This is a genomic window from Devosia submarina (assembly GCF_003056345.1).
Lineage (GTDB): Bacteria > Pseudomonadota > Alphaproteobacteria > Rhizobiales > Devosiaceae > Devosia > Devosia submarina.
In genome coordinates this window covers 1-57,671 of sequence record NZ_PYWB01000015.1, presented here as the reverse complement: position 1 = coordinate 57,671, position 57,671 = coordinate 1, and the positions used below count along the sequence as shown (strand labels likewise).

The 57,671-nt window shown below is 59.1% G+C and carries 49 protein-coding genes (1 of these 49 running past the window's edge); 26 read left to right on the top strand and 23 right to left on the bottom strand.

What is annotated here, in order from left to right; translation table 11 throughout:
* Positions 1–539: the 3' portion of a hypothetical protein gene (locus DDE77_RS18220; RefSeq protein WP_157959944.1), read on the top strand. 127 nt of this gene lie to the left of the window's left edge; the window shows 539 of its 666 coding nt (coding positions 128–666); its start codon lies off the left edge, out of view; it ends in the stop codon at positions 537–539.
* Between the two features lie 287 nt (positions 540–826).
* Here the strand turns inward: DDE77_RS18220 and DDE77_RS18215 are convergent, their stop codons facing one another.
* A complete protein-coding gene (locus DDE77_RS18215) occupies positions 827–2,026 on the bottom strand; it encodes a helix-turn-helix transcriptional regulator (protein WP_157959943.1) in 1,200 nt (399 codons plus the stop codon).
* 695 nt (positions 2,027–2,721) lie between these two features.
* On the opposite strand from DDE77_RS18215, the gene DDE77_RS18210 reads away from it, so the two are divergent.
* From DDE77_RS18210 to DDE77_RS20300, 6 genes are all read left to right on the top strand, one after another.
* Positions 2,722–4,071, top strand: coding sequence for an MFS transporter (locus DDE77_RS18210; protein ID WP_108398908.1), 1,350 nt, complete (start codon positions 2,722–2,724; stop codon positions 4,069–4,071).
* Positions 4,072–4,468: 397 nt separating this feature from the next.
* Positions 4,469–5,671, top strand: a complete 1,203-nt coding sequence (locus tag DDE77_RS18205; RefSeq protein ID WP_108398907.1) for a tyrosine-type recombinase/integrase — start codon at positions 4,469–4,471, stop codon at positions 5,669–5,671.
* Positions 5,655–6,359, top strand: a complete 705-nt coding sequence (locus tag DDE77_RS18200; protein WP_108398906.1) for a hypothetical protein — start codon at positions 5,655–5,657, stop codon at positions 6,357–6,359. The genes DDE77_RS18205 and DDE77_RS18200 overlap by 17 nt, the downstream gene beginning before the upstream one ends.
* Before the next feature lie 434 nt (positions 6,360–6,793).
* Positions 6,794–7,018 (top strand): hypothetical protein, encoded by a 225-nt coding sequence (locus DDE77_RS18195; RefSeq protein WP_108398905.1) that lies wholly within the window; start codon positions 6,794–6,796, stop codon positions 7,016–7,018.
* Positions 7,018–9,894 (top strand): virulence-associated E family protein, encoded by a 2,877-nt coding sequence (locus DDE77_RS18190; RefSeq protein WP_108398904.1) that lies wholly within the window; start codon positions 7,018–7,020, stop codon positions 9,892–9,894. The genes DDE77_RS18195 and DDE77_RS18190 overlap by 1 nt, the downstream gene beginning before the upstream one ends.
* Positions 9,895–10,883: 989 nt before the next feature.
* Positions 10,884–11,195 (top strand): ScoMcrA-related endonuclease, encoded by a 312-nt coding sequence (locus DDE77_RS20300; RefSeq protein ID WP_483863850.1) that lies wholly within the window; start codon positions 10,884–10,886, stop codon positions 11,193–11,195.
* On the opposite strand, the gene DDE77_RS18185 is transcribed toward DDE77_RS20300, so the two are convergent.
* Complete coding sequence (locus DDE77_RS18185; RefSeq protein ID WP_210204433.1) at positions 11,146–12,582, bottom strand: SNIPE associated domain-containing protein; 1,437 nt, start codon at positions 12,580–12,582, stop codon at positions 11,146–11,148. The genes DDE77_RS20300 and DDE77_RS18185 overlap by 50 nt on opposite strands.
* Positions 12,583–12,770: 188 nt before the next feature.
* Here DDE77_RS18185 and DDE77_RS18180 point away from each other — a divergent pair, with 188 nt between their 5' ends.
* On the top strand, positions 12,771–13,490 hold the full coding sequence (locus tag DDE77_RS18180) for a hypothetical protein (protein WP_157959942.1): 720 nt from the start codon (positions 12,771–12,773) through the stop codon (positions 13,488–13,490).
* A gap of 169 nt (positions 13,491–13,659) precedes the next feature.
* Here the strand turns inward: DDE77_RS18180 and DDE77_RS18175 are convergent, their stop codons facing one another.
* Positions 13,660–14,157, bottom strand: coding sequence for a thermonuclease family protein (locus tag DDE77_RS18175; RefSeq protein WP_157959941.1), 498 nt, complete (start codon positions 14,155–14,157; stop codon positions 13,660–13,662).
* A 602-nt stretch (positions 14,158–14,759) separates the two neighbouring features.
* Here DDE77_RS18175 and DDE77_RS18170 point away from each other — a divergent pair.
* Positions 14,760–15,650, top strand: a complete 891-nt coding sequence (locus DDE77_RS18170) for a DUF4236 domain-containing protein (protein ID WP_108398901.1) — start codon at positions 14,760–14,762, stop codon at positions 15,648–15,650.
* Positions 15,651–16,134: 484 nt separating this feature from the next.
* Here DDE77_RS18170 and DDE77_RS18165 read toward each other — a convergent pair whose 3' ends face one another.
* The 9 genes from DDE77_RS18165 to DDE77_RS18125 form a co-directional block, all read right to left on the bottom strand.
* On the bottom strand, positions 16,135–17,124 hold the full coding sequence (locus tag DDE77_RS18165) for an ABC transporter permease (RefSeq protein ID WP_108398900.1): 990 nt from the start codon (positions 17,122–17,124) through the stop codon (positions 16,135–16,137).
* Complete coding sequence (locus tag DDE77_RS18160; RefSeq protein ID WP_108398899.1) at positions 17,121–18,620, bottom strand: sugar ABC transporter ATP-binding protein; 1,500 nt, start codon at positions 18,618–18,620, stop codon at positions 17,121–17,123. The genes DDE77_RS18165 and DDE77_RS18160 overlap by 4 nt, the downstream gene beginning before the upstream one ends.
* Positions 18,617–19,741 carry an ABC transporter permease gene (locus DDE77_RS18155; RefSeq protein ID WP_108398898.1) on the bottom strand — a complete coding sequence of 375 codons (1,125 nt, stop codon included), beginning with the start codon at positions 19,739–19,741 and terminating at the stop codon, positions 18,617–18,619. Before DDE77_RS18155 ends, DDE77_RS18160 begins: the two co-directional genes overlap by 4 nt.
* A 60-nt stretch (positions 19,742–19,801) precedes the next feature.
* Positions 19,802–20,800: a sugar ABC transporter substrate-binding protein gene (locus DDE77_RS18150; protein ID WP_210204432.1), complete on the bottom strand. Its 999-nt coding sequence runs from the start codon at positions 20,798–20,800 to the stop codon at positions 19,802–19,804.
* A 71-nt stretch (positions 20,801–20,871) separates the two neighbouring features.
* Positions 20,872–21,897, bottom strand: a complete 1,026-nt coding sequence (locus DDE77_RS18145) for a Gfo/Idh/MocA family protein (protein ID WP_108398897.1) — start codon at positions 21,895–21,897, stop codon at positions 20,872–20,874.
* The gene (locus tag DDE77_RS18140; protein WP_108398896.1) at positions 21,894–23,519 is read right to left on the bottom strand and encodes a D-apionate lactonase family protein; all 1,626 of its coding nucleotides are present in this window, start codon (positions 23,517–23,519) and stop codon (positions 21,894–21,896) included. Before DDE77_RS18140 ends, DDE77_RS18145 begins: the two co-directional genes overlap by 4 nt.
* A 25-nt stretch (positions 23,520–23,544) precedes the next feature.
* The gene (locus DDE77_RS18135) at positions 23,545–24,387 is read right to left on the bottom strand and encodes a phosphogluconate dehydrogenase C-terminal domain-containing protein (protein WP_108398895.1); all 843 of its coding nucleotides are present in this window, start codon (positions 24,385–24,387) and stop codon (positions 23,545–23,547) included.
* 186 nt (positions 24,388–24,573) lie between these two features.
* Complete coding sequence (locus DDE77_RS18130; RefSeq protein WP_108398894.1) at positions 24,574–25,944, bottom strand: four-carbon acid sugar kinase family protein; 1,371 nt, start codon at positions 25,942–25,944, stop codon at positions 24,574–24,576.
* Positions 25,941–27,194 carry a ribulose-bisphosphate carboxylase large subunit family protein gene (locus tag DDE77_RS18125; RefSeq protein ID WP_108398893.1) on the bottom strand — a complete coding sequence of 418 codons (1,254 nt, stop codon included), beginning with the start codon at positions 27,192–27,194 and terminating at the stop codon, positions 25,941–25,943. Before DDE77_RS18125 ends, DDE77_RS18130 begins: the two co-directional genes overlap by 4 nt.
* A gap of 122 nt (positions 27,195–27,316) precedes the next feature.
* Between DDE77_RS18125 and nanR the strand changes: the two genes are divergently transcribed.
* Together nanR and DDE77_RS18115 are read left to right on the top strand one after the other, a co-directional pair.
* Entirely contained in the window at positions 27,317–28,033 is a 717-nt protein-coding gene (gene nanR, locus DDE77_RS18120; RefSeq protein ID WP_108398892.1) for a transcriptional regulator NanR, read from the top strand.
* Between the two features lie 48 nt (positions 28,034–28,081).
* Positions 28,082–28,933 (top strand): sugar phosphate isomerase/epimerase family protein, encoded by an 852-nt coding sequence (locus DDE77_RS18115; protein WP_108398891.1) that lies wholly within the window; start codon positions 28,082–28,084, stop codon positions 28,931–28,933.
* Between the two features lie 937 nt (positions 28,934–29,870).
* Here the strand turns inward: DDE77_RS18115 and DDE77_RS18110 are convergent.
* The 4 genes from DDE77_RS18110 to DDE77_RS18095 form a co-directional block, all read right to left on the bottom strand.
* The gene (locus DDE77_RS18110) at positions 29,871–30,779 is read right to left on the bottom strand and encodes an ABC transporter permease (RefSeq protein WP_108398890.1); all 909 of its coding nucleotides are present in this window, start codon (positions 30,777–30,779) and stop codon (positions 29,871–29,873) included.
* An 8-nt stretch (positions 30,780–30,787) separates the two neighbouring features.
* Complete coding sequence (locus tag DDE77_RS18105) at positions 30,788–31,885, bottom strand: ABC transporter permease (protein WP_108398889.1); 1,098 nt, start codon at positions 31,883–31,885, stop codon at positions 30,788–30,790.
* Positions 31,882–33,432 (bottom strand): ABC transporter ATP-binding protein, encoded by a 1,551-nt coding sequence (locus DDE77_RS18100; protein ID WP_210204431.1) that lies wholly within the window; start codon positions 33,430–33,432, stop codon positions 31,882–31,884. Before DDE77_RS18100 ends, DDE77_RS18105 begins: the two co-directional genes overlap by 4 nt.
* A gap of 61 nt (positions 33,433–33,493) precedes the next feature.
* Positions 33,494–34,627, bottom strand: coding sequence for a BMP family ABC transporter substrate-binding protein (locus tag DDE77_RS18095; RefSeq protein ID WP_108398888.1), 1,134 nt, complete (start codon positions 34,625–34,627; stop codon positions 33,494–33,496).
* Positions 34,628–34,829: 202 nt separating this feature from the next.
* Here DDE77_RS18095 and DDE77_RS18090 point away from each other — a divergent pair, with 202 nt between their 5' ends.
* Positions 34,830–35,759: an IclR family transcriptional regulator gene (locus DDE77_RS18090; RefSeq protein WP_108398887.1), complete on the top strand. Its 930-nt coding sequence runs from the start codon at positions 34,830–34,832 to the stop codon at positions 35,757–35,759.
* Positions 35,760–35,763: 4 nt separating this feature from the next.
* Here the strand turns inward: DDE77_RS18090 and hydA are convergent, their stop codons facing one another.
* Positions 35,764–37,149, bottom strand: a complete 1,386-nt coding sequence (gene hydA / locus DDE77_RS18085; protein WP_245895381.1) for a dihydropyrimidinase — start codon at positions 37,147–37,149, stop codon at positions 35,764–35,766.
* 126 nt (positions 37,150–37,275) lie between these two features.
* Here hydA and DDE77_RS18080 point away from each other — a divergent pair, with 126 nt between their 5' ends.
* The 3 genes from DDE77_RS18080 to DDE77_RS18070 are packed head-to-tail and all read left to right on the top strand — an operon-like array spanning position 37,276 to position 39,537.
* Complete coding sequence (locus DDE77_RS18080) at positions 37,276–37,920, top strand: isochorismatase family protein (protein WP_108398886.1); 645 nt, start codon at positions 37,276–37,278, stop codon at positions 37,918–37,920.
* Positions 37,917–38,273 (top strand): RidA family protein, encoded by a 357-nt coding sequence (locus DDE77_RS18075; protein ID WP_108398885.1) that lies wholly within the window; start codon positions 37,917–37,919, stop codon positions 38,271–38,273. Before DDE77_RS18080 ends, DDE77_RS18075 begins: the two co-directional genes overlap by 4 nt.
* A gap of 34 nt (positions 38,274–38,307) precedes the next feature.
* Complete coding sequence (locus DDE77_RS18070) at positions 38,308–39,537, top strand: Zn-dependent hydrolase (RefSeq protein WP_108398884.1); 1,230 nt, start codon at positions 38,308–38,310, stop codon at positions 39,535–39,537.
* A 417-nt stretch (positions 39,538–39,954) separates the two neighbouring features.
* On the opposite strand, the gene DDE77_RS18065 is transcribed toward DDE77_RS18070, so the two are convergent.
* Positions 39,955–41,004 (bottom strand): LacI family DNA-binding transcriptional regulator, encoded by a 1,050-nt coding sequence (locus tag DDE77_RS18065; RefSeq protein ID WP_108398883.1) that lies wholly within the window; start codon positions 41,002–41,004, stop codon positions 39,955–39,957.
* A 198-nt stretch (positions 41,005–41,202) separates the two neighbouring features.
* On the opposite strand from DDE77_RS18065, the gene DDE77_RS18060 reads away from it, so the two are divergent.
* The 10 genes from DDE77_RS18060 to DDE77_RS18015 all read left to right on the top strand — a co-directional run bounded on the left by DDE77_RS18060 (position 41,203) and on the right by DDE77_RS18015 (position 50,975).
* Positions 41,203–42,240 (top strand): Gfo/Idh/MocA family protein, encoded by a 1,038-nt coding sequence (locus DDE77_RS18060; RefSeq protein WP_157959939.1) that lies wholly within the window; start codon positions 41,203–41,205, stop codon positions 42,238–42,240.
* Complete coding sequence (locus DDE77_RS18055) at positions 42,237–42,566, top strand: L-rhamnose mutarotase (RefSeq protein WP_108398881.1); 330 nt, start codon at positions 42,237–42,239, stop codon at positions 42,564–42,566. Before DDE77_RS18060 ends, DDE77_RS18055 begins: the two co-directional genes overlap by 4 nt.
* Positions 42,567–42,634: 68 nt before the next feature.
* Complete coding sequence (locus tag DDE77_RS18050) at positions 42,635–44,416, top strand: ABC transporter substrate-binding protein (RefSeq protein ID WP_108398880.1); 1,782 nt, start codon at positions 42,635–42,637, stop codon at positions 44,414–44,416.
* 69 nt (positions 44,417–44,485) lie between these two features.
* Positions 44,486–45,676, top strand: coding sequence for an enolase C-terminal domain-like protein (locus DDE77_RS18045; RefSeq protein ID WP_108398879.1), 1,191 nt, complete (start codon positions 44,486–44,488; stop codon positions 45,674–45,676).
* 9 nt (positions 45,677–45,685) lie between these two features.
* On the top strand, positions 45,686–46,696 hold the full coding sequence (locus DDE77_RS18040) for an ABC transporter permease (protein ID WP_108398878.1): 1,011 nt from the start codon (positions 45,686–45,688) through the stop codon (positions 46,694–46,696).
* A 2-nt stretch (positions 46,697–46,698) separates the two neighbouring features.
* Positions 46,699–47,550: an ABC transporter permease gene (locus DDE77_RS18035; protein ID WP_157959938.1), complete on the top strand. Its 852-nt coding sequence runs from the start codon at positions 46,699–46,701 to the stop codon at positions 47,548–47,550.
* On the top strand, positions 47,550–48,401 hold the full coding sequence (locus DDE77_RS18030) for an ABC transporter ATP-binding protein (RefSeq protein WP_108398876.1): 852 nt from the start codon (positions 47,550–47,552) through the stop codon (positions 48,399–48,401). Before DDE77_RS18035 ends, DDE77_RS18030 begins: the two co-directional genes overlap by 1 nt.
* 2 nt (positions 48,402–48,403) lie before the next feature.
* On the top strand, positions 48,404–49,357 hold the full coding sequence (locus DDE77_RS18025) for an ABC transporter ATP-binding protein (protein WP_108398875.1): 954 nt from the start codon (positions 48,404–48,406) through the stop codon (positions 49,355–49,357).
* Positions 49,354–50,229: an amidohydrolase family protein gene (locus DDE77_RS18020; RefSeq protein ID WP_108398874.1), complete on the top strand. Its 876-nt coding sequence runs from the start codon at positions 49,354–49,356 to the stop codon at positions 50,227–50,229. The genes DDE77_RS18025 and DDE77_RS18020 overlap by 4 nt, the downstream gene beginning before the upstream one ends.
* Positions 50,229–50,975: an SDR family NAD(P)-dependent oxidoreductase gene (locus tag DDE77_RS18015; protein ID WP_108398873.1), complete on the top strand. Its 747-nt coding sequence runs from the start codon at positions 50,229–50,231 to the stop codon at positions 50,973–50,975. The genes DDE77_RS18020 and DDE77_RS18015 overlap by 1 nt, the downstream gene beginning before the upstream one ends.
* Positions 50,976–51,200: 225 nt before the next feature.
* On the opposite strand, the gene DDE77_RS18010 is transcribed toward DDE77_RS18015, so the two are convergent.
* The 5 genes from DDE77_RS18010 to DDE77_RS17990 are packed head-to-tail and all read right to left on the bottom strand — an operon-like array spanning position 51,201 to position 56,538.
* Positions 51,201–52,274 (bottom strand): ABC transporter ATP-binding protein, encoded by a 1,074-nt coding sequence (locus tag DDE77_RS18010; RefSeq protein WP_108398872.1) that lies wholly within the window; start codon positions 52,272–52,274, stop codon positions 51,201–51,203.
* 11 nt (positions 52,275–52,285) lie between these two features.
* On the bottom strand, positions 52,286–53,335 hold the full coding sequence (locus DDE77_RS18005) for a mannonate dehydratase (RefSeq protein ID WP_108398871.1): 1,050 nt from the start codon (positions 53,333–53,335) through the stop codon (positions 52,286–52,288).
* A gap of 27 nt (positions 53,336–53,362) precedes the next feature.
* Positions 53,363–54,250, bottom strand: coding sequence for a carbohydrate ABC transporter permease (locus DDE77_RS18000; protein WP_108398870.1), 888 nt, complete (start codon positions 54,248–54,250; stop codon positions 53,363–53,365).
* Positions 54,247–55,161, bottom strand: coding sequence for a carbohydrate ABC transporter permease (locus tag DDE77_RS17995; RefSeq protein WP_108398869.1), 915 nt, complete (start codon positions 55,159–55,161; stop codon positions 54,247–54,249). Before DDE77_RS17995 ends, DDE77_RS18000 begins: the two co-directional genes overlap by 4 nt.
* Positions 55,162–55,215: 54 nt before the next feature.
* Entirely contained in the window at positions 55,216–56,538 is a 1,323-nt protein-coding gene (locus DDE77_RS17990; RefSeq protein ID WP_108398868.1) for an ABC transporter substrate-binding protein, read from the bottom strand.
* A gap of 185 nt (positions 56,539–56,723) precedes the next feature.
* Here DDE77_RS17990 and DDE77_RS17985 point away from each other — a divergent pair, with 185 nt between their 5' ends.
* Positions 56,724–57,374 (top strand): GntR family transcriptional regulator, encoded by a 651-nt coding sequence (locus DDE77_RS17985; RefSeq protein WP_108398867.1) that lies wholly within the window; start codon positions 56,724–56,726, stop codon positions 57,372–57,374.
* Positions 57,375–57,671 lie beyond the last annotated feature (297 nt).

Here is a 57,671-nt window from a genome sequence, read left to right as displayed (position 1 = left end):
CCGGAGATAGGGAGGCTGGACCGTGGGAACGTTGTATCGAGTTCATGATAGGCAGCCCAGCAGCTTTTGCCGTTACCCTTGCAACATTGGTTTTCTTTTGGAGTGGACTTGTCTACTCCAAAGCGTGGACGAATGGTGCCCCACCGGACCCTTCGCTTAACATGCAGGGCGATTTGCTTTCTGGCATTGGAGCCATATGCCTTGCTGTTGGCCTCTTTATGGTAGGCGAGCCTTTCCTTGCCGCAACAGCAGGCTGCCTTCACGCACTGGGTAAGCTTGGAAGTGCCATTGGCAGCAGCGGATTGTTAGCTCGGCCAGGTCATGGATCCGACTTCTATGTCATCTCCAAAGATATTGTACTGGCAAGCCGAATTCCTGCTCTTTTGTCGTCCGTCATCGGCTTCAAAGGCGACATTCTCTCCGTCAGCTTTGTGGTGTGTACACTGATCTGGGCTGGAGCGGACTGGAAATTGCTGACTCCGACGAGTTTCTGGAAGAAGCTTTGGCATCCGGCACGCCACTCAAAATGGCCTCTCTAAGGTCCACTTTCCGTCCGGAGTTCATGTCGATGTCCTTCCAAGCCTCCACAATGCAGAGGTCGAGATTGTCGGGGGAGAACTATAAAGTGCACCCTTGTGACAAGGCTTGTTGGCCTTGGTACCACATCGGGAATTGGCTTTCACAAGCTTTCCCTGCTCGCTCGTCATACCGAGAGCACAGTTCTTATCCGATCCAAGAACCTGCTAGGCACGATGAGTTTGGTAGGACAGCAAAAGCTATCACGAGCCTCAATCAAGTAGGAACCAAAGAAACGGCCAAATGCAATTCAGTTGAGCGCTGCAGGCGGAGACTCTTGTGCGCTTAGGAGTGCAGGGGCCAAATCTTTCGCGCAAAGTAGCAGATCGGCCTGTCGGTTGGTCCCCGTCTTCGCCAACAGACTTCGAATGTGGGTGCGCACGGTGACAACGCTGATGCCATGGAGGGAGGCTACATCTTGCGCTGTTTGCCCTCTCAGCAATCCGGTTAGAACACGAAGCTCACCTGCTGTGATGCCGTATAAATCGACGAACGCCTTTCCGGGTACAACGAGCTGTGCTCCCGGCCTTTGAATAAAGAGAATGAAAGCAGGGTCAGACTCGTCGTTGAGAGCAGCCATACGTGTGGAAGTGTCCACGGGTAATAGATGACCAATCAAACCGTTGGCGCCATCATAGCGACGAAGGGCTATCGATGAACCGCTGAGGGCCGCCCCTCCTTCAGACAACTGTGTCAACATCCGGTTGAGAAGGGTTTCTGTTGATGGATGCGCCGCCGAAAGCTTGCCTGTCCTGCTCCGGCGGATGACTGAGCCATCGTCAACCAGCCGATCTGCCGCCGGATTTGATCTTAGTATCTGTCCATTGGTGTCGAGGAACAACACGCCGGTCGATAGCGCGTTGATTGTTGTCTCAAGTGCAGAGGCCTCTGAACGCACGCCAGACAGCAGGCGACCGATTGTGACCGAGCGAGCAACGTGGGGAAGAAGGAGAGCATGCATCCGCTTTGCATCATCATCAACAACCCTGGGGAAGGAGAGCGAGAATCCACCGTAGCTACTCGCTGATTTCATGATGATCCCAGCGAGGAAATCTTCCACCAGTTGAGGGCGGCACCACTCTCGATAAAAACGGCTCGACTGAAATTCCGCTCGATCGATCATCTCAGACACGCTGATGATACCGCCGACCTCTACGAAGTAAGGTGTAAGCAGAAACGGGCAGATGGACACGAATTTTTCAGCGTAAAGTCGAGCGAACTCCGGTGTAACACCCCATTCAACGGCAAAATCCGCCTGCATTTTAACGGGATCCTGCACCCCGATCTGACCACAATTGGCCCCCGTGGCTGCGACGATGAAGCCCAAAGTTTCAGGCCACCTCGAAGCGTCAAGCGAGCAGTCGTAGATGCGACCGATGATGTCTGCTAAATCCTCGTAAGATGTGATGCGCATGAGAACCTCGTTAGACGAGAGCCAGTCCTGCGGCATAATCATATTCCTGAACTTATCGATTTCTCCTCCACAATTTAGAGGAGGCTTTCCAAAAAAAGCCGAGCAACCCAGCTCTCACGCCTGGGTCATATTCATTCTCTCCGACAAGCCCGCGCAAAGCTTCTTCTTGCGCTTCCCGATCTATATCCAGCGTGCTTTGGGCAGCTTGTATCGGCGGCGCGGATATCAGCGTGATTTCAATCAGTGTTGGGGAGGCCGTCACCTCACAGGAACGGCAAGCGCTGGTCTAGGTGGATCCGCGCTCGCCTAGACGGCCGCCAGCTCTTGGGAGCTACCAATATTTAGCGGAAGGACAGGAATAGGGGCGCGTTCCAGTCTGGTGCTGACGAAGATCTCCGCAGGCACTCAGCCCTATTAGTCTGGTCCCAACACCTGAAATGCCATGCGCCAGATGCATTTTTAGAGAGAGGCGACGGGTTACTGCAGATTGAAAGCCGCTACCGCAGGACTAAGTAACAAATTGAACATTGACACTGCCGCATCCAGGTGGGCAGAGGCGCTCTCTAGGGCATCTGTGAACAAGGTGCTCATTCTAAAAAGTTGCCGAAAGTTACGTCTGCTGTTCGTCGTACCGTATCGGATGCTGACGCAACTCGTCAGTTGGCCGGAGCAATAGTACAATGCACATGGGCCCGCCGGCTTAAGCGCGGCCGCAGAAACGAGGCCAACCGATGAAGCCGTTTCACCACATTCTGGCCAACAACCTTGTGGCCAATGTCACCAATTTCACAGTTTGGTTCGCCATAACGTTCTGGACCTTTATTGAAACTCAGTCGGTGTTCGCGACCGGCATGATCGCGGGCATCTACCTGGTGTTCACAGCGGCCTTTGGCTTCTGGTTTGGGTCGATCGTCGACCACAACGCTAAGAAAACCGCGATGATGGGCTCAAGCGCTGTTTCGGCGCTTTTCTACCTGGCGAGCCTGGTGATCCTTCTGCTGGAGCCGGAGGGCGCCTTTACCGACCCCTATGGTCCCTATCTCTGGAGCTTCGTGCTGCTGGTGATGCTGGGCGTGATTGCTGGCAACATCCGCTCCATCGCTCTGACCACATTGGTGACGATCCTGATTGCAGAAAGCGAACGCGACAAGGCTAACGGCCTGGTCGGTATGGTCTCGGGCATCGGTTTTCTGACGACCTCGGTGATTTCCGGATTTCTCGTGGCCTATGCCGGCATGCTGGGTGTGATCAGCCTGGCCCTTGTCACCACAATGCTGGCGCTGCTTCATCTTGGCTTCGTGCGCATCGAGGAGGGACGCATAGAGCCAAACAGCGAAGGTCACGTCGAACCCAAGCGGGTGGACATCTCGGGCACCATCCGGGTGATTGCTGCCGTACCAGGACTTTTTGCTCTGATCTTTTTTGCCTGCTTCAACAATTTCCTTGGCGGTGTCTTCATGGCCCTGCTTGATGCCTATGGACTGTCGCTGGTGAGCGTCGAGGTTTGGGGGCTCCTATTCGGCGCGCTGTCCACCGCCTTCATCCTGAGCGGTATCATTATTTCTCGCACCGGGCTGGGTCGAAATCCGCTGCGCACGCTGCTGCTGGTGAATCTTATCACCTGGTCAGCATGCTGCCTCTTTACGCTCCAGTCTTCAATTTGGCTTCTGGCAGCAGGCTGTTTCGTTTGGATGCTGCTGGGGCCCTATGCCGAGGCAGCCGAACACACCACGCTGCAAAAGGTGGTACCGCTGGAACGACAGGGGCGTGTGTTCGGCTTCGCTCAGTCGGTGGAGCAATCGGCCTCACCCTTGACCGCCTTCCTGATCGGCCCGCTCACCCAGTTCATCGTGATCCCGTTTATGACGGACGGGGCAGGTGCCCAGTCCATAGGTCGCTGGTTTGGTACCGGTCCTGACAGGGGCATAGCGCTGGTGTTTACCATTGCCGGTATGGTTGGTGTGCTGGTGACGGTGATCGCCTTCAACTCACGCCCGTATCGCGACCTGTCGCGGGCCTATAGCGCGAGCAATATCGACGACGATTCGGATAGTAGCGCGGCAATCACTAGCCCAGCGTGAACGGGTGGAAAGTCACTGCACTGAGGGGCGGCTTTGGGTATTTTTGCCACGGCGAGCTAACAGCTGAAACGGGGCGCAAACCTACCAACAGCGACATAGCTGATCCTGTAAGAAATGAGGTTTGACCCCTGGCGAGGCACCGCATCGCGCAAGTGCACACTCTAATGCACACTGTTGTCAGTGCGTGGCCCCTTTCGCAGCGCGTTCAGGGGTTTAGCAAAAAGAAATGGCGGAGAGAGAGTCCGCAGCACCATTGTACAGCAGCGTCCGGTGGCGTCTAAAAAGTCCATGTTTTGCTGCCATTTGCGTTAACTACCCCTATGGCTTTGTCTATCAACGTCCATCTGTGACCACTAACATCGCTGCTTGCTGATAGGGCAGATGATAGGGCACAAAATTGGCACGTCAGTTGAACAAGCTTAGCGCAGTCGGCGTAGCTGCCCTCACCAAACCAGGACGTCATTCTGACGGTGGAGGCTTGTATCTCTCTATATCTGCCAATGGGGGGAAGCGCTGGGTGTTCTTGTTTCGGTGGAACGGGAAGCCGACAGAAATGGGACTGGGATCAGCACAGATAGTGCCCCTCAAACAAGCTCGAGAGTTTGCTCAATCTGCTCGCACGTTACTCGCCGCAGGACAGAATCCGCTTGAAGCTAAGAAGGCTGCTGCACCCAAGCTGCAAACGTTTGGCGAATGCGCGAAGGACTACGTAGATCTGAACAAGTCACAGTGGCGCAATGCGAAACACATCGCCCAATGGACTTCAACGCTTGAGACTTACTGCTCCAAGATCTGGAACACGCCAGTTGCAGACGTGAGCACCGAGCATGTACTCGCCGTCCTGAGGCCAATCTGGACGACCAAGCCAGAGACAGCCTCGCGGCTAAGGGGCCGTATCGAGCGAGTGCTATCATCCGCAAAGGTGCGCGGTCTTCGATCTGGTGAAAACCCCGCTCTGTGGCGCGGTCACCTCTCTGATGTGCTCCCGGCGCGAAAGAAGCTCAGCCGAGGGCACCACAAAGCGCTGCCCTATGCCGAGCTCCCAACCTTTATGGTTCAGTTGCGCGAGCGGCCTGCTGTTGCTGCGCGCGCATTAGAGTTCGCCATTCTTACCGCTGCACGGTCCGGTGAGGTGCTCAATGCCGAGTGGAAAGAAATGGATCTAAAGACAGCCGTATGGACCATACCACCTCAGCGGATGAAGGCGGGCAAGCAACACCGTGTACCGCTGTCCCCTAGAGCTGTGGATCTCCTCGAGACAATGAAGGACGAAGAGCCCGGGACTTACGTGTTTCCAGGCCAGAAAGAAGGTAAACCGCTATCTGCAATGTCACTTGCTATGATGCTACGGCGCATGGAAGTCGATGTAACAGTGCATGGCTTTCGCAGCTCGTTTCGTGACTGGGCAGCTGAGCAGACGTCGTACCCCAATGAGGTGGCGGAAATGGCATTGGCTCACACTATCAAGAATGCGGCCGAAGCGGCATACCGTCGGGGAGACCTTCTGGAGAAGCGACGCGAGTTGATGAACGACTGGGCGAGGTTTTGTGAACTGCCCGGGTCTGAAACGTTTGGAGCGAAATATGCCGAAGCAACATGAGCAAGGCGAGACCGCGCCTATCAACCGCAATTCCAAAGAGGACTACGAACTTGGCATTCTGTTGAGCTTGCTGGAAGAGCCATTCTGGTCAGCACGCAGAGCTTCGCTGGTGATGGCAGGCCTTGATCCCGAGCGCTTCGACATGGCTCAAGGTCACCAACGTTTTAGAAGTTTGCTCCCAGGCTCACTAGCAAAGTTTACTGATCAGTATCCCGTCGATTGGGATTTGGTTCGTCTTCAATTGACCGCTGATTTAGAGATAGCGGCGGAACTTTTCACAGGAACGGCTCGGCCACCTCTCAAGTGGGCGGAGGTCGCCCATAGTTTCGCATACAAGCCAGCTTGGCTGCCCTTTGTTGATAGTTCCGCGTTTAGGCAACTAGTTGCAACACTTGAAGAAGGCGGCGAGGCGTCCATCCAAAGTAAGGGCGGCATCTCTACCCGTAACTCTACACCCCAATACAAAGCCAAGCAAAAGATCGTTGCTGCCTGGGATGCCAATCCGCCGGCAGACCAGCGTCAACTGAAGGCGTTTCGCATCGACATGCTTGATCAATTCGGCAACAGCGATGGTGCGCAGGATTCATCCATCAGAGCATGGGTTCGGGCACTTTGGAAGCACCGGGACACACCGAGCTTGTTGAAATGGGCTGAGGACATCCGTTGCACAAACGACGCCATAACTTAGCTGTTTTGCGAGACAACACGCAGGTTCAAGAGCTCCGCACGAAATTGAACGCGCAGAATGCGGGCGCTTTCATTCCAGCAATGCGAGTCCGCTAGCAGGCTTCTAGCGCAAGTTGGGACAGCAAATTCCGCATTGGGCAAAGTTGGTCCGAATTCGTCCGGAGCGCCTTATGTCTCAATCAACCAAGAATAACCAAGCTGCCCCAATTGCTAGCAACGCGCCCTGGTGCAGTGTTGTCCCCCGAGGCCCCATGCTACGCCCAGCGCAGGCTGCAAATTATTATGGCGTCTCTCTGAGTACCTATTACGAGCTCATCAAAGATGGCGTGGTTCCTCCCTTTTTGAAGCTGTCCAATCGCGCTCGTGCCAGCGGGGTACCTCAAGGTTGGCTAGACGCCGCAATCGCTGCTCGCCAGTCACAAGGCGGACCATCTGATGACCTTTCCTGACCGCACGGACCCGTGCTGGCAAGACCAGCAGTGGCGCACCGAAACCCTCATCAAGCTCATGTCCGACTACAGGTTGCGTGCAGCAGACGTTGCTCTCATCACGGACACTAGCCCGGCTACGGTCGCCTGCTGGCGCAAGTCCGTAGACCGCCCGATCACTGTCGCTCAGTTGAAGGCTTTCATCTTCGAGCTTGAGCGGAGCCCTGTCTGATGGGGAAGAACGACAACCGAATCGTCCTCTTCGCCCAAGGTGATGGCCGAAACCTCGCCAAGGCGGTCAATAAAACCGCGTCATGGGCTGAGCTTTGCAAGCTGTTGTCCACACCCACGGTCACCGCTGAAAAGCACAAAGCCTATATGGCTATGAACCGTGACCAGCAGCTCCATCGCAAGTCGGTCAATGGCTGGATTTCCGGGGCTCAGTGCGAGGGCGGCTACCGCAATCTGCGCAATGTCAAGTCGCGCAATCTGATCACCCTCGACTGCGACTACCCGTGGGACACCTTCTGGCCGGATATCGAGAGCGGAATCCACTGGCTCTGCACCTACGAGTTCATGGCGATCTCGACCCGATCCTCAACCCCGGCAGCCCCGCGCTACCGCGTCGTCCTACCTACAACTCGGTCGGTCACACCGGACGAATACGGCCCCTTGGTCCGCATCATCTCCCTGCGAATCGACTATGAAAACGAGCCGATGGAACAGGTGGACGTGGTATCGTCGCGCAAGGCGCAGATGATGTTCCTGCCCACCGTGTCCAAGGATCAGGAGTTCCAGTGCCACCGCAATGAGGGCAAGCTGATCGACCCTGACGAGCAGTTCGCTTGGTTCGAAGAGCACCACGGCGACTACCACAACCTCGATATGCTGCCGCTCTATAAGGGCGAAGAAAAGCTCCGGGCCAAGGCCGACAAAGCTGAAGACCCGACCATGAAGCTGGGTATGATCGGCGACTGGTGCCGAGCCTGGCCGATTGAAGACCTGATCGCCGAGTTCCTGTCCGATATCTACGTAGACCCGACTGAGAACAGCGGGAAGACCCGTTACACCTACACAGGCGGTACAGCGTCCAACGGCGCGGTGATCGAGGATGACGGTCGCTTCCTCTACTCGTGGCACGGGTCCGACCCGGTTGGCGAGCAACTGGTCAACGCTTGGGACCTACTGCGAATCCACAAGTTCGGCCATCTGGACGACAAGGCCAAGGAAGACACGTCCGTCATGGACCTGCCCTCTTCCAAGGCCATGGGCGAGTTCGTCAGGACCGACAAGCGGTATCAGGCCGAGCGGACCAAGAGCCGCTACGACCTCGGCGCGATGTTCGATGACAGCGAGGTTGGCGACGAAGAGTTCGAGGGCGACGAAGCCAAGGAAGACCTTCACACGGATAGCCCCGAGTACACGGAAGAAGACGCCCCCGAACCTGACCCCACCGTAGACGGTGAGTGGGGCTTCAGCGATGCCGATTTGAGGCCGGGAGACGACACTCCCGAGGAGCCCATCGAGCCGAAGAAGGCCAAGGCTGGGAAAGTCAAAAACCCCAACGCCGAGACATGGTTTGCCGAGGAGCTTCAGGTCAACAAGAATGGCGACATCGAAAGCAATGTCCACAACGTCGCGGCCATCCTCTACAATGACCCCCGCTTCTACGGAAAGATCCGCTGGGATGAGTTTACCCGTTGCGTTCGTTTCTTCGATGACATCAAGACGCGCACCGACATCGTGCCGCCCCTCTATTGCCGGGATAAGACCTACGGAGACCGCTGGGAGCAGACAGGTCACATGATCGTCCGTGCCATTCTCGCCACGCCCAACGGCCCTGGCAAGGTCGGCTACGGGCTTGGCAAGGTGACGCAGCAGGACGTGGCCGATGGCGTAGCGATGACCGCCCTGCGCAACAGCTATCACCCCTTGAAGGACTTCCTTGAGGCCGTCGAGTGGGATGGCGTCCAGCGTGCCGAACGCCTCTTCATCGACTACCTCGGTCTGGACGACACCCCCTATGCCCGCGAGACGGCCAAGCTGGTCTTGGTGGCCTCAGTGGCCCGCGTCTACGAGCCCGGCATGAAGTTCGACTACGCCCCGGTCCTGCAAGGCGAGCAAGGCATCCGCAAGTCCACCTTCATCCGCACCCTCTACACCAGCCGGTGGTTCGGCGAGGTCACGTCCAATCTGGGTGACGCCAAGGCCGTAGCCGAGATCATCGCGGGCAAGTGGGGCAACGAGCTGCCGGAAATGGCTTCGCAAGGCAAGACGGCTGTCGCGGAGACCAAGGCGTTCCTTTCGCGCGTCGAGGATACCGTCCGCTTCTCCTACGATCGTGTGGTCACCGTGATCCGCCGTCAGGCCATCTTCTGGGGAACGACCAATGAGGACGTGTACCTCAAGGATCGCACTGGCAACCGTCGTTTCTGGGTTCTCAACGTGGCCGTCCGCTCCATCGACACCACGGCCCTTCAGGACGCCTTGCCGCAGCTCTGGGCCGAGGCTCTGGCGCTCTACAACGCAATGCGGGCCATGTACCCCCGCGACCAGCACGAAGACCTGCCCTTGATGCTCACAACAACGGCCGAGATCGAGGCCAAGCGCCTTCAGGAAGGGGCACGCGAGCAGCAGGCCGACGAAGAGTGGACCCGCTATCTGGCCGATGCCTTCGATCACCCGATCACGCTTACTGAGTTCGCCTATGGCTACGGCAAGGAAGCCTCCAGCTTCGTGGAAAAAGGCGAAAAGATCGACGGCCAGTATGTCCAGCGCACCGTCTTCTGCGCCGCTGACGCCGCTGCGGCCCTCGGCGTTGATTGGCCCCCTACTTCCAACCCCGGAATCATGAAAGTGCTCGACAAGGCGATCAAGGCCATGCCCGGCTGGGTGCCGGACGTGCGCGGCAAGGACAACCGCTACAAGCGTTGGGGCGGAGTCAACACAGGTTGGTACGCCCGCGAGAACGCCAGCCGTGAAGACGTTCAACGGGGCTTCGCGTTCACGGAAGCTCCAGAACATACCGAGGCCGAGTTCGCCAACGACTACGGATTTACGGACGAAGACCTCGGCCCGAGTGACGACGACATCGACAACCTAGTGTAACGAACTAAACATGCCTACTTTCATGATTGCCCGCGATGGCCAAAACTTAGAGGACACCGCCATCTGGATCAACGTCGATTATGTGGTGGAAGTCACCCACGCAATGATATGAGGCCGTTTTGACCGATGGTTCCCGCTATCTGGTGTCCGACGCCGAACTGGAAACGTCGGGGCCACACCGATGCTCTACCCGGATGGGCTAGACAGCGACTAAGCGGTTTTCATACCGTGGCGATAACCTAGACCCTCGGATAATCTGCGGCGGTTTATTCTTGCATAAGGGTCCACCGCTCCCCCTTTTGCTGTTCCCCTCTGTAGACGCTTGGATTGTCTGGGTTTTCTGCCCCTTTTCGTACCGAACGGAGCAGGAGGAGCGCTAGGAAACTTATGGAGGCTGCGCGTTACGTGTTTAAACCCTCTCGCCTACGCATAACGTTTTAGGGCGAATTATAGATTTAGATACTCTCAAGTAGATGTTTACTGCTCCCTATGCTCCTTTAGGCGGGAAAGTTTACATTTTAGAGGGGTTTGAGGAAGGGAGCACCAAAAGGGAGCACCAGTTTTCCAGTGCTCCATGTGCTTCTTTCACCATTCACCCTCATGTCCCAAAATCCCGCGAAAATTGGAGGCCGATATCCCTTCTGTTGGGGACGATTGCGTGCCCCACTCGAATGGTAAACAGCCCCCCTAAGATACCTTTATCGCCTATGTGACCCCCTCAGTGACCCCCACGCTGGATGCAATTTTACCAGAAAGGTCAACGACCCTGACCCAAATTTCGTCTGGTCGCGGGGCTCCGCGCACCCCCCGGAAAGCACTACCCCGGGGAAGGACCCTGAGCGACATCTATGCGCCTGTATAACTCTCTGGCACATCTATCCCCTGCTCCAACAGAATTGCCTGACCACACGCAGTAAAGCACGTAACCGACCTGCCGGTTGACAAGCTCCATACTTGCCGTAACTGTCACGGTATTCGGGCCCTTATCTATGTCGCTTGGTCTACTGACCAGCCGTGATGCCGTTCAAGCCGCATTGGAGGAATTCGACCAAGTGGGTCGAGATCGGTTCCTGCAGAGATATTGGTTCAGTGCGAGCTCCACCCTGCTACGAGCGCCTAGGACCATCAGAGCCTTGGCAGCTACGCCAGGTGCTAAAGCTGCAGTAAACAGAGCCCCGGCTGGGCAATACGCCGGGCCTCGCGTCAAGAACTGGATGTGCAACTGGACAGCCCTCGACCTAGAAAAGAGGGCTAGAGCGCCGAGGGAAAATGAGCTTCCACTTGCTGAGTCTGCGCGGTGAGCTGAGCATTCCTTAGTGCCAGCGTTTCGCGATATTCCTGAGCCTCGATATCGCTAAAGAAGGTAGCAGCAGGCGCAAGCCGGCGCACCGCTGCTTCTACTTGGTCGATCGAAACGCGGAAGAACTCTTTGCGGAAGTTGGTGGCGTTTACCCGCTCATTCGCAAACTCCTGATGCAGTGCTCTTTCGAGTGCAGGAGCGTCGTCGCTGTAAATGATGGCATGCGTGTCGAACAGGAAAGGCACACTTGCATCTCCAAGCTCCCGCACTCGGTCGGCAGGATCAAGCCGCCGGGTGAGCCCGATCTTAACGAAGTCGGGTCCGAAAGATCCGATATTGGAGATGATGTAAACGTATCCAGATTTTGTCATCTCCGCCATTGCGCGAGCGCGCTCTGCCTTTGCGTGAGCTTCGGCTAGGTCCTGTTCAAGCAGAGCAATCTTCTGAGTATATGCATCAAGTGTCGATCCTGCGGCGCTCGCTGCCTCAGCTTGAGCTTTGTCCAGCAGTCGTTGATATTTGGCTTCTTCTTGCTCAGCCTGCTCCATTTCGCGCAGAAGCTTCTGCTCTTCGCGGGCAGCCCGGCTAGCCTCCAGGCGCTCTTCCTTCTCCTCTTTGATCTTTTCACGATACTCGTGCGTCAGACGAAGCTCCTCTAGCTTCAGTTGAAAATACTGATCTGTTATTTCAACAGCGTTAGACGCGTTGTGTTTATCGATCTGGTTTCTGGCGTTTTCGATCCGCTTTTCCATAGCGTTAGCGTTGTTCCAACGGGTATTGGATATGGCGGCATCGCATTCGCTGTTGAAGGCCCGCAGCGTAAGTCGTATTGCGCGATCCGACATTGTCTTGCCCTTAGAAACACTCCCGTCGACCGTCCATGCTGTGCGACAGATCACGGCCGTTTTGGCCGTGACCAGTGACTTTTGCCGATCGCGAACAGCCTCTATGGCAGCTTTGAACTCGTCACTAGAATCGTAATCAAAATGAGGCTCATAAACACCCATTTCGGCGAACGCTAACCGGTCGTCAAAGATCGCAACCTGCTTTGCCAATCGATCGTAGATGGCTTTCTTCTCACCGTACAAACGACGGATCTCTTCAAGTTTCTCGGCTACAGCACTGGCTTCCGTGTTGAGGGAAGATAATCGTTGTTGCGCCATTGCTTCGCGCTCATGAGCCGATGTCTCAGCCGCACCGACAATGCAGGCCGCCTCAGCATCCGCATCTATGATCCCGGAAAACCTGGTCTCTAGTGCCGTCCTTTTCGCAACTTCGGCGGCCAAAGCTCCTGACCAGGATCGGTGCTCACGCCACATCGCAAGCCCCATTACTATCACGGCGATAAACGGCAATGCGAACAGCGCAATTACTACGGGATCTGACATGCCACGCTCCACTAACTGGAGTACTGTACGAAACAGCAAACGAACTTGAAACCCAGGCAGCTGCCGCTACGCAGACTTGCTCGATCATCACTTCCGGACACCTTCAGAACAGGCGTGCCATCGCTTTGTCTGCTGGTTCTTTCTCTGCAATGATGCTTCAATCGATCCAGCGCTCCGGGGGCATGTTCATGAAGAGACTGGTAGTTAGCCTAGCTGTAGCCACGGCCCTAGCGGCCTGCAAAGCTGAAATGGTTGAAGTTCGTCTTTCTGCTGAAGACATTAACAGTGCCTTGGCAGGCGAAGTCGTCGCTGTGCCTTTCGCCGCAAGCTTTGACATGCTGGGGGAGTTGGATGCGGAACAGCGCGCTCAAATGGATCAGCTGCAGGCAATTGCCGAGCGCTACTTGTCGGTGGACGACTTCCAGATGACTAGAGGTGAATACGGATCTGCGGAGTTGGAGCTTGAGGGCGAGTTACCCCTAATCGCTTCGGCTAACCGTGCAGACTCCGAAGAAAGTGCCTTCGCCATCTTCGTCGATTCAGTTGAAGGCGAACCGCTGCTATCCGCATTTCCGTACTCCGTTCGCCTAGGTACCACCGACTCATTTGCCTTGATGGAGAGCGACATGCAGGACGTGAACTTCATGCTGGCAGCTGATGAAGTTCAACCTGTTCAGTTCCGCATCAGAGCCGATGCAGGAGCTGATCTTCAGATTCTCGCCGGAGGCTTTCAACTCTCCGCTGAGAGCTTCGGCGTGAAAACCATCACTGTCGAAGAGGGAGATTCCGCCACAATCACGTTCAAAGGCGGAGCATATGACGCAGTTACTGGATCGTTTCTACTCTCCCTGGGCTCAGATCCAACTTTCGCCTCAGAGCAATCCAGTATGGCCAGGAAGATTAAATAGCACGTCTAGTGAATGCGTTCATTGTCGTTGCAATTTGTTGCGACGCACAAGTCCTTTCAGTGATCGCTGCAACGACCGGCCTAGCGCAAGACTAAGTGATGATCAGTTCCGGTTTGTGGGCGCTCTTAAGTAGCGGGATGCATCGATCTAGCGTGCGTCTTGCCTTCTCTCAGCACCAGAACTCTTCCCCGTCTGGCCAACGTCGGGCGAGACCTTCTTCGATCAGTACATCGCCGACATCCTGACCATTGATACGAATGGTTGCGAGCCGTCGTTTGCTGCTGGTGCTATCCAAACCGAACCGCTCGATCGTCCACGGATTGTTGTTCAGCAGTTCCAGCAACCGAGCACTGGCCTGCTTAGCAAGAGCGACTTCTGCCTCACCGCCACAGATGGCAGATTGTGGCTCGGGCGTGTCGAAGTCTTTGAGGCGGATGTTCTCCCCGTTGAGCCACAAGGTATCGCCATCAACGACGCAGGTTTTGTCCGCGCTGTTCCGTCGATTGCCGCACATGGTCAAGCGGACACCCGAGCCAGGCTGTTGGGCTACAGCCCGCGGCACGTCAGGCTGCGGAGCCTGGCCCCATGCAACCCAGCCCAACGATGCCACGGCGGTAAAGGCCAGGGCAGCACAGAGCATGGTGAGATAGTCAGGCCTCTTTTTCACAAGTCTTAGTCTTCGCATCCGACGCCATCATTGTCGGCATCGAGACGGTGCGGGTCAGGCCCGTTGATTTGTATCGGGCCTGCCATATCTGAGCAATCTAGGTCTCGGATGACACCAAGACCCGATCTCTTTGATCCTGCGCCTATGATGGAAGTTGTTCTTTGCGTATAGGGGACCTCAAGCGGAGCATTGGCCTGAAATAGGTAGGTACCCCAATAAAAGGACTTAGGTTTGGGCATTGGCGACGGATCGTGCCAGTTGCCCAAGACAGCCATCGATCCGCGGTACTCTACTGTTGGTAGATCATAAGCCGCGGCGGGCACAGCAAGCAGCGGCAGCATCGACAGTGCTCTTAGGTGCATTTAAGCTCACCCAAAATTCAGCTATAGAGCAACATCGCGCGCAGCAGTGCAAGAAATTGCCCGTGACGAAGTAAAGCGGTTGTTACTTTCCAGGAGCGTGTCAGGGTCGCGCTGCGCCAGAGCGCACTTTACCATTTACTAGAGCCTGCCGATCGGCCGAGGCGACCGCTTCGCACGGGTTACCTGACTAGACTCTTGCGATGTAGTCTGCTCTTCTTCCCGTCGGCTTGAGGGCTCGCAATGGGATTTCGCTTTCGACGGTCTTTCAAGATCGCGCCTGGGGTCCGACTAAATCTAAACTCGAAAAGCACCAGCGTTCGGATTGGCCCGAAAGGTTTCGGCTACACTATTAGTTCGAACGGCAAAAAGCGCGTCACAGCGTCGATCCCCGGAACTGGTATCTCGTATTCGGAGGTGGCGTCCTCCGCGGCACGAGCGCGGCCCACCGGAGGAAATCATAGGCGGCGCAGCATCTGGCCCGTAATCCTTGTTTTCCTGGCGGTCATTGCTGTCATCGGAATATCCAACAGCGACTCTGGAGGCAGTCCGAGAACTAGCATCAGCCCGCCCGCCACGCGCGCTCCTATCGTCGACTCTCCACCCCAGATAACGCCATCTATCGTTGCCGAACCGTCTCTGGCTCCCGCACCGAAAATTCAGCTACCCGCTGCATATACTCCCCCGGAGCTCCGCTATGTTGCCGCATCAGCTCTGAACATCCGAACGGCGCCCAACACCAGTGGGAACGTGATCGGGACGCTCCCTAATGGCCACCAAGTTTCGGTACTTCGGCGAGAGAACGGATGGCTCTTAGTCCAATCCGCACCAGGGACGGAAGGCTGGATTAGCGAGCGGTATACCTCGTCAACGCGAACAGAGCTCACTTCCTCACAGCCAGCCCAAGCGCTCTTTTCTGCTCCCGCTCCAGAGATTGATCGTGATGCAATCGTTCAGAAAATTATTGAGCGCAGCATCCAAAACTATTCGGGGAGCTGTCCCTGCCCCTACAACACAATGCGAAACGGACGAAGGTGCGGCGGCAACAGCGCCTATTCCAAACCCGGAGGCCGCTCGCCGATCTGTTTCTCGGCTGACGTCACTGAAGCAATGATCGCAGCATTCCGCGACTAAGGTGGCTCAATGCAATTGCGCCATCGCAGAAGCGCGGCGATGTAGACATTCGGACTATGTTACCGGCCTTTGTAAAGCTGCCGACTGACTCCGGTGACGGCTAGAATGCGCCCCAATTCGGTTGTTGTTCGATCCAACGCCAACTTCCAAATGCAGTCATTGCGTTGCTCATGCGCTGCAACCATCTCAGCAGACTAGCTGTACGCCTCTTCGGGTAAAGGTCGTCAATGACAATATCAAGAGAAGCGCCAATCAGCAGAGCAGGGAAAGAATGCGCTCGACAGTAGAAGGGGGGAATGAGCGAACGGAGGCCGTTTATCCTTCCTGCAGCTTGCATGCGCAGCTATTGTAATCTCTTTGTCAAACTCAAGTACGGGTCTTGCCAAGCGAGCGCTACCCTTGGGCTTGACAAAGAAGTCCCGCACCAAGAGCCGCTATATGATCGGCATTCTCAGGTTGGATTATCGGTCTCAGTATCGGTCGATCAACTTCGGGTCAGGGGCCGGATTGTTCTCTTCAACTTGTTGGTAAGGCGCCGGGTCCGTACGGCATCCGCAAAAACCGCCAGGAAGATAATCATACCCAGAACGACAGGCTGGAGGTAAAGATTGACCCCAGTGAAGACGAGACCCAGCTTGGCGGCTTGAATGAGGATCGCTCCGAGAACTGCGCCGAAGGCGGTGCCCACTCCGCCAAAAAAGCTGGCTCCCCCGAGGATAGCGGCAGCGATGACGTCGAACTCCCGACCTTCGCCGAAGCCAGCGTCGAGGCGTCCGATCTGGGCGATCATGACGAAGCCGGATATGGCCGCACAGGCTCCAGATATCACATAGACCGCAGCTTCAATACGGGCAGTTTTGAGACCCGCCTTACGCGCAGCCTCGCGATCATTACCTAGCGCATAGATCTGCCGGCCAAACTGGGTATGGTTGAGCAGCACGTAAATGAGTACGGCGACCAAGGCGAAGATCACAATCGGCGTGGGAATGCCAAAGAGTGAAGACAGGCCGAAGCGGCGCATATCCTCGGAAAAATCAAACTGGGTCGAACTGGTCAGCCAGATCCCAAAGCCGCGGAATAGGAACATTGTGGCGAGCGTGACGATAAAGGGAACGACGCGTAGCTTGACGATGAATAGGGCATTGATTGCGCCCAAGAGGGCTCCCGTGAGAACAGACACAAGAAATCCAGCCGGCACCGGAATGCCCAGGTGCTTCATGGCCATGCCGGCAACCAGTGGTGCAAGGAACATGACTGCACCGACAGAGAGGTCAATGCCTGCCGTCATCAGCACCAGCGTCGTGCCAAGGGCAGCAACGCCGATAAAGGAAGACTGCTTGACAATGTTGCCAAGGCTTTCAACAGAGAGAAAAGCAGGCGCCTGAAGACCGTAGTAAATCAGGATACAGGCCAGGAACACCAGGCTGGAATGGTTGAGCACCAGATCGGTGAGGCGGCGCAAACGAAGTTTCATGCAATCACCTCTCGAAATGCCATGGCCAGAATTCTTTCGCGGTCGAACTGCTCGCGTGCGATCTCGCCGGTGACTTCGCCACGGTTCATAACCACGATGCGATCGGCCATGCCGAGTAGTTCGTCAAGTTCGGACGAGATCATCAGAACGCCTCCGCCTTCGGCCGCGATCTTGTCGACCAGGCTATAGATTTCGAACTTTGCCCCTACATCGACACCGCGGGTCGGCTCATCGAGAATGAACAGTCGTGGGTTTCCGATCTGCCATTTGCCGATGACAACCTTCTGCTGGTTGCCGCCGGAGAGCGCCTTGGCGGGCTGTTCCTGGATATTGGCAGCTTTAATGCTGAGTTCAGTCCGGCTTTGCTCGGTGCGCTCGACCATGCTCCAGCGGTCAAGGATGCCGAGCCGACCGGCCCCGAAGCCATCAAGCTGCACCAGCGTCAAGTTTTCGGCGATGGAGGCGTCCATCATCAGGCCTTCGGCCCGGCGCTCCTCGGTGACAAAGGCCATGCCGGCCTCGATACGGGCGCGCGGGCCCTGCTCTGGCGACTTGCCTTCGATGCTGATCCGGCCGCTCTGGAAGGGGTCGAGCCCAAAGAGAATGCGGGCCAATTCCGTACGGCCCGAACCCATAAGACCGAAGAGCCCGACGATCTCGCCCTTGTGGATGGTCAGCGACACATCTTCGACCACGCCCGGCTGGGTGAGGTTTTGCGCCACAAGGATAGGATCAGGCTGCGGCTTATTGCTTCTTGCTGGGAAAAGCCCGCCCATGTCGCGGCCGATCATTGAGCGGATCATCAGGGGAATGGTGAACTGGTCGGCGGGGCCCTGCTCTACGAGCTTGCCGTCGCGCAGCACGATGACTCGATCGGCGAGCCGCTGCACGTCGGACAGAATGTGGGAAATATAGATGATGGTCCGCCCTTCGGCCTTGAGACCATCGATGGTAGCAAACAACCGCTCGGTTTCCCGCGGAGTCAGGGAAGTGGTGGGCTCGTCAAAGATTAACAGGCTCGCCTCATTGTGGAGAGCGCGGGCGATCTCGACCAGCTGGCGTTCGCCGGGGGAAAGCCGACCGACCTGGATCATGGGATCGAAATCGAGATCGAGGCGCGCGAGGATTTCGCGCGTACGCTGGGTAATCGCTTTCCAGTCGATCAGCCCCATGCGCCGGGGAAAGCCATCGATATAGAGGTTTTCCGCGACGGAGAGATTGGTGAAGAGGTTGAGCTCCTGGTGGATGAAGCCGATGCCCGCCTTGATGGCGTCGGCGGCGTCGCGCGGCTGGTACGGCTGGCCGCGCCAGAACATTTCTCCACCGCTTGGCAGGACTGTGCCGCCAAGCATGCCCATGAGGGTCGACTTGCCCGCGCCGTTTTGGCCGATGATGCCGGTGACCGTGCCTTGCGCGATGGAAAAGGAGAGGTTGGAATTGGCAGGGACGCCGAACCAGGCTTTGGAGAGGTTCTTGACCGCAAGGAGCTCGTTCATTGTAGGCGCTCCCGCTTGAGCCAGGTCCTGAACACATCGAGCAATGCTGCACCGAGGATGATACCGCCCTTGACCATGTCGATCTGAAAGGCGGAGAGGTTCATCGCCGAAAGCGCACTCGACATGAGGACATAAAAGAGTACGCCGAAAAAGGTCCAGATGATCTTGGCCTTGCCCCCGAAAAGGCTCGTGCCGCCGATCACCGATGCGGCGATGACGTCGAGAAGGAAGGTGCCGCCGCCGAGGGTTGGGCGCCCCGCTTCCAGACGGGCCGAATAGAGCAGGCCCCCTATCATGGCGCAGACGGCCGACAGGACGAAGACGGCGATGACGATGCGGCGGACCGGAATGCCCGAGATCACGGCGGCCTTGCGGTTCATGCCGATGGCAAGCACGCGCGCCCCGAAGACTGTTCGATTGAGGATGATATGGGCGAGGAAAGCCATGATCAGGGCGATGACCATTGGAAAGGTCACGAAAGAATAGACTTGGCGCCGGGCTAGCTGGCTTTCTTCCTTGGCGCCGAAATAGACCGAGACGAGGTCGCCACGGCCAAGGCGGGTAAAATCGTCCGGCAGGTTGGCAATGTTGCCCGATTGGGTGAGCCAAAGTGCGAAGGCCGAAAGGGTCATCATGGTCACCAACGTCACCATGAAAGGCGGTAGATCGAAGAGGGCGACCGAAGCGCCATTGAAGAGGCCGATTAGCACCGCGGCCAGCAGCATCATCACCAGCGCCAACAGAACCCCGCCGGTGACACCCGCCAGCGGACCGCCCTGTTCGGTTAGGATCAGACCCCAGAGCGGGGTGCGCATGAAGGTCACAGGATCAACGGCGAGGGTGATAAGCATAGCGCCGATCACTGCCGTCACGGCCATAACCGCGCCCTGGCTGAGATCGATGCCGCCGATCGCTAGAACGAAGGTCTGCCCGATGGCTACGATCAGAAGCGGCCACATGTTGGACATGATATTCACAGCATTGGCCGGCGCGATCAGTACGGGCAGAAAGGGCGCCAAAACGATGATGAAGGCAATGCACAGATAGAAGATGAAATAGTCTGAAAGAAACACGTCCGCAGCGCGCGCTGCGAGGCTTCTTTTCGTGCGTATCGCGGTCATGGTCGTCCTCTGGCCCAGAATGGGCCCGGCGCACGGCCGGACCCTCCGACGTTCATGTGCTTAGTTGTTTAGGAAGCCTTCGGACAGCAGGACACAGCCCCACATGTCCATCTCGCGCTCACCAATATTGGCGGAGGTGAGGGTGAAACCGGGGTCGAAAATGATCTCGTTGGGGTCCGTTTCGCCCGCTTCTACAGCCTGAACGATCGCATTCACCGATGCTTCAGCCTCGAAATAGAGGTCCTGCACGCCGGTAGCGTCCACAAAACCATCCTTGATCAGCTGGCAGGCAGTCGCGTCACCATCGAGGCCGGCCAAGGGGATGTGGCCTTCTTCGCCGATCTTCTTCCACATGCCGCGCGGCTCGAGCACCGAGCGGATGGTAGGGAAGAGGAAGTCGGACGAGGTGAACATCACATCGATCTGCGGATTGGCGGTGACCGCTGCTTCAAGGTTTGCGAGAGCGGTGGCGGCATCCCATTCGGAGGCCACTTCGATGACGTTGAAGCGGTCCGGATACTTGGCGACGGCGGCTTCGAAACCCTGCTTGCGGGCAATGGCATTGCTGTCGCCAAGGTCACCGACGATCACGACAGCATTGAGCTTGGCATCGTCGGCCGCCCCCTCGAGCGCCTGCTGGAGGACGAAATCGGTGGCGTCCTCTGCGATGCCGGCATTGTCGGCGACCACAATGACGCCTTGGCCGGTGTCGGCTGGCGGGCGATTGAAGACGACGATCGGGACATCCGAATTCTGCGATTCTCGGATGATGGTGTTGGCGCTTTCCCCGTCCTGCGGGATCATGATCACGCCGTCGACGCCCTGGGCAATACAGTCCTTGATCTGCTCGAGCTGCTTGTTGACGTCCTCATTGGCGTTGCGCTCCAAAACGTTATGGCCCATCTCGGTCAACGTGGTGGTGATGGCCTTGTGGCCGGCGACCCAGAATTCGGTCTCCAGGTCCTGGAAGGAAAAGCAGATATTGGCGGCCTGAGCCGTGGTTGCTCCGGCGGCGGTGGTCAGCAGCAGGGTAGCTGCTAGTGTCGCGATCTTCATCATGGTTCCTCCTGGGGTCATGTGCTTCCTCCGGGGCGACTCCCTTCGCCCTGCGGTCATTGGTTGTCCCTGCATCACGTGGAATGGCTGAGGGATATGGCGGTGCCTGTGGCTGCCGAGGCGATGGCGGCCCGCGTCAGGGCGAATGTCTTGAGATTGTCTGCGCCGGTGGGCTGCCCCGGTTCCTTACCATTGAGCGCCCGGATGGCGTGGCGCTGGAAGGCGACGACCGATTCCTGGACCAGATGCCATGGCTTTTCGCCCCAGACGGGCACCGGCGGCTCCACGTCGAACTCGCTCACCGTGCCACCGGCATGCACGCGCAGGCGGAACCCTTCGAGCAGTTCGATGGAGCCGAGATTGCCTTCGATGACAAGCAAGGATTGGGGAAAACGCTCAGGCTGGTAGTGGCTGAGGAAACTGCATTCGAGACTGCTGATGCCGCCGCCGGCATGCTGGAGCTGGGCGAGGAAGGCATCGGGCGCCGCGACGCGCCGGTTGAGCTTCTGAGTTTGGCAATAAACCTGTTCGACGTCGCCCATCAGCGCGCGCGCCATGTCGAAGACGTGGGGACCGATATCCATCAGCGCCAGATCCTCCGTCTGCGCGAGATAGGGCTGGCCGTCGTATATATCGAAGGCGTGCCGGAAGCTGAGACGCAGGAAATGCGGCTTTCCGATCATGCCGGATCGGACGTGATCGATCACGGCCCTGATCGGCGCCTGCCAACGGAAGTTTTCGTGCACCAGCAGCGGCACGCCGGCCGTGGCGCAGGCGGCGACCATTGCTTCTGCGTCCTCGAGCGTTTCGGCCAGCGGCTTCTGGCAGATAGCGCCCCGGGAATGCCGGGCTGCCAGCTCAACCAATGGGCGATGCGAGGGCGAGGTCGTGGCGATGTCGGTGAAATCGGGCTCGATCTCGGCCAGCATGGTTGCGGCGTCGGAAAAAGGCTTCGCGCCATAAGCTTCGGCAAAGGCCTTGGCCTTGACAGGATCGCGATCGCATACTGCAATGATTTGGGCGCCGTCCAGCTCGGCCCAGGCCTGCATGTGATTATGCGCGAAGAACCCGCATCCGATTAGGGCACCTTTTAGGGTCATTGCGGGTGCTCCACTATGCGGAAGCTGGCGGGGGCCAGCCGATCAATCTGGCGCAGGGCGGGCGACAGATTTGCGACAAGCTCGATCTGCCCGACTTGGAGGCGGTAGAGCCCGCTGTCCACCGTCACGGACACCGGCTGGCCAGCATGGGGTGCAAGGGCTGCGATGACCTGCCCGATAGGTCGGCCCTCTGCCCCTAGCTCGCCATCGGGCATGGCCAGCGCCAGACTTTGAACGCCCGCGCGGGCGGCTTCAGCCACAACGCCTATGGCATAGGCGGCAGCGAAATCTTCATTTTGACGCTTGTCCCAACGCGCCATCGGTATGGGTTCGCCGCCCGGATTGCCTTGGACATCGGCGCCATAAGGATTGGAGCGCATTCCGATGGAAAAAAGACCTAGGTGCAAGGGCCTGCCCGGGCGAAGCCCCTGGGCGCTGGCAAAAAGATCAGGAAGCGCTTCAAGCGTCTGCATGACCGAAGCATCGTCTGCGGCATGGACGATGGCGGTATTGCCAAATGTCAGGAATGCAGCACCTTCGCCCGGCGGGCAACGGTTGAACTCGGCGAAATAGGTGAGGCTGCCACCGCCCGCAGGGACACCGGGGAAGGCCCGCCCCAAACGGGGCAAACCATCGTCGGGCTGCGGACCTGGTGGCCAGGGGCCCTCGGGCTGGTGGCTTTTGAGATAGGACGCCGGAAGCGCCGCGACGCGGATGGGGCGAAGGCCGGCTGAGGTGCAGCGCTGGGCAACAGCGTCTATGTCCGAGAGCTTTTCGAAAACGACTTCCAGCGCAACGTCGCGCCGCGCCGCCAGAAGGGCAAGATCCGATTCCTCCGCCGCTGGCGTGATGCGTGCGAGCACCGGGACATCGGTAAAATGATCGAGCGCCCGGGCGGAGCAAAGGTCGGCCTCATAGGCTAGAGTGATCTGCGGCATCGCTGTTTCTGCCGTGATCGCCTTAGCTGTGCCGATGTCAGGATCGGCGAAATCGAGAATGTCGAGCACCACGCTTTGCCGCAATGTTTCGCCCGCGGCGACACGGAACGGCTTGGGTGCGGACAGTGGTCGGCAATAGGTTTTGAATGAGGCATCGGACCAGTTACGCTGGTCCTCCATCTCGAAGACCTCACCACCAAGCGCGATATGGACCGAAACCGGACCCACGCGATGGGTCAGGGCGACGATGTCGCGCGCCGGCTGACCGGGCGATATGGATCGGGGGAACACCGCGTCTTCGTCGGTGCCATTGGAATGGCGGATCGTCACCGGCGAGCCGCGAATGTTCTCGATCGGGTGCAGCAGGCAAAAACCGGCACGATTGATCTCGGCGACGGCCGCAAAGGTCAGCGATAACTGGGCGGTTAAGCGGCGCTCGGACACAAGCTCGATGACGATTTGGCCGTTGAACAAGCCGTGGGCATGCGAAAAGGCGCACCGGTAGTGTGACGTTTCCGCAAGCTCATGGTCGATGCTTGTAGCGTAAGTTCCCCATTGACGGTCGCGCACGGGGGCCGAGAGGCCCCGCAGGATCTCGACCCCGCCAAAGGTCACGCCGCGCGCAACTCCCCTAGCCGCAGCAAGGGCAAGCCTACCCTTGCGGATCAAATGTTCCTGCTGCATGGCCCGCCCTCCCCCGGCCAGACCGTCAGATCTTCCCGTGCACGATCAGGTCGGATGCCTGGCGAACGACCTTGGGCGAAATGGCTTCCAGCCAATCGTCGCGCAGGATCTTGGACTTGCCGAACTGCAGGAGGCGCAGGGCGGCGTCGGACGGGACCTTGGGCGAATAGCCGAACCACATGGCGATTTCGACATTGAGGTGGCCGATCAGGAAGTCCTTGGCCGCTTCGCGGGCGATGCCATAGCGGCTTTCGCAGGCATCCACCGCTTCGGTTAGCGCATCGACCATGCACATGGCCAGCATTTCGGAAAGGCCAGGCTCGAGGATGGCCAATTGCTCGACGGTGACGCGGTGGACCTTATCGATCGGCGACCACATGGCCTGACAGATTTCGGCGCCAAGCGCGTAATGCTCTTCGGGACCCTGCATCAGCGCGCAGACGATCGACTGGCGGGCAACGCCGCCGTGGTAGTCGTGCCGGGCCGACCACTCGGTCTCGTCGTTAAAGAGCGGCGGATGGCAGGGGTGACCAACGAAATAGGTGAGGTCCGGGCGGTTTCCGGGCAGAGCCTCGGCATAGGGCGCCGCGGCATCGAGGATCAGCAACATGGTGCCGGCCGCCAGTTGCGGCTCGATCTGAGCGACCACCTTGCCAATGATGCTATCGGGCAGCGCCAGGACAACCACGCCAGCACCTTTGAGCGCCGCCTCGGTATCGACGAAGGGGATACCCGCTTCGGCGAGGCGCGCCTGACCTTCGGCGCCAATTTCAATCGCGCGCAGGTCATAGCCCGCATCGAACAGTTTTTTGGTGACGCGGAAGCCCATCTTCCCGCCAGCGCCGAACATTGCGACCGATCTTCCCATCGCGTCCTCCCCACCCGCCCTACTTAAATCTCTTGGGCAACTCTCTCATGTACTCATTATACCGGCTGGGTGTCAACAGCTGTAGTGACAAAGCTAATTTCGTGCGCGTAGGCGTGATTTGATGGTGACTGCCGTTCCTCAGCCCTACGGAAGTTCGCCGCTGCAAGCCTCGCTAGAACTATGTCGTTATACCAGTTCGCGCTCTCCAGCACCGGACCTTATCCAACTGAAATAGTCCTCCGTACCCATCTGTCCGCCCTTAAGGGCCAGTTGCAGACCATCGATCAGAGGATTTTCGGCATGGAGCCGGCAAAGGGCAGCGCCTGGGATGGTAGGGCGGAGGGCGGTCAAGGCAAAGGGATCGAGCTTGCGCAACGCATGGCCAGAAGTGTCGCCACCGGAGATAACGGCCCGTCGCAGTTGGCCTTTCGCGACGAGGCGCAGCAAGATATCGCCAAGCGCCTCTCCGATGGCCTGGTAGAGCACCGTGGGGGATTGGCCAGACGAAGCTTGCCAAGCGCGAAAGCGCGCCACGCTATTGTCATCGGGTCCGCGCGCCGTGCAGATCAGGAGGTCCCGACTGGACGCCAATTGAGCAGCGGCGCGAGCGACCAGGGAGGCGACCGCGTGCGCCGGCTGCTCGATCAGCTCGATCGGATCGGCCGCGATCACCGTAAAGCCATGCGCCTCGGCATGATCGATCTGCGCCGCCGTAGTGGGTGAGACCGACCCAGAGACGACGACAACCGGGCCTGCCGGCCCGATCGAGTCGGTGCGAGGTGGCGGCGGCAACAGCCCCTCCCTACGCCAATGTTCGAGAAGAGCATATTGGAGGCCCTGGGAGGCGATGCAGAGCATGTCGGGGCCCCTGCCCTCCCAGAGACACCGGCCCAAGATGGCAAGATCGTCCATCGACACGGCATCGAGCGTAACGCCCACCTTCCCCTCGGCGCGCCACTGGGCGAGGAGGTCGGGGGCGTCGCCGGCTTGGAGGCGATCGAGCCCCAGGTTGCGCAATCGCATTCTGGTTTGAGCAGCAAGGTGATGGGCGACGTCAGCCTCCAGCATCGGGGTTGCCGGGTGCCGCGCCATCACCGGATGCCGGTCCAGCCGATGCACATCGCCCTGTGCGCTGGCGAAAAGATTGCCGAAGGCCTGATAGCGACCCATCAGCGGCGCGGCCGGAAGAATGGGGAAGAATTGCACCCCGAGCACCTCCTGCGCCACTTCCAAGGCAGTGCCGATGGATCCCAGGTCGGGCGCGGAGTCGAGGGTCGAGCAAATCTTGTACTGCAGCAGCGGCGCGCCTGTTCGGGCGAGACCCTCGAAAAGCTCCGGCAGATGGCGGCGCATCCATTGCGGGGTTTCCGAACGCGCCGTGCCGGCAATGCCGACCCCGCGAAGCCCCGGAAGTCGCGACAGCATCTGTGCGTCGGGTGGGGCGAGAAACACAGCGGCGGGCAAGCCGGCAAAGGTCATCGCCTCCATCGTGGCGGCGGCGCCGGTGAAGTCGTCGCCATACCAGCCAACCAGAAGCCCTTCGGGCAGCTTGCTCATTTGCGGAATGCCGCCACGGCGGTCGCAAGTTCGGGAAAGCGGGCAGACCAGCTTTTTTCTGGAACCTCGGTCATGGCCGCTTCCCAGCCTTGCTTGAGGCTTGCAACGCCAGCTCGCGGCCCGCCCGGATGGCCCATGATGCCCCCGCCGGCGGCGTAGATCAGATCGGGCGTCCGCAACGCCTTCCAGGTATCGCCGATCTGTTCGGCCGACTGTCCCGAGGACAGCACCGGCATGACCGTGCAGGGTTTGTCGGCGGAAAGTGGCGTCGAACATTCGCGGGCCGAGGCGACGACGCTCTCGTCGGCTTCAAAGAACTTGTTGCGAATGCCGTTGCAATGCATGTGATCGGCACCGGCGAGGCGCCAGAATTTTTGCCAAGCGATATAGGACCATCCCAACATGGGTGCGCGCGAAAGATACCCCCAGCCATTGCGATGAGCGTGGATGGGCAGTTGCGCATGGCGGGCGATCGACAAAAAGCCCGAGAGACCCACCGAGGTCAGGCTCGCCATGATGCAAGTGCCGCCGCGCGCCAGCACATGGTCGTGCCGGCGCCGCATCTGGTCCACATCGCCTGAAAGATTAAAGGCGAACATGGGCTTCTTGCCCGTACTGTCGGCATAGTCGTTGAGCACGGCCATTACGGCATCCACCCGCTCCTCGAACGGGCAATAGGCGCCATCGATCTGCAATTCGTCGTCCTTGAGGAAGTCGATCCCAGCCTCAGCCAGCTCCTTTGCAAGCGCCGCCGTTTCAGCTGGCGAGAGGCCGACAGAGGGCTTGATGATAGTTCCGATCAGGGGGCGATCGTCAACGCCCGCCAGGCGCCGCGTTCCCTCAATGCCAAAGCGCGGTCCATCGAAGGCTTGAAGGAAAGCATCCGGCATCCTTATGTCGAGGATGCGCAGGCCGGAAAACTGCCTAAGCTCGAAAAGATTGCCGGCAACAGTGGTCATGAGGCCCGGCAGGTCCGCTCCTATATTGTCCATCGGCCAAGAGACGGTGACCCGCGCGCGCTGCACCGATTGGTCATCCTTGGCCGCCGATCCCGGCAGCGAAGGATGCTGGGCATCTGGCAGCTGTTCCAGCGCCTCGATACGCGCCGCCGAGCGCTCCTTAAGTTCGGCCGTTTCGCCGGGAAGCGACAGGAACGTGCCCGAGGATTGCTCCCCCGCCATCACTTCGGCCGCGCGCCAGAGATCTATCGGTGTCTCGATCAGGTAGTCAGCCTCAATACGGTTCAACATCTTTTGCCTCCATTGATCGACTGATTATACCAGTACCGCGACGTCGACAATGATCCTTGTGTGGACGAAACAGCGGTCCTGCGTTAGTTTGAGCCGACCAAAAGCAGGATGCGTGTGAAGTCTTGGAACCGATTCAGAAGAAGAAACTATACGAGTCGGTGCTGGATCGATTGATTGAGACCATCACCTCCAACGAGTTCCCGCCTGGCTCGCAGATGCCCTCGGAACGCGAGCTGATGGCCAAGTTCGCCGTGGGTCGCCCTTCGATACGGGAGGCGATGCTGACCCTCCAACAAATGGGCCTGATCAAGATTTCACATGGCGAACGGGCCCGTGTGGTCAAGCCCACGATTGACACGATCGTAGATCAGATCACCTCGGCCATGATCATGCTGATGCTAACCAATCCGCGTGGCCTCGACGAGCTGAAATCGGCACGTATCCTGCTCGAAGTTGGCCTTGTAGGCCTCGCTGCGGAGCGGGCCGGGCCCAATGATATTCGCTATCTCGAGGAAGCCCTCAATGACATGCGGGACGCCAATGGCAATCAGGTGGCGTTCGTCGCAGCGGACCTCAAGTTCCACGAGGTCATCGCCGGCATCAGCGGCAACTCGCTGGTTGCGGCTGCCGTTGGGGCCATATTGGGCTGGCTGTCGAAATTCCGTCGCGAGATGGTCGCCGTTAAGGGCGCAGAAAAACTGACTATCCAGGAGCACCAAGTCATTCTGGATGCGATCAAGGACCGCGACGTGGAAGCCGCCGCCGCCGCGATGCGCCAGCACCTCTCTCGCGCCAATGAACTATACACCCTGCTGACATGGCGCGGCGACATCTCGTAGACGGACCTGGTATAACGAGCTAGTGTCCTCCGCCATCTGGAGGATGCTATGGATAATCTCGCCGTCTCTACCGCGCTGTTCGATGGCCATGACATGGCCGTGGCTTTTGAGGAGATCGCGCAGGTCGGCTTGCGCAAGGCAGAGCCCGCCTTCATCGGTGGATATTCCAACTTTACCGAAGCAACGCTGTCCGAGGACAATGGAACCCAGCTTGCGCGGCAAGCGCGTGAAGCTGGGCTGACCATCGCCGCCGTTTCTGCACATATGGATCTGGGCAAGTCGGGCGACGAGCCGCTCGAGCAATTGCAGCGCCGCATCCGTTTCGTTTCCGCCTGCGACAGCTCGGTGCTGATCACTAATGCCGGACAGGCAGAAGATCGTGATCGCATCGAGGCCACTATCGAAGCCGCCCTGCCACTTGCCGAAACACTGGGGGTAATGCTCGCGCTAGAAAATCCCGGCCATGGCATGGGTGCGGCGATCAGTGACATTTCGAGCGGAAAAGATCTGATCGGAAGGCTGGATCATTCCCTGGTCCGGCTCAACTACGATGCCGGCAATGTCTACACCTATTCCGGGGCGACGCTTCAACCCGGACAGGACCTGCGGGGGCGCGATCTTACTGGGATCGGCTATATCCACCTTAAGGACATTGCCGCTGCGGGCGACGACTGGTCTTTCTGCCCATTGGGAGATGGCCTTGTTGACCTTGCAGGCCTTTTCAAGATGATTAGCTCTAAATTTTCGATGTCCCTAGAGTTGCCGCTTCACCTTAACCGCCCCGGGCGCGGTGTGCCTGTCAGAGCCGCGCGGCTTCCGATTGCTCACCTGCGAGAAGCACTAACACGGTCACTATACAACCTTAACTCCATTATTCTGAAGAGTGAGCTAGATGCGTAGGCGGACCAACTTCGCCTCACTACAGCGGGCCTGTTTGATGTTTGGCACAAGGCTCTCAGCGGCGACGCAGTCCGATTGGCCGTTGTGAAAGTACCCTCGCCCAAAGCAGATGAGGTGGATGGCTCCCGCTCCCGACCCCGAGACTATGTAAAAACTCGGCGTAGCGACAGGTTCATAGAACTAAATTCTACCGTCTACTTTCAGGCGCTTGTTTCCACGGGGGCGGATGGCAAGTTAGGCGGCTTTATCTCGCATAATGGCGCTCAAATCCCGCCTTCTCGCATGGCGGTGAGAAAAGTTTTCTCTCAGTAACTTTTTAGGCTGAGTTTTCAAACCGCCTCGGCCCAATCTTGGTCATTGGCCACCTATCCCGTAGGGCAGAGTTAGGGCCGTATGCAGACTGACCGGTCTTAGGCAGTAGCATCTGCAAAGCTGTCGGGTACCTCCGTTCTGCTCCGGCGGATCCGACCCACATAAGGCCTTCCATGTGGTACTGGCGCTGTTGACTTACGCTGATCAGTCCAAGCCTTTTCGCGCGCTGCTCCGTAGCTTCTCGCCGTCAACGCTCTACTAGTAAATTGCACGACCACCTGGCAGATCGAAAACGGACGCAGTGGTTAAGCTGTCTTTTGGCTCACCAGCGAGGAGATCACCCTTGTGGTCTCTTCTACCTCTAGGAAGCGCCTCTTCGGAATGCGGCTTAGCATTTCCTGTGACTTCGGCCTTCAGTTCCTTGAGATGCGCGTTTTCGCCGTGTCGGGTCTGACGGCATTGATGGTGACGTCATAGATGGCGCATTCCTTGCCACCGACGGCATTTGGCCATGCTGAAACGCCGGCTTGCCGGAGGCGTTTGGGTTAGCGACGATCGCGCGCCGCATAGAGCTGCAGTTCGAGGAAGGTAGATAGGTCCTTCCTGGTGCAGATTCCTCAGCATTCTACGCCTTTACATGCCCAGACTGGGCACGAGTGAATGTACGCCACCCCGAGAGGGCGAGAACAACTACAGTCATTACGTATGGGAGGGTCAACAGAAGTTCACTCGGCAGGCCGAAACCTTGCAGTCGATCGGTCAATGCTCCGGCGAAGCCGAAGAACAAGGCTACCAGGAAGACCTGCAACGGGCGGTGGCGGCCGAAGATGACAGCGGCGAAGGCAATGATACCGCGGCCGGCAGTCATGTTGTCGGTGAACATGCCCAGTAGTCCAAGCGCGAGCTGCGCTCCGGCCAGTGAGCAGCAGACGCCGGTAATCGCAATGGCTGAATAGCGAACGAAGCGCACGTTGATGCCGGCCGCCGCCGCCGCTTCCGGCTTTTCTCCCACAGCGCGCAGGGAGAGGCCGTATGGGGTGCGATAAATCACGAAAAGGAACAGCGGCAGCGTGAGCCAGGAGAGATAGGTCAGCAGCGTATGGCCGTTGAGAACCGAGCCGAGCACCGGCACTGCATTGAGCCAAGGCAGGCGGATGATATCGAGCTGTAATGGCGAGAAGACGCCGCCGGTCTGGCTAAGCACCGCAATCATCAGGAATACGGTTCCGCCCTGTGCCAGCAGCATGAAGCCCAGTGCCGAGATAATCTGATCGGCCCCGAGGTCGACTACCACCCAGCCCCAAATCACTGCAAGGGCAGTGCAGCTTAACGCGCCGAGCAGCAGGCCCACCCAGAGATTGCCGGTCAGCACCGTGAACATGACGCTGAAGAAGGAGCCGAACAGCATCAACCCCTCGAGCGTGAAATTGAAGATGCCGGCCTGATGGCTGAAAAGCCCCCCCATGGCGGCTAGGATCAATGGTGTTGCCACGACCAGCGTGGAACTCACGAGCGAAAGGGTAAGAATTTCCATGGCTTGACTCAGCGACGGGTGAGGTGGGCGAAAAGCGCGTTGATCCGGTCGCGCAAGCGATAGGCCGACACAAAGAGGATGATCGAACCTTGGAGAATCCAGATGATGCTTTTTGACACACCCAGCGTTCGCTCGATTTCCATGCTCCCGGCCTTGAGAATGCCCAGGAAAAAGCCAGCTGGAATGCAGCCGGCGATGCTGCCATTGGCAAGCAGCGCAACGAGGAAACCATCAAAGCCGAAGCCGGGATCGAATTGCGAGACGAAGCGCTGGTTGATGCCGATGCTCTCGGCGGCGCCGATCATGCCGGCGACGAAACCGCTGGCGCAGAATGCGAGGACCAGCCGGCGCGCCGTGGGCAGACCGGCATAGAAGGCAAAGCGGGGGTTAGCGCCCGTCATTCGTACTTCGTAGCCAATCTTGGAGCGAGCCATGAGATACCAGGCCAGGAGCGCCACTCCGGCCGACACGAACAGCATGACCGAGACGTTGCCGACCGGAAAAAAGGAGGGCAGCACCGCGTCCGGAGCGACCTTGACCGACATAAGGAAAGCAGCGGATGTCGGATCGCGGAAGAACTGGCGCACGAGGAAATCGGAAATCCCGATCGCCACGTACCAAAGCATCAGCGAGGTTACAATTTCGCTGGCACCGAAATACCGCAGTAGCAGAGCCGGGATGAGAGCCCAGATGGCGCCGGCAAGGCCGCCACCGATGATGGCCACAGCCGGATGAAGGCCGGCGGGCAGCACGACTGCAAAGCCGATGATTGAACCCACCAGCCCGCCGAGGTAAATCTGGCCAGAAAGGCCTGCATTGAACAGCCCAGCTTTGAAACCGATGGTCACGGCGACGCCAGCGAGGATCAGCGGCGTGGCCCAGCGCAGGGTCGAGGATATGCCGAATACACTGCCCAGCGCGCCGCGCAGCAGAGCGGCATAGACGTCGAGCGGATTTACCTGGATGACGAGCAGCAAGGCCGAGGTGAGCAGCAGCCCGGCAAGCGTTGCCAGCAGCGGCATCTGCAAGGTATGCCAGACGCGGAAAAAGCCAGTAGAACCGCGCCTCTGCGCGAGCGCGGCTCCCGTTGTCGATCCCATACTCATAGTGCTGCTCCCTGCGCGTCAGCCACGCACTGCGGCTCCCTGCGAATGCCTGCCATGAGCAGGCCAAGTTGCTCGGTAGTCAGACTGTCCGCATCGGATTCGGCAATCACCGCGCCGCGGTACATCACCAGTATTCGGTCGGACAGCCGCAGAATTTCATCGAGGTCCGAAGAAACCAGCAGCACGCAGGCTCTCTCGCGCCGTGCTAGAAGCTGGCTATAGACGAATTCGGCTGCGCCGATATCAACGCCGCGCGTTGGATGCGCCGCGACGATAATCTGGGGGTCACCTTCCAGTTCGCGCGCGATAATGGCCTTCTGCATATTGCCACCCGACAAGCTGCCCGCATCGGCAGCAATATTGCCGGGACGCACGTCGAATTCGCGCACCAGCCGCTGCGCATGGGCACGCGCGCTCGCCTGATCAATCCAGGGACCGCGCGCTATCGGTTTGACGCCATGAGCGCCGGTAATCAGGTTGTCGAGCAGCGTTGCCGTGGTGGCGAGCCCGGTGGCGATCCGATCCTCGGGAATATGGGCAATGCCGCGCTGTCGCATGAATAATGGACTAGCGCGGCTGGTGACGTCCTCACCCTGCAGGATCACCCGCCCGGCCGCCGGCATATGCATGCCAGTGATAACCTCTATCAATTCGGATTGGCCATTGCCTTCGACCCCCGCAATGCCGACGACCTCGCCACGCCGCAGCGTCAACGACACGTGATCAAGGCCTACGCTGCCGCTTGTGCCGTCCCGACAAACCTCTTCGAGCCGAGCCAGTTCCGCACCGAGCTGGCCAGTCTTCGCTCGCGCCTCCACCGAAATAGACCTGCCAACCATAGCGTTGGCCAGTGCGCTGGAATTGGTTTCGGCCACCGGTACGTTCAGCACAACACTGCCCGCTCGCATCACGGTCACCCGATCGGCAACGGCCATGACTTCCTTGAGCTTGTGGGTAATGAAGATGATGGTTTTGCCCTTCTCGCGCAGTCCGCGGAGATTGTCGATCAGCGCCTGCGTCTCTTGGGGCGTGAGCACTGCTGTGGGCTCGTCGAGAATTAGCACTTCCGGACTGCGGTAGAGCGCCTTGAGGATTTCCACCCGCTGCTGAACACCAACTCGGCACTCGGCAACTCGCCTTTTTGGATCAACGTCGAGACCATAGGTGCGGCTTAATTCCACCACGCGGGCAACGGCCACCTTGCGCCTGAGTACGCCGAAACGGCGCGGAGGATCGGAGATCACAACATTCTCAGCTACATCGAGTGCATCAATCAAAGAAAAATGCTGATGCACCATAGCGATGCCCTTGCTCATCGCGATCTCGGGATTGCGCAGCTCGACATCCTGCCCTCGCAGTAGCACTCGCCCCTCTTCCGGCACATGAAGGCCTGCCAGGGTCTTCATCAACGTCGACTTGCCGGCACCGTTCTCGCCTACTATGGCGTGAATTTCACCTTCATTTATCCTCAGATCGATGGCGTCATTCGCAACGAAGCTGCCGAAGCGCTTGGTTACCCCGATCAATTCGATGATAGGTTGGATCATGCCCAGTTCTCGCACCTCTCCCGCGGAGTGGCCCGGCACCTGGCGCCGGACCACCATGACATCAAAGTTCGGGCGTCTCAGACACCTTAATTTCGCCCGAGAGGATCTGCTCGCGCATATTAGCGATGGTATCGACAATGACCTTTGGCAGCTGTGAGCCCAGCTTGTGATCGGCATCGGCGAAGGGACAGATATCGATCGCACCTTCGACGAGGCCCACCTGATTGTGACCGGGGGTGAAGCTGCTGGTGCGCACCTGGTTCATGACGTCGTAGACCCACTGGTCGAGATGGACCAGGGTAGAGGCAATGCAGGTATCCGGATATTGCGGGCACTGATCGTTGTCCATGCCCAAGGCTAGGTAGCCGCTGCGTCCGGCGGCGCTCAGCACGCCATGTTGGCTCTTGCCGCCGCTGGTTCCGATAATGCCTGCCCCGCGTTCCCGCAGAACGGCCGCTAGTTGCGCCGCCTTGACCGGATCTTCGAAGGGGGCGTTGCCGCCAATAACGTTGAAGATAACCTGACCATTCGCATTGGTGGCCTTGAAGCCTTGCTGATAGCCGGCGAGGTAGCCATGCTGCTCGCCATTCTCCACGGCAAGAACTACGCCGAGCGTGTCGCTCTCCACACCCAGTAACTGCTCAGTAGAGATCATGCCTGCGAGCGCGCCCGCGAGATAGGTGCCTTCCTGACCCTTGTGCCAGACCGACTTCAGATTGGGCGTGCCCTCGGGGACAATGCCCACTAAGTTAGCGAAATATACGTCGGGGAACTGCTTGGCGGCGCGCTCCAGCGGATCGGCCATAGGTGGGAAGAGACCGAGGATGAGATCGGGATTCTCGGCCGCTGATGCCTCCAAAGCTCCCTGATATTCGCCCTGCAGAGCTTCCACCACACGGACGTTGTAGTTGAGTTCGCTGGCGCCGCGGTTGAGTCCGCTGATCATTGCATCGACTGGGCCAAGGTCTCCTGCGCGTTGGATGGTGATCATCACGGCGTTCAGCGTTTCGCCGCTGGCGGCACGGGCGCCTACGACTTCGTTGGCCAGCACACCGCGCGGATGAGAAACGGCGCCGACGAAGGCGTAGGCAGCGGTGGTCGTCATGCCAAATTTTACCGCGTTGGCGAGCAACTGCCTGCGCGAAATCACGCCGCGATTAAATTGCTCTTCGAGATCAAGCCACTTGTCGAACACTGTTATCCCCTTTCACAGAGCCGGACGTCTCGATCCTTGCCGCCCGCGCCATTGTACTGCATACAGAACAACTGTATGCTATATAGGATGGTACATTGGTATTCACCTCCGTCAAGCAGTATTTTAAAACTGCCGCGTTTCAGGGGTGCCCCATGGACAGTCCCCGACAGGACGTCCTAGATCAAACCGGACGGAGACCGGCATGACAAAGCGGCGACAGGCTAAACTCGACCCAACAACTGATACCCCCTCCTCGCGTCCTGACGAGCCAACGTCGAACGCTAAGCTGCTCTACGAGGGCGATCATTGGCTGCTCAGCGCCGGCAATGACTACGTCAATGCCAAGACCGCTCCCGGCATTGTGCCGGCGCTCGAGAACGGGATTGCGATTATTTCCTTCATCAATCGTAAGGCGCCCAGGGCTGCGAACCTCGCCGAAATTTCTAGCACGCTTGGGATATCGCGCAGCCACTGCCATTCTTTGTTGAAGACGCTGACGCATTTCGAATGGCTGAGTTTCGACGAGGAAACCAAGATGTACCGGCTGCAGGCCGGCATTCTCAGTGACGCCTCTTCGCTGCTAAACTCGCCCGCCATCAACGTCATTCGCCAGCAGCTGGCGGCGCTGGTCGAGCGCATCGCCCTGCCGTGCGTACTGTCCGAGCCGCTGTCGGACGATTCCTTCGTGGTGATCGATCGTTTCAACGCCCACCACATCATGGAAGTCTCGTTCCCGGTTGGCCATCGCTTTCCGCGTAATGCCTCCGCACAGATGCGCGCCTACTTGGCGTGGCAGACGCCTGAGCGGATTGACCGTTGGATGCAGGAATGGCAGCCGGTAGCTTATACTGAGAGCTCGTTGACCGACGCACAGCAACTGCGTGCTGAAATCGGCGCCACCCGGCGCCGAGGCCATGCGCGCTCGGTGGGCGAATTCACCGAAGGTCTGATGGCGGTAGCCCTGCCGATTTTCGACAGGACGGGTCGGGTGATCTATCTGTTCAACGTCTCTTCACTTGTGGGCACACTGCTGCCACGGGAGGAAGAAGTGGTTCGGGAAATGCGGCGGACAGTTGGCCAGATCCACCGCGCCATCGCAGCGAATGTGCCGCCAGACTTTCCCGGCGGATGACGGGCTAAAGTCGGCCGCGATCGAAGCGCTTGCGCTTGATGAAGCGACCACGCCCTGCCATACCAACAAAGACGCGATCCTCCACAATCACCTCGCCACGCGACACGACAGTAGTCGGCAGGCCTCGAACCTTCTGACCTTCATAGAGCGAGTAGTCGCCGCCGTGATGCAGCATGGATTGGGTGATAGTCGTTTTCGCCTCTGGATCCCAGATAACCAGATCGGCATCGCTGCCCACCGCAATGGAGCCCTTCTGCGGGTAGAGCCCGAACAGCCTCGCGGGTGTAGTCGATACCAGGTCGACAAAGCGACTAACGCTGAACCGCCCCTGGTTAACGGCCTGGTAGACCATCATCATGCGCTCTTCGATGCCTACCGCGCCGTTGGGGATCTCGGCAAAGTTGTTGCGACCGCGCTGCCGGTGCTCGCCGAACGACCAACTGCCATGATCTGAAGAGACCGCCTGGAGGGTGCCGAACGCCAAAGCGTCCCAGAGCAGAGCCTGATCGTCCACAGTACGGGCAGGTGGTGTGAAGACCCATTTGGCTCCCTCGAAATTTTCCCGCCCAAGGTCGTCTTGCGTGGAATAGAGATAGTGCGTGCAGGTCTCCGCCGAGACGTCGACGCCCCGCAGTCGCCCGGCGATCACCGCATCGAGCGATCCGCGCGTGGTCAGGTGCACAATATAGATCGGCGCACCGGCAAGTTCCGCCAGCACGATCGCCCGGTTGGTAGCTTCGGCCTCTACCAGCGGCGGGCGGCTCAGCGCATGATATATGGGAGCTGTGTTCCCCGCTGCGAGGTTCTGTTCTACCAGGAAATCGGCGGCATCGCCGTTTTCGGCATGAACCATCACCAACGCGCCGGATCTCCTGGCCTGATGCAGGGTGCGCACCACGGTCCGGTCGTCGACCATCTGGGCGCCCTTGTAGGCGAGGAACAGTTTAAAGCTGCTGACGCCTTCGTCCGGCAGCTCGATGAGTTCCGCTTCCACACCAGGCGTGAAATCGACGACGATGATGTGAAAGCCATAGTCGATCACGGCCTTATCGCGAGCCTTGGCGTGCCACACATCAAGCGCCTCGTGCAGGCTCTGCCCTCGTGCCTGCTGGCAGAAGTCGACTATGGTCGTAGTGCCGCCGCAGGCGGCCGCGATGGTGCCCGATAAGAAGTCGTCGGCAGAGCTGTGGCCATTGCCCGGCGCATCAAGGTGGGTATGCACGTCGACCCCGCCGGGAATGACATAATTGCCTTGCGCGTCGATGATGCGTTCGGCGTCGCCCATATCTCCGCCAAGCTGGACAATCCGGCCATCTTTGATGCCGACATCGGCAGGGGAAGCTCCCGCTGCTGTAACCACCACGCCGTTTTCAATCACCAAATCCAGCACAACACTTCCCTTCCTGCACGCGACTTCGTTCCCAAGGGGCGATTATCGCTTCCTTGACAGCAGCGAAAACGACCCTAGTATGTCCTGTATTAGAAAATCAATCCTGTATTCAGAACGGAAACAAGAATGTATGAAGAGGTGAGGGAGCTTTATCTTGGGAGCGGCTTTGGCGGTCGAGTTGGTTTTGGAAAGCGGGCGGCCGTGGTGGTGATCGACATGGCCAAGTCTTGGCTGGACCCATCGTCGCCACAGGGTTCCGCCGACCTCGAACCTGTTCTTGACCACACGATCCAGCTGCTGCAGGTGGCGCGAATGACCGGGCATCCGATCTTCTTCACGACCATGGCTTTTGAGAAGGCCGACGTTCAGGGTCCTTACGGTCGCAAGATGCTACACTTGGGAGCGCGCGGTTCGCTCGATGCCGGCAGCGACATGGTGGCGCTTGATCCCCGGCTGGAGCGCCGCGCAGAAGAGCCGCTGATTGTCAAGCCGCGGGCCTCAGCCTTCTGGGGAACTCCTTTCGACAGCTATCTCGTAGGCCGGTCCATCGACACCCTTATTATCACCGGCTGCAGTACGAGTGGATGTGTACGGGCCACGGCGGAGAGCGCCCATAACCTGAACCTGAACGTAGTCGTAGTGCGGGAGGCGGTGGGTGACCGCTCGCCCATCGCTCATAACGTAAATCTCACCGACATCGACCTGCGCTATGCCGACGTAGTGGGCATTGATGAGGTCTCCAACTACCTAGAGGCGAACCCAATCCAATGAGCAGTACCATCAAGCGACACAATGAAAACCAGCGAATGAGCCTTGCAGTCGAAGCGGGACCCTTCGTTTTCCTTGCGGGCCTCACCGCCGTCAAGATGCGCGGCGCTACTGTCCAGGAACAAACACGCGAGATACTTCAACGGATCGACGAGCATCTCGCCTTAGCCGGCACCGACAAAGCCCGGCTCGTCTCCGCCCAGGTCTGGCTAACCGACATTTCCACCTTCGACGCATTCAACACGATCTGGGACGAATGGGTACCGACCAGCGGTAAGCCCGTGCGCGCCTGTGTCGAGGCCGCGCTCGCCGATCCGGACCTCACGGTTGAAATCATGGTCACCGCCTATCGGTGACCAGCCCATCTGCTTCTCCTTCCCAGAGTTCCACATGCCCAAGATCAATGCCGACCGCCTTCTTTCCACACTGCGGCAGTTTGCCGAGTTCGGGCGGTACAAGACCGGGGTGCATCGTCCCACCTATGGCGAGGACGACATGGCCAGCAGGCACTGGCTGATCCAGCAGTATAAGATGCTCGGCCTTGACGCACATATCGATGGCGTCGGCAATGTCTTCGGTTACCCCCGCACATCGAGACGCTCGCTCCTCATCGGCTCACATGCCGAGTCGCAGAACCATGCCGGCTGGCTGGATGGCGCTATGGGAGTGATTTATGGTCTCGAAGTGGCGCGGACTTTCGCCGAGACCAATGATTGTCAGGACTTACCCATCGCCCCGGTGGCCTGGGCGGATGAAGAAAGCCACTTCATTGCCCTGCTCGGCAGTCGCTCTTATGTCGGTGACCTCGATGATGCGGAGCTCGACGCTGCGATCAATGCCTATACCGGCCAGCCATTACGCGAGGCCCTCAGGAAGGCTGGCCTTTCCGGAACTCCGCGTACCTTCGCCGACCCTACCCGCCATGTCGGCTATGTCGAAGCACACATCGAACAGGGCGACTATCTGGAGTCTATTGGCAAGCGCATAGGCGTCGTCACCAGCATCGTAGCGATCTGGCAATACCGTGTCGTTATTTCTGGCATCCAGAACCATGCTGGCACCACCCGCATGGCCATAAGGCGCGATGCGGGGCTCGCCGCAGCGCGGCTCGCCGTGCTGATCGATGACCGATTTCCGGAGATCTGCGGCGAGCGGTCGGTCTGGACTACCGGCCGGATGACGCTTGAGCCGGGAGCGCCAAGCATTATTCCGGGCCGGGCCGAGGTGCTTTTCCAGATTCGCGATGAGGACGAAGCCGTGCTTCAGCGCATGCATGACCGACTGGAGCAACTGGTAGAGGAGACTAGAATGGCAAGCGGATGCGAGATTTCGCTGGAACGCATTGCCAAGGGGCAGCCGGGCCGCATGGATGCGGCCTTCCAAAGCGCAATCGAACGGGCGGCCCAGCAGCATTGCCCTGGAGGCCATGTGAAAATGCCTAGCGGCGCGAGTCACGACGCCCAGCTCGTGGCCAGGAAAATGCGCGCAGGTATGCTGTTCGTCCCTAGCATCGGCGGTATCAGCCATCACTGGACAGAAAACACCGAAGACGACGACTTGGTCCTAGGCTGTCAGGTTCTCGCTGATGCGGCTGAAGATATTCTACGAAATGACCTCTAAGCACGTCGGCAGAGTGTTTATTTCTTGCACACCCCTTACGCTTATACATCGCATCCTATTTGACGGGGCAGGCAAAAACGTGGCAGTTCGTACTGCAGCTAAATGGCGCCTCCCCCAATAAGCTAGATTGCGAAACAAAAAGATTATCTTCCCACAAAGTGTCGGGGACCGGATAGACATTCACTGATCTTGACGCAGGAACATCAGCCGGGTCGAGGCTGAGCATACTCCTATGGGTTATGCTACGGCAGGTTTCGGGCATGAACCGCAAAGGCCTCAGTGACCAAGATGGGGGCGCGCAGCCGACAGCTGACGAAGCTGCGGGCAGCCGCTGCCCGCATAGCTTCTAGCCAGAGGCATTCTGGCGCGTTCTATGCGGCGGAGGCAGAGTCTACAGGGCTCGCGTACCGAGAGTTATCAGGCACTGTCGCGACCTAGAATCTCAAATCCTAGCCGGATCGAGCGCTGCTTGCACTGCTTGCCCTGCAGTCGCCACAGCATTAACTTGCCCGCCTCGATACCGTTTTCCCGCACCGGAAATCGCACCGTAGTCAGTGATGGTGTTATCCACTTGGCAATCGGGGAATCGCCAAAACCCGCAATGGCGAGGCGCTGCGGCACGGCAATCCCCACATCCACCGAATAGCGGATCGCGCCCACTGCCACCTGGTGACCGGCAAAGACCACCGCATCAATCTCCGGCACATCACGCAGGATGGTGCCGACCACTTCACCTCCGGTGCCAGTGCCGGGGTCGCTCGAAATCTCGTAGTGCCGCGGCGGCGCCAGCCCCGCCGCTTCGCAAACCTTGATCAGCCCCTGCAAGCGCGCGATCATGCGGCTGTCGTCCAGCCCGGTATGGCCGACATAAGCGAATTGGCGACGTCCGCGCGCGATCAGGTATTGACCGAGCGAGGCACCAGCATCGAAATTGGAAGAGCCTACAGCCATGTCAGATGGTTCGGGATTGTAGTCGAACATCTCGACCATCGGGGTGCGGGAGCGAGCCAGCAAGTCGAGGCATTCCTCCAAGTGGTCGCGTCCGGTCAGCAAGATGCCGTCGACACGATGCCCCAGAAAAGTGCGTACCAGCTCGAACTCGCTTTGCTTGGAAAAATGCGAATTGCCCAACAAGACCTGGTAGCCCGCCGGCTCCAGGATATCGGCCGCGCCCTGTAACACCATGCCGTGAATGGGGTTGGCAATAGTGGGCACGACAACGCCGATGACCATGGAGCGGGCCGAAGCTAAGCTAGATGCCAGCCGGTTAGGGATATAGCCCATGCGGTTGGCAATCTTGAGTACGTGCTCACGAGTTTTTTCAGAAACCCGGGCTGGATTGTTGATGCAGCGTGAGACCGTTATGGTCGATACGCCAGCCGCTTCGGCCACTTCCTGCAGCCGGACCGTGGAGAGTTCAACTTCAGCATGAGCTGCTTCGGCATCGCTTGACGGGTGATCGACCATGATGGTAACTCTAGGTTGTGGACAGCGCTATCCAACCGCTGGCCTGCAGCCTTTTACCCGAGGGCGGCTGCTTGAGCAACCGCTGCATTAGTCCTTTCGCGAATCAAAGAACACAGCAGCTTTCAGATTGGCGCGCTAATGGACAGCGCTAACACAAGGGAGGAGTGAGAGATTAGCGACCAATGTCTACGTGCCTCTGTGATCGGCGCTGGCTGGTATGCCGCGCACAACCATATTCCCGCACTTGCCAGGCGCGCCGAGGTCGAGCTGGACGGAGTGTGCAGGCTTGGAGCGAGCGAGCTCGAGCGCGTACGCGCCCATTTCGGCTTCCGCTTCGGATCTGAAGCTGCCGGTCCGGTGCTCGCCCGCAAACCCGACATTGTGGTTGTCGCATCGCCCCATGACCTACACTTTGAGCACGCCCGGGCAGCGCTCGAAGGAGGCGCCCATGTGCTGTGCGAAAAGCCGATGACCCTTGATCCGGACCAAGCTTGGGAACTGGTGCGCATCGCCCGCGCTCGTGATCGGCACCTCCTCCTGGCCAACGGCTACAACTATCTCGATCAAATCGACGGCCTGCGGCAGCGCGTAGCCGATGGCGCGATCGGCCGTATCGAACACGTCATGACGAGCTTCATCTCCGCCACGCGGGATGTGTTTGCCGGTGACCAGGGCCTCCAAAGCTGGCAGACCTCGTTTTTCCAGCCGGACCGGTCCACCTGGCAGGACCCTTCGCGCGGCGGTGGCTTTGCCTTTGGACAGTTGTCCCATTCCCTGGCCTTGCTGTTTTTCCTAACAGGGCTCCATCCGGTGTCCGTTTCGGCCAACAGCCTCCTGCACGAGGGGGTCGACCTAGCCGATTCGGCCACCCTCCGTCTCAGCAACGGCGCCGTTGTTGCGATCTCGGGCGCCGCCGCCATGCCCCAGGGCAATCGCGGCCTCATGCGCTTTTTCCTGACCGGCTCCGAAGGTATCATGGTGGCCGAGCTTGACCGGGATTTCTGCGAAATCCGCCGCCATGACGGACGCAACGAGGTGGTGGCTATCGCTCCGGGTGCCTGGGTCTACAACTGCAAGGGGCCGGTGGACGCTCTGGTCGACCTCGCCTTGGGGCACGGGCAGAACCTGTCGCCAGGAGAAATCGGGGCCCGAACCACCGCCACAATTGCAGCGATGCTCGCATCCAGCCAGGCGAACGGCGCGGCCGTTCAGATCGCATCGGGCGGCACTAAATGACTAATTGGGCAGGCCTGCACAGCGAGGTGTTCATCCTCACCATCCGCCCCGGGCGGATTGCCGAGTATCGCCGGCGCCATAACGAGATCTGGCCCGAGATGCTGGCGGCTCTCAGGGCCTCCGGCATCGTCCACTACGACATCTTCCTGCATGAACCAAGCAGGCAGGTCTTTGGCCATATTTTGCGACGGCATGTGCCGGACCCCGCGGCGCCGACTGATCCAGTGATCCTGCGGTGGCGAGAGTTCATGGCCGATGTCCTCGACATGGATGGGGACAGGCCAAAGCGCGAACCGATCGAACAAGTCTTTCATCTGACGGCCTGAGGCCAACGGACCAAAGGTCAGACTGCAAACGCAAAGGGCAAACCCGATGCACCAACTGGGAGGAAACTATGAGCACCAAACCAAACCTGAGACGGCAGTTGTTCCGGCTTGCGGGCGCCAGCGCGCTCGCCGGGCTGATGATGGGCACCAGCCTTGCCACCGCACAATCCCTTCCGGATGTGCCGCGGAACCGCACATTGATCAGCCAAGGCTGGGATTTCCACAATCAGGTCCCCGCGCCTGACAATTTCAATCCCTATGCCGGCGTGCTGCTGCACCAGCGCAACAGCCTGCATTACACCGTTAACGAAGCGCTGTTCTATACCAACCACAACACCAACGAGCTGATCCCTTGGCAGGCCGAGGGCTACACCTACAACGACGATTTCACCGAAATCACCATCAAGCTGCGCGACGGAGTCAAATGGAGCGATGGTGAAGCCTTGGATGCCGAGGACGTCGCCTTCACCTTCGACATGTTAAAGGGCGCCGCGCCGGACCTGATGTTCTCCTCGGCTATTGCCGAATGGGTGAAGTCGGCCGGGGTCGTTGATCCCCTGACCGTCAAGGTGACCCTGAACAAGGCCGGCCCGCGCTGGGCGGCCGATTTCCTTGCCACGGGCCAGTCGACGCGCTTTGTCGTGGTGCCCAAGCATATCTGGGAAGGTCAGGATCCCATGACCTTTAACAATCTCGACCTCGAAAAGGGCTGGCCGGTGGGCACCGGGCCATTCAAGCTGGTCAAGGCCGATGCGAGTTCGGTGATCTATGATCTGCGCGACAGCTGGTGGGCTGTTGATGCGGGCGTCGCCAAGGCCGTGCCACAGGTGCAGCGCATGGTTTATGTTCCAGCGACCCAGGAAGCGATGCCGCAGCTGTTTGCCGGCAATCAGATCGATATGGGCCGCTCCATCCAGCCCGGGCAGTTCGAAGCCATCCGCTTCCAGAACCCGGGCCTGGTGTCATGGAATGCGCAAGGCCCGGTCTGGGGGGCCCCCGATGGCTGCACCTTCGCCATCCGCTTCAACACCCAGCAGGCGCCCTTCGACAACGTAGCCCTGCGCCAGGCCATCAATGCCGCCGTGGATCGCAGCCAGGTGGTGAACCTGGCCTATGAAGGGTCCGTTGCCGAAGCCGTGTTGCCGATGTCGTCCTATCAGGGCCTGGTCGATTATGTGGATCAGCTCACCGAGGTGCCCGGCGTCGCCGATTTGAACTCGCACAGCCCCGAGAAGGTGGCCGGGCTGATGGAAGGCGCCGGCTTCACCCGGAATGCCAACGGCAAATGGGCCAATGCGGATGGCAGTCCCTTGCAGATCGAGCTGCAGGTCGCCCAGGGCGATCCGATCGGCCCGGTGCTGTCCCAGCAGTTGCAGACGGCCGGCTTTGATTCCCTGCTGTCGGTGCAGCAGGGCACGGCCCTGACCGACGCCATGGTGGCTGGCAATTTCCAGATGAATATCGGCCCCCATTGCGGCAGCCTTTACGATCCCTGGCAGACGCTGGAGCACTTCCACTCCAAATACGCCGCCGCCCCGGGCGAAAGCTCTACGAACCTGCGGGCTCCGACGCGCTACGCCAATCCCGAACTGGACGCCCTTCTCGACCAGATGGAGCAGATGCAGCCTTCGCCGGACAATGCGGACTATGTGGAACTGGTCAAGCAGGCGACGGCGATCTTTGCCCGCGACCTGCCGGAGATTTCCTTGGCCGAGGAATTCCACACCCTAGTGTTCAACTCCACCTACTGGACCGGCTATCCCAATGCCGAAAACCCCTATGTGGCACCCTATCTGCCCTGGGAAGGCTTTGCCCTTGTGGTTCACAACCTGACTCCCACCCAGCCCTGAGGCCATCAAGGGGGCGGAGTGCCGCCTCCTCCTTCTTCCAGCATTCGAACACTCCGAGGGTAATCCTTGATGGCTAAAATCCAGAAGATCCAAGCCTTTGCAATCCGCAGCGAGATGGTAGGAGCCCTCTACAAAGGCGATCTGGGTACCGAAAGGACCCCCCCCAAGCGTCCGCCTTGGACGGCCGGGGCGGAAGTCGCAGGGCCGATGTCGGGCTATGAACGCTTCAAGAGACTGCGCTCCACCTGGCGCTATGACGGCCCGGTGGGCTGTCTGGTCACGGCCGATGACGGCACCACCGGCTTTGGCGTCACCCGTAACGGCCAGCCCGTGATCAGCCTCATCAACGAGCACTTCGCGCCCCTGCTTGTCGGCGAGAACGCCATGGCCACCGACCGTGTCTGGGACATGATGATGCGCATGTCCATGCCCTATGGCTCGGGGGGGCTGACATCCTATGCCATCAGCGCGGTTGATCTGGCGCTGTGGGACCTCAAGGGCAAGCTGCTCAACACGCCGGTTTATGAACTGGCGGGAGGACCAGCCCGGGAGAACCAGTTCTGCTATGCGACGGGCAACGACACCGAATGGCACATGGAGCTTGGCTTTGCCGCCACTAAGCTGGCCTGCCCCTACGGTTTGTTCGACGGCCTGGACGCGATCTCCAAGAACGAGGACCTGGTGGCAAGGACCCGCGAGCTGATCGGGCCCGACGTGGAACTGATGCTCGACTGCTGGATGGCTTTCGACGTGGAATTCGCCGTTCGCCTGGCCGAACGCCTGCGCCCCCTGGGCCTGCGCTGGATCGAGGATTGCCTCAACCCCGACAACCTCGATGCCCATGAAACCTTGCGCCGCCGCGTGCCCTTCATGTCGCTGGCCACCGGCGAGCACTGGTACACCCAGTTTCCGTTTGCCCACGCTGCCAAGCGGGGGCTGGCCGACATTTTCCAGCCCGACATCTGCTGGGTCGGCGGCTTCACCGCCTGCCAGCGCATCAATCACTTGGCCGAAGCGTCCGGCATCGAAGTGATGCTACATGCCGGCATGAATACCCCCTATGGCCAGCATTTCAGCTTTGCCAATGCGAATGTGCGCTGGGGAGAGTATTTCGTGGGCGCCGGTGCCGGCGTGCCGCTCAAGGAAACGCTGGTGTTTCCCGGGATGGCCGTGCCGGAGAATGGCCGCCTCGTGCCCAATGACGCGCCCGGTTTCGGGCTTGGCCTTACCGAAGACCTGTTAGAAGCCATGCGGGCATAGGCGGACGCGATGACAGCGAACTATTGGGATTATGTCGCGCGCCGGTTTGGCATCATGCTGCTGGTGGTGTTTCTGGCGGTGTCGATCAATTTCGCTCTGCCGCGCCTGATGCCGGGCGATCCGATCGAGAACCAGCTCAACCAGCTGATGGCCTCGGGCGGCGGTGCCATGGGCGATGTGGGCGCGATGGTCGCCTCCTACCGCGCCCGGTTCGGGCTCGATCAGTCCATCGTCACGCAGTACCTGGCCTATTGGCAGTCGGTGTTTAGCCTCGACCTGGGCTTTTCGCTGACCAACTACCCCGAACGGGTGGGAGACGCCATTCTGGCCGGACTGCCCTGGACGCTGGGTCTATTGGGCTTTGCGACACTGGTCAGCTTCACGGTCGGGACCTTGCTGGGCGGCCTGATGGGCTGGCCGCGCAGTCCCCGGCTCCTCAAGAGCTTCGGCTCGGGCGTGCTGCTGCTGTCCTCCGTCCCTTACTTCCTGATTGGCATGATCCTGCTTTACTTTTTTGCGGTGGTGTTCAGGATTTTCCCGGCCGGTGGGGGCATGCCGTTCGGCATGAGCGCGGGCTTCAATCTGGAAACCATCCGCGCCATTGCTTGGCACGCCACCCTGCCGCTCCTGTCGATCATCATCGCCGAGATCGGCGCCTGGGCCATCGGCATGCGCGGCATGATGGTATCGGTGCTCGGCGAAGACTACATCGCGCTGGCCGACGCCAAGGGACTCAGGCCAAGGCGCATTTTCCTGCGCTACGGCATGCGCAATGCCCTGCTGCCGCAGATGACCAAGCTGGCCATGGCGCTGGGTCATATTGTTTCGGGGGCCATTCTGGTGGAGGTCATCTTCTCCTATCCCGGCATTGGCTTCCGGCTCTACCAGGCCATCCAGTCCAAGGATTACTTCGTGGTCCAGGGCATCGTGCTGCTGCTGTCGGTTTCGATCGCCATCGCCATGTTCATCCTTGATTTGATCTACCCGCTGATCGATCCGCGCATCGCGAAGGGAAAATGACCATGGGCCGCTTCTCTTCCTTTGCTGCCGAGCTCGCGCGCAACAAGACCCTGTTGCTGGGGCTGTTGCTGTTGCTGACCATCTGCCTTCTGGCCGTGCTGGGTCCGTTTTTCGTTGATTTCGCCAATAGCCGCGTCGGCGCAACCATTCCCCGCTCCCCGCCAACGCCAGAACACTGGTTCGGCACCGACGGACAAGGTCGCGACATGTTCACTGTGATGATCCTCGCCATGCCCCAAACGCTGCGCATCGGCATCACGGCCGGTTTGATCAGCCTCTCGGTCGGGGTAGCTCTAGGGCTGGTTGCCGGATTCGCGGGCGGCTGGGTGGACACGGTGATCCGTCTTGCCTCCGATGTGATGATGACCATTCCAGGCATCGCCATTCTCGTGCTGGTAGCGGCCAATGTCCGCGAAATGACAGTGGAGTTGATGGCGGTGATCGTTGCCACCCTGTCCTGGATGGTGGCCGCGCGCACCATCAGGGCGCAGACCCTGTCGCTGCGCGAGCGCGGCTATGTGCAGGTGGCCCGCCTCAACGGCACATCCGGGCTCAAGCTCGTGTTCGTCGAGGTGCTGCCCAATCTGCTGCCTTTTATCGCCGCCAGCTTCGTGATCACCGTATCCAATGCCATGCTCGCTACGGTCGGCCTTGAAGCATTGGGCCTTGGCCCGCAAAACGAGCTGACGCTGGGCATGACCATCTACTGGGCCCAGTTCTACGGCGCCATCATCCGCGGCATGTGGTGGTGGTGGGGGCCGCCTATCCTGACTATTGCCACGATCTTTGTGGGGCTGATGCTGACCTCTGCAGGCATGGATTCTTTTGTCAACAAGCGGCTGGGGGCTAATTGATGAGCGTGCCCGTTGTCGAGGTCGACCAGCTGGTCATAGACTATGGCACCCGGGGTGGCGTCTTTCGTGCCGTCGATGATGTCAGCTTCTCGCTCAACCCGGGCGAGCGCTTCGGGCTCGTGGGCGAGTCCGGCTCGGGCAAGTCCACCACCATCCTGGCGCTGATGCGCATGCTGCGAGGCGGGCGGGTGAGTTCGGGCCGGATGCGCCTCAACGGGCGCGATCTTGCGGAGGTTTCGGATGCCGAGTATCGCAGCCTGCGCTTTGCCGAGATTTCGCTGGTGCCCCAGGGCGCCATGAGCTCACTCAACCCCGTGCTGCGCATTGGCGAGCAGATGGGCGACATATTCGACGATCATGGTGTGCGCCACACCCGGGGGCAGCGGGCCACAATTATCCGCGAGCTTCTCACGCAGGTGGGGCTGCCGCCCGAGGTGCGCCATCGCTACCCGCATGAGCTCTCGGGGGGCATGAAGCAGCGCGTCTGCATCGCCATGGGCATCGCCCTAAGGCCCTCGCTAATCCTGGCCGACGAGCCCACGAGCGCCCTTGACGTGATCGTGCAAAAGCAGGTGCTCGCTACGCTCGGCCGTGTCCAGCAGGATCTCGGCGCCGCCGTCATTCTGATCGGCCACGACATGGCCCTCATGGCCCATTTCGTCACGCGGCTTGGGGTGATGTACAAGGGCAAGCTGGTTGAAACGGGTTCGGTGCGCGACATCTTCGCCAATCCCCAGCACGATTACACCAGAATGCTAATCAACTCCCTGCCCTCCTTTGACCGGCTCAAATCCTTCCGTTCCGGCGCGGCACGGCCGGTGCGACCCGCCGCATTCCAGGAAGGAGTGTGACCATGAACAAGCTCCTTGAAGTGCGGGCGGCCTCCGTCTCCTTCTCTGGCAAGCAAGCTCTTGCCAATGTGTCGTTGGCTGCAGGTGGCGCTCATCCCGCCATCACGGCAGTGGTGGGCGAAAGCGGCAGTGGCAAGACCACGCTGCTGCGCATGCTGCTGGGCTTTCAGCATCCCACCAGCGGCGAAGTGATCTATGACGGCCAGCCCCTCACCAGGATGGACGGGGCGGCACAAAAGCGGTTCCGACGTGAAGTCCAGGCCATCTTCCAGGATCCGTTCGACGCCTTTAATCCTTTCTACAAGATCGATCATCCGCTGTTGGCGCCGCTCAAGGCCTTCGGGCTTTCCGCTTCGCGCGACCAGTCTTACGACAGGATTGAAAAAACACTGCGCAGCGTCGGGCTCAATCCGGCACAGACGCTGGGAAAATATCCGCACCAGATTTCGGGTGGACAGCGCCAGCGGGTGATGATCGCTCGCGCGCTGCTGCTTGAACCCCAGATCATTCTGGCAGACGAACCCGTGTCCATGGTCGATGCCTCGCTGCGCTCGACCATTCTCGAGATTCTTTACGAGCTCAATCGCAGCCGGGGCATTTCGCTGATCTATGTCACCCACGACCTGACTACGGCCTATCAGGTGGCCGACTCCATCGTGGTGCTGCATGGCGGCCAGATTATGGAAGTTGGCGCCACCGAAGAGGTCATCCACGATCCTGCCCATCCCTATACCCGCTCGCTGATCGAAGCGGTACCCTCCCCTGATCCCGACACGCCGTGGAACCTGAATCAAGCCCGCCCGCCAGTGTTGGCGCCCCGGGACCAAGTGCTGCTTTACCCCACCGGGCCGCACCGTGCCGTCGCCGCGCCTGCTCGCGCCGGCGAGATTGCTGTGACCGCCGCGCAGATCCAGTTAGCGGTCAGTCAGGCCAAAGCAGACGCAGTGGTTGCATGATCATCGACGCCCATACCCATGTTTGGGAGCACTGGCCCTACCAGTCGCTCGTTCCCGATCCGGGGACCCGCGCCCGCGTCGAACAGTTGCTGTTCGAGATGGACCAGAACGGAGTGGAGCGGGCGGTGGTCATCTGTGCCCGGATCGGGGATAATGCGCATAATGTGGACTATGCCTACGAAGCCTCCGCACGTCACCCTGGACGCCTCCTCGTGTTCCCAGACCTTGAATGCCGATGGGCGCCTGATTTTCGGACCCCCGGCGCCGTGCAACGGCTCGAGCAGGCCCTGAGTCGCTGGGACTTTGCTGGCTTCACCCAATATCTGGACGCAAGCGAGGACGGCAGTTGGCTGACCGGGCCAGAGGGCTTGCCCTTCATGCATTTGGCGGCCGAGCGATCACTGCTTGTGAGCATGTCGGCGCTTCCCCACCAGATGGAGGCCGTGCGCGCGCTCGCTATCCAGCTACCCTCGCTGCACATCCTGCTGCACCACCTCGCCCATATGGGCGACCGCCACGCCGATGGCGCTCATTCCGGCACACCAGTCATCTCGCTGGCCGACTGTCCTAATATCCACCTCAAATATTCAGGCATGGGCAACATCACCCTGCCGCCGCAGGAATTTCCTTATCCCGATGCACAATCCCAATGGGCGCCCGTACTGGCAGCCTTTGGAGCTGACCGCATCATCTGGGGATCGGACTACCCGGTCTGCCTTCGCCACATGACTTATGGGCAGACCGTTTCCATGCTGACGCGCCATGCTCCGTTCCCAGCCGGGGCGCACAAGGCCATTCTCCACGACAACATGGCACGCTTGCTGCGGGGCGCAGGCGCCGTTCTCGAACAGTTCGACACAGGAAGACCATGATGAACACCATAGACCTTTCCAACCAAACAGCCGTTGTCACCGGGGGTGCGCAGGGGCTCGGATTCGCTATGGCCAAGCGGCTACTCAACAGCGGCGCCAGAGTCAGCCTCTGGGACCTTGATCCCGATCTGCTGGCCAGTGCGGTTGCAGCCTTAGGCCCGGGCGCCTCCAGCGTCGCGGTCGACATCACCGACCTGCCCGGCCTTGTGGCTGCGCATGCCGAGGTCGAGGCGGCGGTCGGGCCGGTGTCCATCCTCGTCAACTCAGCCGGTATTGCTGGCACCAACGCAGCGCTTGAAGACTATGATCCGGATGAATGGCGCCGAGTTGTGGAGATCAACCTCAACGGCACTTTCTATGTGAACAAGGTCTTCATCGGATCGATGAAGGCGCACAACTATGGCCGTATCGTCAATATTTCTTCAGTCGCTGGGAAGGAGGGCAATCCCAATCTCTCAGCTTATTCCGCCGCCAAGGCAGGAGTGATCGGGCTCACCAAGTCGCTCGGTAAGGAACTGGCCAAGTACAACATAGCCGTCAATGCAATCACACCGGCCACCGCCAGGACCCGCATACTCGAGACCCTCACGCCCGAATTCATTGAGTACATGCTGGTCCGCATCCCACGGGGCCGGTTCCTCGAAGTGGATGAGGCCGCCGCCATGGTTGCCTGGCTGGTCTCACGGGAAAACAGCTTCACGACCGCTAGTGTTTTCGATCTTTCCGGCGGGCGAACCACGTACTGATCGGCGCCCGCAAGCCGGCAAGAACCTTAGGGGGCGACAAACCCCAATCCATAGTGATCAATCACGCCACAGGAGTGGCTGCAGCCAACCTCAATCCAAAAGGAGCCGGGTGTTACGTGACGGCTTTCAGGACGGCATGTCCGTATAGCTGCCGGGAGAAACGTGCGGTGATGGTGCCGAATTGGCCTAATGGCGCAAGCCGTTAGCCATCGAACCTCTATAGCCTCAAAGCCGCCTGCCGGTATTCGGCTCGAATAGGTGAAGGCGGCCTGGTTGGATGGCCAATGGCAGGGGCTTGCCAACGGTTGCGTTCATGCGGTCGCGAATTAGCACCAGCAGGTCAGTACTACCGATACGCGTTGTGATCAGCGTATCAGCGCCCGTTGGCTCGAGCACGACAACATCTGCATTGAAGGAGGCGTCGCCGGTCGGATCGACAACAATGTGCTCTGGGCGTATCCCCAGCAACAAGGGTTGCCCGGCCTCCCCCACCGTCCCTGGCGGCAGCTGCAGACTGCCGCCTCCAGCAAGGTCAAAAATAGCCGTGCTGTTCTCCCGCCGGATTTGACCAGGAAGGATATTCATGGCCGGCGAACCCAGGAAGCCTGCAACAAAGGTGTTGGCCGGACGATCATATAGGTCTAGTGGTGCACCAACCTGTTCAACTACCCCGGAATGCATGACGACGATGCGATCGGCCATCGTCATGGCTTCGATTTGGTCATGAGTGACATAGACCGTGGTGGTCCTGAGCCGCTGGTGCAGTTCCTTGATTTCGGAGCGCATAGCGACGCGTAGCTTGGCGTCCAGGTTTGACAAGGGCTCGTCGAATAGGAAGACCTTCGGATCTCGCACGATGGCGCGGCCCATGGCAACGCGTTGACGCTGGCCACCAGACAGTTGTGAGGGGCGGCGGTAGAGCAACGGCTTCAGATCGAGTATGTCAGCCGCCGCGTTTACCCGTTTCGCAATCTCCTCCTTTGACCGGCCAGCTAGCTTAAGCGCGTAACCCATGTTCTCGGCAACGTTCTTGTGCGGATAAAGAGCATAGTTTTGGAACACCATGGCGATGTCCCGCGCTCGTGGTGGCAGGTCATTAACCACGCGGTCACCGATCTCGATCTCGCCACTGGTTATGGTTTCAAGCCCTGCAATCATGCGCAGCAGCGTGGACTTACCGCATCCGGAGGGTCCAACAAGAATGACGAACTCTCCATCGGGTATTTCGATGGAAACCCCGTGTAGGACCGGGACGCTACCGTAAGATTTGCGGACGTCGCGAATAGTGAGGTTCGCCATAGAGTATCCTTTCAGGCTGCCCGTAAGAACTCTGCCATACGAAGCAATCCCTGCATGTAGCCGATTGCATGAGCGCGCCCGCGATGGTTCCAAGTGCTGTCGTCATCCATCTTGGGCACGTGGTCATCGAGCAAGAAACCATCAAAACCACTCTTGGCGAGCAGCACCATTACCTCAGCAGGGTCGAAGTTTCCGTCGCCTATGAAGCACTCCGTGAAGTCGGGAACGGACCCCTGTACATCGCGGAAGTGGATGTAGGCGATGGCACCCTTTGGTCCAAAATACTCGATCATCTCAGTAACATTGACCTTGCCGCCCGACATTTCGGAGCAGCAGCCAAGACATAGGTCAAGGGCCCAGGCCTTGCTTCCTCCGGCCAGCTCGTAGGCGCGCTTGAAGCCTTCTTGCCGATAGAACAGACGAGCGACTCCCCCCAACATCGGCACCGGAGGATCATCCGGATGCAATGCAAGTCGAATGCCCTCTTCCTCTGCAACTGGGAGTACGGCTTTGATGAAGTATTCGTAATTGGCCCACATTTCTTCTTCGGTGATCACGGCCTCTTCCTTGCTCTTGAGCGGCATGGAAAAGGCGTGTCCCAATGTGGTCGGCATATAAGAACGCAGAGTTTCAAGGTCAGTAGAATTTGCGTCGACAACCGCCATATCGAACCGGCGGGCCAAGGCGCCTCCGCGGGTGGGCGCGTTGCGATCTGTGCTCCAAACTGAGTTGGGCATGAAGTGATAGCCTAGAATTGGCACGCCGGCCCGTGCCACTGCCCGGATGGTGGTCCGGTAGTTCTCAATCTGCTCGTCGCGGCCTTCCAGACCCAGCATAGCCTTGTGATAAAAGTGCGTGGGCACATTCTCAATCGCTTCGAACTTCAGCCCTGCCGCTTCCACCTTTTGAACCAAGGCCCGAAGGTCCTTTTCCTCCCAGCGGGTCTCTCCTGGCAAGCTGGGATTGTTCATTTGGATGCCCGTGGCGCCAATTTGAGCGGCGAAGCGGAGGCGTTCGTCCGTAAGATCATGAAACTGGCCAACTGCGATGCGGATAGTCATTGTAAGGTCCTTAAGAAGTGAGAACGTTCAGCCCTTGACGGAGCCTGCCGTCAGCCCCTGCACCATGAAGCGTTGGGCAACGAAATAGAGGATCATTAGAGGTAGCGAGGAGACGACGGCGCCGGCCATCAAGGGTCCCCAGGGGAGCACATCGGAAGTTATGAGGTAGTTGAGCGCCAGTGGTGCTGTGCGCTGACTTTCTGAAGTCACCAGCACTAGAGCAAACAGCAGCTCATTCCACGCTCCGGTGAAGACGAATATGGACACCGCGGCGATCCCGGGCGCGGACAACGGGAGCACGATACGAAAAAGGGCACCCATCCGGCTCAATCCGTCAATCAACCCCTGTTCCTCAAGCTCCCGCGGTACACCTCGGAAATAACCCTGCAATAGCCAGGTCGCTAGCGGTACCGAGAAGGCGAGATCAACCAGGATCAGCCCTTGCAAGCTATTGGACAGACCTAGCTGCGCCATAAGGATGGACAAGGGGATGAACAGCAATGAACCGGGCGTCAAATAGGCGAAGAGGATTAGTCGGCCGATAACGCCTTTGAAGCGGTAGCGGAAGCGAACCATCGAATACGCCGCAAACGCAGAGAAGATTACCGAGATCACAGTCACCGTTGTGGCAACGATCAGGCTGTTGAATATGGGATGGAGGAAGTTCTTGTCGAACAGCAGCGTATAGTAGTTGTCGAGTGTGAAGGCTTTCGGCCACAGCGAAGGCACACGGTAGATTTCGCGAGGTAGTTTGAGCGAGGTGATGACCATCCAGTAGACAGGGAACAGGATGAGCAGAACGGCTATGCCCAACGTGAGGTAGCTTAGCAGCCGGCCGAGGATCATACGCTGTCGTTCGCTCATGACCGAACCGCCCTTGCTGCGCACAGGCCCATCGGAACTCATGACTGTCATCGCTCGTCATCCCTCTGCATCACTGCCGTGACTGCGATAAGCAGCACAAGCAGCACAGGCATCATGGAGACCGAGACAGCGGCGGCTTCGCCGATGCGTTGCGTCTGCATTCCGAAGTAGGCCAGCACTGGGAAGACCATCGTAGCATCTGATGGACCGCCCTGGGTTAGCAGCCAAACGTGCTCAAACGCGTTGGCAGTCCAGATGGAGGAAAGGAGGGCCGTTACCAGAACGACCTGGCGGATGCCGGGGGCCGTAACCATCCAGAAGCGCTGCCAGGCATTAGCACCATCGACTCGGGCCGCCTCATACAGTTCCTTGGGGATCGATTGCAAAGCGGCGAGTATCGAGATGAACCAAAAGGGAAATCCACGCCAGACCGACGCCAAGATCACAGACGGCATAGCTGTCGGGCGCTGGCCGAGCCAATCGATAACGTGAGGGTAGATGCCGGTTTGGGTCAGCACAAGATTTAGGCCGCCGCCGACTGGCTGGTAAAGCACGCGCCAGGTGAGAAAGGCAACAAAGGCGGGCATGGCCCAGGGAAGCATCAGAAAGGAGCGGAACAAGCCACGTCCGGGCAACTGCTGATTAACCAGTAACGCGAGCCCCAGCCCAATGCCGAGCTTGAGAACGCCGGTGACGACCACAAGGAAGATTGTGTTTGATACGGCCGCGCCGAATGTTGCGCTGCGAGACAAATACTCGAAGTTGGCGAGCCCGACGAAATTGCCGACGCTGCCGATCACCCGATCGGTGAATGATACCCAGATGGCAAAGCCGAACGGATAGGCGACAAGCCCAATGATCAAAAGCAGCACCGGTACCACAAGCGCATAGGCAAAAAGGTGCGTACGACGGCTATCCGTTAGCCATTGCCGCCGCCGGCGGAAAACCGGAGTGTCGGTCATGAGATGCTCGCAACAGGGAGAGACCAGGCGGCGCTTGCCGCCCGGTTGTTAGGATCAATACTTGTCGTAGATCGCTTGGCCAGCTGCCTGCGCTTCATCCATGGCGCGGTCAAAGTCCCAGCCATCGATCACCACGCGTTGAGCCATCTTGGGAACGATGAAGTTCGCCATAAGGTCGGCGTAGGCAGAGTTGTAGACGTCTGGATATCCGGGAGCAGTACCCTTTTGAACAAGGTCGAGCAGGCCGGCGTGGATGGGGTCTTCCCCATTGAACGCTTCAAACCCTGCTTGTCCCTGAAGAACTGGACCATAGATAGCCAGCTTGTAGTACTCCTGAAGAAACTCAGGCTGCGACAGGTGCTCCAACAGAGCCATTGCTGCTTCTTGATTATCGCTTGTCGCCGAAACGGCGCGCACCTGTGGGGTGATGGGCGAGATGGTGCCCGTCGGACCCGCAGGCAGTGCCGAATACGCCGTAAACTCGTAAAGCTCAGGGTCATCGTTGCGGGCGGCAATTCCCACAGAGCCTGTGTTCGCGATGAAGGCTGCCTGGCCGGACAGATAGACCTGGTTATCACCAGCTCCGTCCCAAGTGGCATTGCCAGGTGGAAATACGCCGCGATCCCATGCATCTTTCAGCCAGGTAAGGTAGGCGCGAGTCTCGTCGGACTTGATGGTGACGTTCTCACCCGTTTCATCGGCAATGCGTCCACCATAGGACTGCAGAACCGAGACTTGCACATTGCCATCGCCAACATTGGACAGCGCCAGACCCAGCCCGGATACTGGCGGGGCGTTAACCGCCTCTGCCTGTGCCACGAGCTCCTCCCACGTCCCTGGCGCAGAGTCAAAACCCGCAGCCTCCAACAGATCAGTGCGACGCAGCAGCAAGTTACCCGAGGCGCCAAATGGGAGGCCGGTACGCCCGCCGGCCACCTCGGTTGTGTCGGTCGCCAGGTCGATCGACCCGTACCAGCCGCCTTGAGCTTCTCCTACACGATTGTAGAGCTCGTCCAGCGGAACGAAGACATTTTGGCGGGACATGATCATCAGCAGATCGAGGCTAAGATCGAGGGCATCAGGCATAGTGCCGGATTCCACCGCCGCGGAGACACGCTGAACGGTCTCATTCTGGTTGATCATCACAACTTCGGTTTGAACGCCATTGGCTTCGCCCCACTGGGTGATTGTGTCGGAAAGGAGCTGATTTGCTTCTTCCGAAAAGATCAAACCTCCCCAGTAAGTCAGCTGTGTGCCGGAATAGGGTTGGTCCTGACCAATAGCGAAGCCCGAGGTACCGGCCAACAATGCGCCCATTGCTACCGACATGAAGATACGGCGAGCGCGGTTGATCCTCCGCGGATGAACAAATTCCATAGCTCTCCTCCTTAACAGCGAGCATAAGCCCGCTGCGAAATAGCGACGTTGCGCGTTCAGATATATTTGTTACCTGATTTGAGGTAGGTTAAGTTGATAGTCTGCGCATTGTCAACATCGCGGTTGGTGAAGGTGACATCATTCGGGAAGATCGCTAAAGGCAGCGGTCGGACAAGGAAGCGGCAATGACCCGAGGCAGGAACACCTTAGCCCTAGCAAGTTTTTTCGATGCACTGATCGAGGGTCGCTTGGTCTTGGGGCAGACGTTGACTCAGGACGAGTTGGGCACGACCATCGGGCTCGGCCTGTCACGCATGCGTGAAGTTTCGGCGTTACTAGAAGCCGAAGGTCTGATCGAAATTCGCAAGAAACGGGGTCTGACCATATTCTATCCAGACGTCAAGTTCGTAGGTGGCACGTTTCAGTACCGCGAGATCCTAGAGCGCGAAGGACTTCGACGGTTCGTCGAGTCGGCGGATGAAGCATGGCTAAAGAGAATGCAGTGCGGACATAGGGACATCATCACTTTCGTGCAGAATAACCCTGATCCGCAGGCCTATCGGCTACCGGTGAAGGACCTTGAGGCGGAGTTCCACGGTGCGTTCATCGCGGCGCTTGGCAACGAGCAGGTGACGGTCAATTACCATCGAAATTCACAGAAGATGTACCTACTGCGTCTTCTCAATCCTGATGCGGTGGGTCCTAAAAACACGGTGAAGTCGATGCAGGAGCACCAGGCGGTGCTCGATGCCATCGCTGAGCGCAACGAGTCAGCCGCTGTAGAAGCACTTCAGCGACACATAAATGGGGTCCTGCATAGGATTCTGACGCACTGAGCCCGAGTTTCTCATCTCATCAATATCGCCGCCGGCGCTTGCTCCCTGTTAGACTTAAGCGGCCGCGGCGAGCGCCGTGCTGTTGAATTATCGCGGGCTTATGGGCCTGAACTGGCAATTCGAACGCCTCTTAAAGCATGCCGTGCAGCCGAATGGCATTCCGGGGCCGAGGAACTAACCCGCTGCGCGGGAGGGTGCGCGCGGTGAGATAACGGCAAGGCACCGGTCGCAACGGCTTGGTTGAGGATCGCCTGGTTCAGGAGTTCCCTTTTGGCTCCTTCAACCCAGGAGCCGAAC

Excerpts from the sequence above, each read along its gene's own strand:
- DDE77_RS17995 (WP_108398869.1), bottom strand. The coding sequence starts at position 55,161 with ATGACCGACACTCCGGTTTTCCGCCGGCGGCGGCAATGGCTAACGGAT.
- DDE77_RS18055 (WP_108398881.1), top strand. The coding sequence starts at position 42,237 with ATGACTAATTGGGCAGGCCTGCACAGCGAGGTGTTCATCCTCACCATC.
- DDE77_RS18000 (WP_108398870.1), bottom strand. The coding sequence starts at position 54,250 with ATGACAGTCATGAGTTCCGATGGGCCTGTGCGCAGCAAGGGCGGTTCG.
- DDE77_RS18040 (WP_108398878.1), top strand. The coding sequence starts at position 45,686 with ATGACAGCGAACTATTGGGATTATGTCGCGCGCCGGTTTGGCATCATG.
- DDE77_RS18190 (WP_108398904.1), top strand. The coding sequence starts at position 7,018 with ATGGGGAAGAACGACAACCGAATCGTCCTCTTCGCCCAAGGTGATGGC.
- DDE77_RS18210 (WP_108398908.1), top strand. The coding sequence starts at position 2,722 with ATGAAGCCGTTTCACCACATTCTGGCCAACAACCTTGTGGCCAATGTC.
- DDE77_RS18115 (WP_108398891.1), top strand. The coding sequence starts at position 28,082 with ATGGATAATCTCGCCGTCTCTACCGCGCTGTTCGATGGCCATGACATG.
- DDE77_RS18070 (WP_108398884.1), top strand. The coding sequence starts at position 38,308 with ATGCCCAAGATCAATGCCGACCGCCTTCTTTCCACACTGCGGCAGTTT.
- DDE77_RS18035 (WP_157959938.1), top strand. The coding sequence starts at position 46,699 with ATGGGCCGCTTCTCTTCCTTTGCTGCCGAGCTCGCGCGCAACAAGACC.
- DDE77_RS18005 (WP_108398871.1), bottom strand. The coding sequence starts at position 53,335 with ATGACTATCCGCATCGCAGTTGGCCAGTTTCATGATCTTACGGACGAA.
- DDE77_RS18185 (WP_210204433.1), bottom strand. The coding sequence starts at position 12,582 with ATGTCAGATCCCGTAGTAATTGCGCTGTTCGCATTGCCGTTTATCGCC.
- DDE77_RS18160 (WP_108398899.1), bottom strand. The coding sequence starts at position 18,620 with ATGAACGAGCTCCTTGCGGTCAAGAACCTCTCCAAAGCCTGGTTCGGC.
- DDE77_RS18100 (WP_210204431.1), bottom strand. The coding sequence starts at position 33,432 with ATGATCCAACCTATCATCGAATTGATCGGGGTAACCAAGCGCTTCGGC.
- DDE77_RS17990 (WP_108398868.1), bottom strand. The coding sequence starts at position 56,538 with ATGGAATTTGTTCATCCGCGGAGGATCAACCGCGCTCGCCGTATCTTC.
- DDE77_RS18150 (WP_210204432.1), bottom strand. The coding sequence starts at position 20,800 with ATGATGAAGATCGCGACACTAGCAGCTACCCTGCTGCTGACCACCGCC.
- DDE77_RS18200 (WP_108398906.1), top strand. The coding sequence starts at position 5,655 with ATGCCGAAGCAACATGAGCAAGGCGAGACCGCGCCTATCAACCGCAAT.
- DDE77_RS18125 (WP_108398893.1), bottom strand. The coding sequence starts at position 27,194 with ATGTTGAACCGTATTGAGGCTGACTACCTGATCGAGACACCGATAGAT.
- DDE77_RS20300 (WP_483863850.1), top strand. The coding sequence starts at position 10,884 with ATGTCGCTTGGTCTACTGACCAGCCGTGATGCCGTTCAAGCCGCATTG.
- DDE77_RS18080 (WP_108398886.1), top strand. The coding sequence starts at position 37,276 with ATGTATGAAGAGGTGAGGGAGCTTTATCTTGGGAGCGGCTTTGGCGGT.
- DDE77_RS18025 (WP_108398875.1), top strand. The coding sequence starts at position 48,404 with ATGAACAAGCTCCTTGAAGTGCGGGCGGCCTCCGTCTCCTTCTCTGGC.
- DDE77_RS18195 (WP_108398905.1), top strand. The coding sequence starts at position 6,794 with ATGACCTTTCCTGACCGCACGGACCCGTGCTGGCAAGACCAGCAGTGG.
- DDE77_RS18065 (WP_108398883.1), bottom strand. The coding sequence starts at position 41,004 with ATGGTCGATCACCCGTCAAGCGATGCCGAAGCAGCTCATGCTGAAGTT.
- DDE77_RS18135 (WP_108398895.1), bottom strand. The coding sequence starts at position 24,387 with ATGGGAAGATCGGTCGCAATGTTCGGCGCTGGCGGGAAGATGGGCTTC.
- DDE77_RS18180 (WP_157959942.1), top strand. The coding sequence starts at position 12,771 with ATGAAGAGACTGGTAGTTAGCCTAGCTGTAGCCACGGCCCTAGCGGCC.
- DDE77_RS18075 (WP_108398885.1), top strand. The coding sequence starts at position 37,917 with ATGAGCAGTACCATCAAGCGACACAATGAAAACCAGCGAATGAGCCTT.
- DDE77_RS18170 (WP_108398901.1), top strand. The coding sequence starts at position 14,760 with ATGGGATTTCGCTTTCGACGGTCTTTCAAGATCGCGCCTGGGGTCCGA.
- DDE77_RS18145 (WP_108398897.1), bottom strand. The coding sequence starts at position 21,897 with ATGACCCTAAAAGGTGCCCTAATCGGATGCGGGTTCTTCGCGCATAAT.
- DDE77_RS18140 (WP_108398896.1), bottom strand. The coding sequence starts at position 23,519 with ATGCAGCAGGAACATTTGATCCGCAAGGGTAGGCTTGCCCTTGCTGCG.
- DDE77_RS18015 (WP_108398873.1), top strand. The coding sequence starts at position 50,229 with ATGAACACCATAGACCTTTCCAACCAAACAGCCGTTGTCACCGGGGGT.
- DDE77_RS18155 (WP_108398898.1), bottom strand. The coding sequence starts at position 19,741 with ATGACCGCGATACGCACGAAAAGAAGCCTCGCAGCGCGCGCTGCGGAC.
- DDE77_RS17985 (WP_108398867.1), top strand. The coding sequence starts at position 56,724 with ATGACCCGAGGCAGGAACACCTTAGCCCTAGCAAGTTTTTTCGATGCA.
- DDE77_RS18215 (WP_157959943.1), bottom strand. The coding sequence starts at position 2,026 with ATGCCGCAGGACTGGCTCTCGTCTAACGAGGTTCTCATGCGCATCACA.
- DDE77_RS18165 (WP_108398900.1), bottom strand. The coding sequence starts at position 17,124 with ATGAAACTTCGTTTGCGCCGCCTCACCGATCTGGTGCTCAACCATTCC.
- DDE77_RS18045 (WP_108398879.1), top strand. The coding sequence starts at position 44,486 with ATGGCTAAAATCCAGAAGATCCAAGCCTTTGCAATCCGCAGCGAGATG.
- DDE77_RS18130 (WP_108398894.1), bottom strand. The coding sequence starts at position 25,944 with ATGAGCAAGCTGCCCGAAGGGCTTCTGGTTGGCTGGTATGGCGACGAC.
- DDE77_RS18030 (WP_108398876.1), top strand. The coding sequence starts at position 47,550 with ATGAGCGTGCCCGTTGTCGAGGTCGACCAGCTGGTCATAGACTATGGC.
- DDE77_RS18010 (WP_108398872.1), bottom strand. The coding sequence starts at position 52,274 with ATGGCGAACCTCACTATTCGCGACGTCCGCAAATCTTACGGTAGCGTC.
- DDE77_RS18110 (WP_108398890.1), bottom strand. The coding sequence starts at position 30,779 with ATGGAAATTCTTACCCTTTCGCTCGTGAGTTCCACGCTGGTCGTGGCA.
- DDE77_RS18105 (WP_108398889.1), bottom strand. The coding sequence starts at position 31,885 with ATGAGTATGGGATCGACAACGGGAGCCGCGCTCGCGCAGAGGCGCGGT.
- DDE77_RS18090 (WP_108398887.1), top strand. The coding sequence starts at position 34,830 with ATGACAAAGCGGCGACAGGCTAAACTCGACCCAACAACTGATACCCCC.
- DDE77_RS18020 (WP_108398874.1), top strand. The coding sequence starts at position 49,354 with ATGATCATCGACGCCCATACCCATGTTTGGGAGCACTGGCCCTACCAG.
- DDE77_RS18050 (WP_108398880.1), top strand. The coding sequence starts at position 42,635 with ATGAGCACCAAACCAAACCTGAGACGGCAGTTGTTCCGGCTTGCGGGC.